Below are 57,671 nucleotides of genomic sequence, written 5' to 3' on the forward strand. Positions count from 1 at the left end.
TTACATGATGGTGTTCGTCGTCATGGCGGTTTTCATCATCAGCGTGAAGTGGAAACTGATCGAAAAAGACGCCGAAGAAATTTCCGTTTATTCCAGAGAATTCTGGCTATTTATTGGTGCCGTTATCCTGTGTCTGGCCGGTTTTCAGGTTCTGAATACAACCTCGTTTCCGGTTTATAACAAAATTGGCGAATCGTTTGGGTTTAGTCCCAACATCGCCATGCCCGCCGATCAGGTGGCCCATTACAACAAATTCCAGGTCTGGTTCTTTTCAGCGATTGTGCTGCTCACCGGAATTGGTCAATACATCTGGTGGAAGAAAATCGGCAAAGGCAATCTGAATTCCCTCATCACATCGGGCATCATCACCTTGCTCATCAGCGGTGGTTTGATTGCCTACGGTAACATTACCAAACCGGCTTTTATGGTGTTGCTCACCGCATCGGTTTTTGCCCTGGTGGCTAATGGAAGCATTTTATGGGGAATTATTCGCGGGAATTACCGGCTTTCGGGCGGAGCCGTCGCTCACATCGGCGTGGCGCTGATGCTGATCGGGATTCTGTTTTCGGCCGGTTACTCCAAGATCGTTTCCCTGAACAATACCGGTATGCTGATATCGAAGGGGGAAGATTTTACCAAAAACGACAATAAAGAGAATAAAGAAAACGTCATTTTGTGGCTGAATCAACCGCAGAAAATGAGCGGTTATCTGCTGACGTACCGCGGTCAGCGGATCGAGATTCGCGATGTACCCGACTATGTTCCCCGCGATTGGGTGGAGCAGATTGAAGGAGGCAGCCCCGAACTGAGCTTCCACGGAATTGCGCTGCGGGATATCGAACAGAACGGTAAACTATACCATAAAAAAGGCGATACGGTGGCGCTGCACCCCGAAAATACGTATTACGAGGTCGAATACCGGGAACCGGGCGGGAAGGTTTTCACCTTGTTTCCGCGTGGTCAGATTAACAATCAGATGGGCGCAGGCGGTTTTCTGCCCTCACCGGACATTCGCCGGATGCCGGGCAAAGATTTGTATACCTACGTTGCGACGGTTCCGGATCCTTCCAGCGAAGACACCTGGAGCCCCACTGAAACGTACCGGATTGCACCGAAAGATACTTTTTTTGTCAATGACTACGTAGCGGTTTTTGACAACGTTGTGCAAACCCGCGAGATTGAAGGAACGCCCCTCGGACCCAATGATGCCGCCGTGAAAGCCGTCATTCGGGTGCTCGATAAAGAGCGGGAATACACCCTCCAACCGGCTTTTATCATCAAAAACCGCATGGTGGGTCGGCAGGCCGAAACCAATGCCGAACTGGGCCTGCGGATTCAGTTGAACGAAATTGATCCCCGTACCGGTTTATTTACGTTCACGGCCAACACCACCCAGCGCGATTACATCGTGATGAAAGCGAAGGAAATGCCGCTGATCAACTTCCTCTGGATCGGAACCTTTGTCCTGGTCATCGGTTTCTCAATGGCTGCCATTCGCCGTTACAACGAGTTTACCAAAATGCGGGATAAGGAGAAGAAAAAACCGTCGTTAGTAGCCAGTTCCAGATAGTCCGTCTATGAGAATCCGCGAAACCGTCCTCATCTCACTGGCCGTCGGCTGCCTCCTTTTATGGATTCTGGAGTTCCGCCGAACCCGGACGTTTGGGGAACATTACTGGCTAATTATGCTGTGTCTGGCGTTTTTGCTGGCTTTTATGTATGTTCGTGGTATGCACCTGAACCGGCCAGCCCAAAAACCGTCGGTACCAGCGAAACAGTCCGGAAAAAAGAAAAGAAAATCCTAGACTATGATTACGGTAATTTGACTGTGATTAGGGTGATTTTAGTGGTGAGTAAGTTAAACTGAAACGGATTTCCTTTTCAGTTACCGCCATCACTAAATCACTGCAATCACTGTCAAATCACCGTAATTATAGTCCAGCAATTATGGGATCATACAGCATACTTATCGGAGCGTTCATCGCCCTGGTACTGGCCGGTTTTTTCTCGGCGGTCGAAATGGCGTACCAGTCGGTGAACCGGCTTTATTTTGAACTCCACAGCAAACAGGGGCCTTTGGGCGAAAAACTGGTTTCGGCTTTTCTGAAACAACCTATTTTGTTTGTGGGCACTACCCTCACCGGCAATACGCTTTTTCTGGTTCTATACGGCGTGTTGGGCGTAACGGTTCTCAACCCGTTTCTGGCAACCTACCTGCACGAATCGCTCGCCAATCCCATTGCGCTGATTCTGATCGAAACCCTGGTTCTGACGATCCTGTTTATGCCGGTGGCGGATTATCTGCCCAAAAGCCTGGCACTGATACATCCGGATGCCTTTATGGAAAGGCTGGCCATTCCGATTTGGGTCATCTACAAAGCCATTGCCCCCATCGTCCGGCTGATGGTCTGGCTGACAAAAGGCATTGTCAAGATCATTCCGGGAAGTAAGTATTCGGAAGTGCGACCGGTTTTTGGGTTGATCGATCTTAACCATTATCTCCAGCAATTCAATCAACAAAAACAACAGGATGATCCGGGTGAAGAAGAAATCGACATCGACACCGAAATCCTGAACAACGCCATCGATTTTCGCAACGTGGCCGTCCGGGACTGCATGATTCCGCGGACAGAAATCACGGCGGTCGATGTGGATGACAGCATTGAGGAACTAAAAAGCTGTTTCCAGGAAAGTGGCCACTCCAAAATTGTAGTTTATCGCGACAACATCGACAACGTGATCGGGTATTGCCACGCGCTGGCGCTGTTCCAAAAACCGCAAACGATCGAAAGCATTCTGACGCCCATTCGGGTGGTGCCCGATAGTATGCCCGCCCGTTTGCTGCTCGAAAAATTTCTGGCCGAACGCAAAAGCCTGGCGCTGGTCGTTGACGAATTTGGGGGCACTTCCGGACTGGTCAGCGTGGAAGACCTGGTCGAGCAGATTTTCGGGGAAATTCAGGACGAATACGACACCAATGAAGACTGGGATGAGCGCCAGCTGGACGAGGAAACCTGGCTTCTGAGCGCCCGGCACGAAATCGAAAACCTGAACGAAAAATACGGCTGGAATATCCCCGAAGGCGACTACGACACGCTGGGTGGTTTGATTTTATCGATCAACGGCGAAATTCCCAATGTGAACGACGTCATCGAAATGCCCCCGATTACCTTCACCATTCTGTCCATGAATGAAGCCCGGATTGATCTGGTTCGGGTTCACGTCCTAAAGGCAGAAGCATAAGTAGTGACAAGAGAGCAGAGACAAGAGAAGTGAGACCGAAAATCTCTCTATTCTCTTGTCTCTACTCTCATATCTTTACTCTCTTGTCTTTCCTTATGCTTCTATCCCTGCTCAAACCACTCCCGAAAAACCGCTGCTTTCTCCTTACTGATGGTCAATTCCGAATCGACCGGTTTTTTGAGCGTTACCACCAGTTTTCCGCTGTAATGCGATTGATATCCCGCAATGGCGTTCTGATTGACAAGGCACTGCCGATTGGCGCGGATAAAAACCGCCGGATCCGTTAACTCCTCCAGTTCGTCCAGGGAACCGTAATCGGTTACCAGTTTCTGTCCGTCCATGGTGTAGAGATAAATTAATTCATCGCGGCAAAAGTATGCCACATTGTTTTCATTAACCGGCACGATGTTTCGCAAATAATGGGCGGTAAAGCGGTGCTTGTATTTTTTGCTCGGAACCGACATGTCCGCCAGCAAATCACGAAGTTGATCGCGAAAATGCGTTGAATTTCCGCCCTGTTTCCATCGGTGGTATTTATCAAAGGCGGTTTTCAGTTCTTCCGGTTCAATCGGTTTCAGCAGGTAATCGATGCTGTTCAGTTTGAAAGCCCGAATGGCGTATTCGTCGTAAGCCGTTGTAAAGATGATTGGACACTGCGGATTGATCTCCCGGTAAATATCAAAACTAACGCCATCGGAAAGTTGAATGTCCGATAAAATCAAATCCGGATCGGGCAAATCGCTGGCGCGGTGGTGCTCAAACCAAGCGACCGCCGACCGAACACTTTCCAGTGGCCCTTCCAAATGTGCTTCGGGTTCCAGTTGCCGAACCAGTCGGGCTAACGTCTTGGCAACCAGCAATTCATCTTCGATCAGTAAAATCATCATCTTTTTTCGTGCACTAAAAACCGGTATTGTTAAACATTCGCTAAACAAATGAGTTAAAATAGACACAAATCAATACTCAACGAAATCATGACAAACGACGAAATTGTTGATTCGCTAAACGATCTGGTTAAGATCAACAACGACCGCATCAATGGCTTTGAAAAAGCCGCCGAAGACATTGAAGACCCTGAACTGGCTTCATTATTCAAAAACCTGACTTCCCAAAGTCGCAAGTTCCGAAGCGAACTGGCCGATAATATCGTTCGGATCGGAGGTCAGGTTCCCGGTATTGACGAAACAAGCACCGGCAGCAAAATTCACCGCGCCTGGATTGATATCAAAGCAGCTTTTACCGGAAAAGATCGCAACACGGTGCTGGAATCCTGCGTTTTCGGCGAAAATGCCGCTGTTGAGGAATACGAAGAGACGCTGGAAGATGAGCAAATTCCGTCTTACATCCGTCAGACCCTCAGCACCCAGCTGGATGAATTGCGTCATACCCGTGACCAAATTACCACCTTGAGAGACGTTACTGAGTAACATTTCTCAATGAACAATGAATAATGAACATGCCAGGATACGCTGTTCATTATTCATTGTTCATTATTCATTCATTTAGACTTTCTCCCCAATCCGGTTGAAATAGTATCCAGCGTTGCAGCCAACTCCTTCAGTTTTCCTCCCATTTCCTCATCCGCCTGATCGAGACTTTTGCGGGTTAATTTGGCCAGTGAGTGCAATGATTCGGCAATTAATAAGCTTTTCCCCGAAGCCAGAGCCGCTTTCAGTTGTTCCAATTCATCCGAAATATCGTCCAGAACCAGGTGACCCGATCCGAGTGCGCGGACCCATTGGTCAATAAAACTGCTGGCCATCGGCTGCAGATGTACCGGATCAGTGGTCAGCTCCCGAAGCGTAATATCCAGGAGGTGGTCGGCATTGTGTGCGTGCGTCATATCAAGTTAAGGATTAGTGATTGCCCACAATGTACGACGATTGACCATTCAATTGTTATTTTTCGTAGTTCATTTTTCCCTAAACCAAGGGGATGCGCACCCGAAACCGGTCGGTCTGCTCTTCTACCTTCACATCTTTTTCACTTAAAAAATGATACAACGCTTTCAGGTTGGTTAAACCCTGGCCATTGGACGTTTCAACACGCGGTTTTCGCTGCAGATTATTTTCGACGGTTACATACTGTTCATCGGCCATGATTTGAATCGTTAGTGGTTGCCCGGAATTAGCAATATTATGCTTGATGGCATTTTCGATCAGAATTTGCATGGTCACCGGAACAATGGCTTTATCTGAATACTCCGACGGTATTTTTATCTCAATATCGAGGGAACCATTAAACCGGGTTTTGAGCAGTGAAATGTAATTATTTATAAAATCTACTTCGGTTGATAAACTCACCAGATCTTTGTCTTTGTGCTGTATAACGTAGCGAAAAACTTTCGATAATTGTCGCAAAAACTGTGATGCCAAATCCGGATTTTCGTGAATTAAACCATCCAGAGAAGATAGGCTGTTAAATAGAAAATGGGGACTTAACTGGTTTTTTAAATTATCGAGTTGTACCTGAACCTTCTCCTTCTCCAGCTGTGTCGCCCGAACGGCATTTTCCTGCCATTGTTTCAAAAAATGACTCGCCATAAAGCCTAAACAAACTACAGTATTTGCCAGAAATATCGTAAAGCCAACAATAATAATGCTTAAGCGGTTGGTCTGGCTGATCTCCATATAACGGGCAGACAGAAAGAAGGTGGATACAATATAAGTAGCAATGACTGAGATTGTTTTAACAATACTCCAACCACCAACTACCTGAACGGCTACCCGTAGTTTTATATTTTTCTCAAACGGCAAACGCTGATTCAAATAATCATTGAACAGGTAATGAAAAACCCAGATGGCGTTTAATACAATAAAAGAAAGAAAAAACAAACTAAGCTGGACCGGCCAGGTAATATCCGGAACGACCCACTGACGGATTATTACCCCGCCAATAGCCGCCCATACCAGGATAATCTCAACGTATTTATTAAATTTAATTTTCATGGCTGGAAATAATCATACCGTCCGACATTTCAATCACGCGGTCGGAACCGGCGGCAAAATCCGGGTCGTGGGTGACAGCAATAATAGTCTGGTGATTTTCACGCGCAATTTCACGGAAAATATCAAACACAATTCCCGTGTTGGTGCGGTCCAGATTTCCCGTCGGCTCGTCCCCCATCACAATGGTCGGATCGTTGATCAAGGCGCGGGCGATCGCTACCCGCTGCTGTTGCCCGCCCGACAATTTACTCGAAAGCTTTTTAGCGTGGTCGGCCATTCCAATCATTTTAAGCTTCTCATATGCCCGGTGTTCTACCTCTTTTTCAGAATACTTTCCCAATTTTAAAGCTGGCAGCATGACATTTTGCAGCGTCGTAAATTCCGGTAATAAAAAGTGAAATTGAAACACAAATCCAAGGTGTTCGTTGCGAAATTTCGACAAATAATCCTGGCTTTTTCCCGTCAGTTTCTGGCCATTAATTTCGAGAGAGCCTTCGTAATCCGTATCCATTGTCGAAAGAAGGTATAGAAGAGTGGATTTCCCACAACCTGACTTCCCCACAATTGCCAGAAATTCTCCTTTGTTAACCTCAAACGAAACGTCTTTCAAAACCTGAAACCGATCGGGTTCTGAAAAGTATTTATTAAAATGCGATGCTTTTAAAACCTTTTCCATACTATGATTACGGTGATTTGGGTGATTAAAATGATTTCAATCGCGATTAAACAGATGAGAATGGTTTATTAATTGAGTGCCTTTTTGGTAGAAATCAATTTAAATCATATAAATCACCGTAATCATAGTCTTTAGCCACGCAATATCGAAACCGGATCCACTTTCGCTGCTTTCCTGGATGGGAAATAACCAGCAAGTACTGTTGTAATCAATCCGAATAAAATCCCCATTACGTAGTATTTGGAATCGAAAATAACCGGAAAGGTTTTAATGCTTAAAAAATCACCGGCATTGAACGGTGTGATTGACAATAAATAACTTAGTATAAATCCAATCAGTAACCCCATTAATCCGCCTAGCAAACCGATAAAAATAGCCTGGAACAGGAATATCATAACAATATCCTTTCCCTCAAAACCGGTCGCTTTCAGGATGGCAATGTCTTTAATTTTATTGATGACGTTCATATTCATGATGTTGTAAATCCCAAAACCGGCCACTACCAACAGCGTCATGGACACCACGAATGTCATGACATTCCGGATCTTTTCGCCTGCCAGAATGGCCGAATTGGCCGTTGCCCAGTCTTCCGTATAATACCCGTAAATGGCCCTCAGTTTTTTACCCAGCGGGATCGCCAGTAAGGGATCGAACATCTTGATGTGAATATCCGTCACGTAACTCGCATCCTTTTGCAAAATCTCCTGAACCGTCGACAAATTGGCGTAACTCTTCGTATTATCGACCGTGCCGATGCCGAAACTAAACGTGCCAACGACCCGCAAAATCATCGTTCCACCCGTTGGCGTTGTCACACTCACTTTATCGCCTGCCCGGACGTTTAGTTTGCGAGCCAGCACGCTACCCATGATTAAGCCATTCGGGTTACTTCGCAGTGCGTTCAGCGTGCCCGACTTCAGCCGTGATTTTAGATTATAAAGGCGGTTTTCCCGCTCAATATCCACGCCCGCAACCGTGCCGGAAATCTGAATGGGCCCGTTATTGTAGAATACCTGCGTGCTGAGCTGGGGTGAAACGCCCAAAACCCCCGGTTCTTTTTCAATGCGCCGGGCGATGAGCAACCCGTTTTTCAGCCGCGACAATTGCTCTTTCGGCTTCTGGTGGTAAATCACATTGAAGGCCGAATCGCCCGGGTTGAGTTGCTCGATGAGGGCGGGCCGCTGCGTATTCACTTCGTTATACATCCGCACGTGCGGGCTGGCATCCAGCGCTGAGTCCTCCAGAAACTGATTGACGCCCTGCATGAACGAAATCATGGTGATAAACATGGCAATCCCGAACGTTACGCCCAGCATGGCAACGAGCGTTTGCCGCTTTTTTGCCATCAGGTGCGTACGGGCAATCTGGGTGGTGATGCGGAGATTCATGATTTTAAGTTGGTTATTTCGCGGAGTTGAGCGAAGAAAAAAACGCTGCTTAACTCTATTCTTCTTCGCTTAACGCTGCGAAACTTTAGCACATCATTCCGGATTGACGACTATGGATTTTTCATTTAAACCGCCTTTTACCTGCACCAGATCGAAATTCTCGGCACCTTTCTCAATCCGGATTTTCCGGGCTTCGCCGTTCTCTTTTACCCAAACGCTGTCATTTCCAACCACATATGACTTTGGAATGGTCAGTACCCGGTTTTTCTGGCTGATCACAATGTTGGCTTCGACCGTCAGACCGTAATAGGCATCGGGAAGTTCGCCCACGAAATCGGCATCGACCCGAAACGACTGATCGACCCGGTTTAGCTTGGGATAAATTTTCCGGACTATCGCCTTGAAAACTTTGTCCGGATAGACATCGGCTTTTACAATAACGTCCTGCCCAACCCGAATTTTACCGAAATCGCTTTCGTCGACCGCCAGTTGGACAAAGACTTCACGCCCACTCCCAATCAATGCCAATTGATCGTTTCGGCGAACCACCTCGCCCGGTTCTTTCGAAATCTCATATACTTTACCGTCTACAAAACTCCGGATGCGGGTATTACCCTGATCCTGTCCACTCGCAATGTATTGACTTCTTGAGTTTTGCAGATCAACATACAACTGATTCCGGGTCCGTTGCAACGAACTTCGGCGGGCGGCAAAGTCGTTTCGGGAGGTTTGGTACGCCAGTTGTACGCGTTCAAGTTCGGCTTTGGAGGTTGCGTTTTGCTGGTACAGATCCCGGTAACGAACATAATTGACCGAGTCATTGGCCAGGCGCGTTTGGGCCGTTTGTAGCTGAGCTTCCAGTTCGGCCAAAACCGGCGAGTTGGTATTCAGATTGGCCTGCGATTGCCGGTAGATGTTAGCCGCAGCCTGTTCGCGCGCGCCCTGCGTAATACCCTCCAGCACAAACACCAGCTGATTTCGCTTGACCGAATCACCCTCACTCACCAGTTGCTGCTGCAAAATACCGTCTGCGTTGGCGAGCACCTTGTATTCGTTTCGTGGAAAAACACTGCCCGATGCATAGACCGCTTCGGTCAGGTCTTTGTAGGTTGGACTGGTTCCTTCTTCCGTTCGATTGCAGCCGTAAAAAACCGTAGTCAACAAAATTCCCTCCAGCACAAATACCGTTTTCATTTTCACTTTATGAATGCCAAGCCGTTCATATTGAGCGCTTAAGTAAGATTTAGTATCCATTTCTGATCTGCAAAATCGTCTGATTAATAAACACGTTTGATAGATTATTCAGGTAGCGGTTCTGGGCGTTCAGCGACTCGTTGAAGACATTCAGGTATTGATCGTACGCGAAAATTCCCGCCCGGTATTTGATCAGGGCAATCTGCGTATTCTGCTCGTTCAGCTCGTAATTCTGACGATTGAAAGTCAACGAGTTAACAGCCTGATGATAAGTATTCAGAATATCCTGATTATCCAGTTCGGCACGGGTTTGTTCATAGGCCAACTCGGCCTGGGCCTGTTCGATTCGAAGCCTGGCGCGGTTCAGATTGGCCGTTCGCAAACCGCCCGAATAAATGGGAATATTAAGCTGCAAACCGGCTACCCCAATCGGAAACCACTTCTGGCTTACGTCAAAAAAACTAAATTCTTTCCGTTGCGCCTGGACCGAATAGCGGGCATACACCGATAGCGTTGGCCAGCGCAGGCCGTTTTCCCGGTTCAGTTGCTGACGAAACAATTCCAGTTGCGACCTCCGGACGGTTACCTGCGGCCGTTCAACGGTTTGACTCAATCCCGAAAAACCGGTCGATTGGGCCGATCCCATCAGGTTTTGTTCCAGAACCAGTGAGTCACGAACCGTTAACCCGAGCAGCACTTTCAACTGGTTCAAATTCCGGACGTAGGTCAGTTCATTTTGCCGCAACACGTCTTCCGCCGTCAACCGGATGGATTGCAGGCGATTGAATTCCAGCGGTTCAATCTGGCCTTTCGCCAGTCGCTGGTGGGCAATGGTCGCAATGGTGTCGGCATTGGCAACATTCCGGCGGGCGATGTCGATGGCCGATCGGGTCAGCAAAGTAGCGTGGTAGATTCGGGCCACCTGCGTCGAAACCTCATCCTGCAGCACCAGATTCTGGTCGTCGATAATCCGTAAATTTTGAACGGTCAACCCGATATCCAGGCGGTTGGGACGACTCAGTAGTGGCATCGACACCTCCACACCCGCCGTTAAATTAAACGGAACCCCAAATTGCAGGCTCCGAAACTCCCCGGGTTGTCCACCCAGAAATTCGGCCGGAATCAACTGAGTCGGCAGGGCATAATTATAATCAAAATTAGAAAATGCCCGTGCTGTTGGCAACAGTGCGGCCCGGCTGGCAGCCCGCTGCTGATCCTGCGTCACCCGGTTCTGGCGGGCAATGGTTAGATCGGGGTTATGTTGCCGGGTTCTTTGAATGGCGTCCTGCACCGTCCGAACAACGGTTTGTGCCCGCACGTCGCGGCTGGCTACCAGCAATATGACAATGAGCAACTGTTTCATACAAAATTGAAATTCAGTCACAAAGCAAAATAAAGCGCTCTTATTGTCATTTTTTACCTCAGCGAAGCGGAAGAAATGCCCCCTAAACCGGCGGTTTTGCGAAGCGAATAAAAAGAAAAAAGACAACCCAAGCCGGGTTGCCTTTTCATACGAATTGTCACCTTGTACTGGATAAAATCAATAGGCATATTGAATAACTCCGGCTACCATTGAACAAAGAAGCGGATTGTTGACTTTCGTTTCTTCGGTTATCAGGCGCCCTTTTTTATCGTAGGTCTTTTCAATCAGCGCAATTTGTTCGGAACGGTTGGGCATATGCTCGCTGATCTGACGGCGGTTTCCGGCAAATGAGTGCGTGAATAACCGGATGATTTTGTCGGTGTCCGAATACCAGGTTTCGCGGATGAGCACATCGTTTTTGTATTCATACGCAACGCGATAGCTCGGTTGCTCCCGGGCATCGAACCATTTCTGGCCGATTTTTTTTCCATCCTTAAACTCGTATTGCACCAAACCGGTCAGTACCCGCTTTTCCGGATTGCGCTGATTAAAATAAATCCGTTCGGTTAACAAGCCACCTTCCGCGTACTCGAATTCAGACTCTTCGTAAGCCGTCCAGCCTTCACTGCCGTACTTCCCGTAGCGGATTTTCCCGACCAGGTTATCGTGTTTGTTGTAAATCTGCTCGACGTACGAAAGCACCTCCATTTGTCCACTCGCGACCCGCCCCAGGTAATCAATTCGGATCAGTTTTCCGTTTTTATTGTACGTGTATTGTTCAACGCTGTTGGGATTGTCGCAATTGGTGCCGGAGCACATCATTTTTTTAGTCGGAGTTGCATCGTCGTTATAGGTGTTGCCACCGGGTTCGATTCCAAATTCCGACGAGTCTTTGGACTGACAGGCCAGCCACAATGCCGCAGACAACAAAATAAGTAGTCGGTTTTTCATATAAAGTGGGTTTGGACGTATGTGTACAGAGACCCGGTTGCGGTCCAGAGCGTTGGAAGTCAGGTGTTTTTTTATCGAAATTATTTCCCGAAATGGAATTAACTGGTTTTGTTTAAACAAGTGTAGCGCAAATGGTTTAGCCAATTGAACCGGCAGTGTAGTTTCCGCCACACAAAACCGCAATTTTCGTTACCATTACAATTATGAACTCACCCCTGCAAACCCAAATCAGCGAGGTTTTACAAAAGCTGGAAGCTCTGCTGGATCGACTACCTGAAAAGGTCGCGAAAGAAGTCCGTCAGGAAATTCGGGAATTCCGACAGTTACTGGTCGAAACGCGCTCCCCCCGCTTTGCACTGGTGGGAAGGCGCGGCAGTGGGAAATCCTCGTTGATCAATGCCATTTTTGGTCGTAAGGTGGCCGAAGTGGGTCACGAAAAAGCCCAAACCGGCGCGGCTACCTGGTGGCCTTACGCGGGAGAATACGGCACGATCGAAATGCTGGATACGCGGGGTTTACAGGAAGGTTCGCGGCCCGACGAAGCCGATTCGGCCGCATCCCCCATTGAGTCGATCAATGCAGCCCTGAAAGCGAAAGCACCGGATATAATCCTGTTTCTGATCAAAGCGACCGAAGCCGATTCCGGAATCAATGCCGATTTGGAAGCCTTGAAAGAGATCAGTCAAACCGTCGAAAAGGTTCATAACTACCAACCACCTTTGCTGGTGGTGGCAACGCATTGCGACACACTCGAACCCAAGAATGTCCGATTGCACAAACCAGACGAGGAAGATCCGGATGATTTGAAGGAAAAACGGGATCGGGTAACGGCCATTGAAAATTTGCTCCGGGCAAAAATTGAATCCGATCCGTATCTGAAAGAACACCTGATTACGGTGATTGGCGTTTCATCGTACCAATCCTGGAAAAATGATACACTGCGCTCCGACGAACGCTGGCGGATCGATGAATTGCTGCATTATATTTTCAATGAATTGCCGAAAGAAGGCAAGCTGGCTTTTGCCCGATTGAGTCAGGCGCGAACGCTTCAGGAGTCGATTGCGAACCGGCTGACGCAGGTAGTTGCCGCTATCTGCGGAGGAATTGCCGCCGTACCGATTCCGATTGGCGACATCATTCCCATTACATCCCTGCAAATTACGCTGATCATCGCGATTGCCTACGTCGCTGGACGTCAGTTGAGTTCGCAATCGGCGAAAGAGTTTCTGACGGCCATCGGCGCAACGATCAGTGCGGGTTTGGTGTTGCGGGAAATCGCGCGGGCCTCAGTCAAAATTCTCTTCCCGGGCGTTGGAAGTGCGGTTTCAGCCGGCATTGCCACCACCGCAACGCTGGGCATCGGCAAAGCCGCCATCGCCCATTTTATCCAGAAAACCAGTCTTCAAAATGCCCGGCGGATTTTTGAAGGAGAACGAAAAACAATTAACAATGAAAAATGAACAATGTAAAAAAGATGGTTCAAGACAGCACCTTTACATTGTTCATTATTTCTATTTCTTATCAATGCCTTCCAGCACCCGACGAATCTGGTTTGCGCGGGCCATAAACTCGAATGAATCCGTGACGTTCTGCTCGTCGATTAGCTCTTTAAACTGCTGCAAAAAGACAATGTAATCGGCCAAGGCCTGCGACACATTCTGGCGGTTTTGGTCGAAAATCGGCGCCCACATTTGCGGTGAACTTTTCGCCAGGCGGACGGTCGAACTAAAACCGGTGCTTGCCATATCGAAAATCGCCTGTTCGTCTTTTTCTTTTTCCAACACCGTGAGACCCAAGGCAAACGCGCTGATGTGGCTCAGGTGCGAGACATAAGCCAGGTGCAGGTCGTGCTCTTGTGGGCTCATGTAAAAAAGTTTCATGCCAATGTCGCTGAACAAGGCTTCCACCAGTTTCAGGCTGTTGGGTTCGCTCTTCTCCCGATCGCAAATGATGAGGTTTTTTCCGGGCAACAATTCCCGAAAAGCAGCTCCCGGACCCGAATTTTCGGTCCCGGCCATGGGGTGAATGGCGACAAACTGCGCCCGTTTCGGGTGATCATCCGCCAATTGACAAATCAACTCTTTCGTTGATCCCAAATCCGTCACCGTCGCCCCTTCCGGTAATTGATCCAGTACCTGAGGCAATAATTCCAGAATTGTATTCACCGGCGTCGCCAGCACAACCAGGTCACTCACCGCCACGGCGGCATCCAACGACTGCATTTCATCCACGAGTCCTTTCGCCAGAGCCAGTTTCCCGTGAACCGGTGATGCATCGACCCCGACAAATTGCGCTTTCGGGTATTTTTCCCGAATCGCCAGGGCCAACGACCCGCCCAATAACCCAACTCCAACGATTGTGATGACCATATGTTTTCTCCCTGATCACCTCTGATGTTCCCTGATAAACCCTGTGTAACTGTTATTTCTAAGAGTTAATCAGGGACATCCGAGGTCATCAGAGTTTTATTTAATTCTATTTACCGCTTCCCAAATTCGCTCTTTCGGCATACATAACGATACCCGGATATACCGGTTTCCTTTCGGACCGAAGATAAACCCCGGCGCAATGAAAATGTGCTTGTTATATAGCAAATCGTCCACCAAACTTTCGGCCGATTCAACAGAATCCGGTAGTTTTGCCCACAAAAACATTCCTTCCTGATCGTCGGTATACGTACAATTCAGGGCGTCCAGAAATGCCGTAGCGGCTTCCAGCCGACCCGCATACACTGCGTTTCGTTCCTCGTGCCACGAATCCGGGTTACCAAGAGCTTCGGCAGCCGCATCCATTACGGGCTTGAACATCCCCGAATCAACATTGCTTTTGATCGACAAAACCGCATCGATGTACGGTTTCGACGACGCCATCCAGCCAACCCGCCAACCCGCCATGTTGTGCGACTTACTCATCGAGTTCATTTCGATCACCACCTCTTTTGCGCCGTCGATGGAAAGCAGACTAATTGGCGGTTTTTTATTCAGAACCAGGCTGTAGGGATTATCGTGGCAGAGCAACAGGCTGTAGTCGTACGCAAACCGGACGGCCTGCTCGAATAGCTTTTGCGTGGTTGGTGCGCCCGTTGGCATATGCGGATAATTCAGCCAGAGTATCTTTGCATTATCAGACACCAGCTCTTCCATCGCTTCCCAGTCGGGCTGCCAGCCTTTGTTTTCCAGCAAGGGGTAATTCCGCACCTGAGCGCCCACCATCCGGCTCACGGCTGTATAGGCCGGATACCCCAGTTCCGGTACCAGCACTTCATCGCCTTCGTTCAGAAACGTCAGCGAAATGTGCGTAATGCCTTCTTTTGAACCTAAAAGAGGTAATATTTCTGTCTCGGGATCAAGCGATACTCCGTACGTATGGGCGTAATAACCGGCAACAGCCGTCCGAAAACCGGGGGTACCTTTATAGGATTGATAACCGTGGGCATTCGGTTGATAGGCCGAATTGACCAGTGTTTGAAGCGTGTTGTCGGACGGCATCATATCGGGATTTCCGATGCCCATGTTAATCACATCATGCCCGGCAGCCAGCAGTTTACGAACTTCAGCCAGCTTGACCGAGAAGTAGTATTCCTGCGTTTGTCCGGCACGGTGGGCCAATGGAATGATCACTTGTACGGGGATTAAATGGTTTTAGAGCCGCAAAAGTACGAATTTGTCCGGAACTGTCTTGAACTGGGATTGCGCAGATTAAAGGATTAACTAGGAGGGCTCATTCAAATCCCCTTAATCCTTTAATCTGCGCAATCCCAGTTCAAGACAGTTTGGTTCAGACTACTCGCTCCGCAGGCTCTTCACCGGGTTCGTCAGGGCCGCCCGGATGCTCTGGAAACTGATGGTTAGCAGCGCAATGCCCACTGCCAGCAAACCGGCCAGGGCGAATATCCACCATTCAATGTCAACTTTATAGGCAAAACCGTTCAGCCATTCGCTCATGGCCCACCAGGCAACCGGAGCGGCCAGCAGCAGGGCGAGCAGAACCAGTTTCAGGAAGTCCTTCGACAAGAGCGCAACGATACTGGCGACCGAAGCGCCCAGCACTTTCCGGACGCTGATTTCTTTGGTGCGCTGCTCAGCCGTAAAGGTCGCCAGACCGAACAGTCCCATGCACGAAATCAGGATGGCGATGGCCGTCGCGGTGTTGACCAGCCGACTGGTTTTCTGCTCTTTTTCATACAAGGATGCAATTCGATCATCCAGAAATTCGTACGCAAACTTTTTATCGGGATGGACGGTTTTCCACTCCCGTTCGATGCTGGCCAGCACTTCTTTCAAATTGCCGACCTGCTGTCCTTTGACCGCCAGTTTGACCCCAATATTTCGGGCTTGCCGGGGCAGGTATCCAATGAATGCCGGATCAATCCTGGAATGGAACGATTGCTCGTGAAAATCGGCCACGAGGCCAACAATCGGGTACTTTTTGCCGTCAAATTCCAGTAGTTTGTTGACCGCATCCGCCGGTTTTTGAAAGCCCAAACGCCTGGCAAAGGACTCATTGATCACCAGTTCCCGGAGCGAATCAGTTTTAAGATAGTTTCGCCCCGCCAGCATCCGGAGGTTGTAGAGCGGAATAAAATTTTCATCGCCCACTTTCGCCGACACATCCAGTTCAATTTCTTTTTTGCCGTGGTACTTCATTTTAGTCATCATGTACGCCATGCCCATCGGCGGAAACCACTGCTTCGAAACGCGCTCGACACCCGCCAGATTTTTAAATTTTTCCATCAGTAAGTCCGTTTTACCGACCCGACCGGATTGAACTTCAATAATCGCATCCGTCGAGAAACCCAGATCCTTGTTGCGGATGTAACTAAGCTGCCGTTCCACGATCAGCGTACCGATGATGAAAATCAACGAAACCGTAAACTGAAAGACAATCAGGCTTTTACGCAGATATCCCCTGGAACCGCCTTTCAGCGCGCTCTGTCCCTTCAGCGTGAGTGCGGGCAAATACGACGACAGCACCAGCGAGGGATAAAAACCGGCCAGAAGGGCGGTCGTAATCGTTACGCCGGCCAGAAACAGCAGGGTTTGCAGACTGAACAGTTCAAACGTCAGCCCTTTCGGCGTCAGCGATTGAAAGGCGGAAAGAATCGGACTAACCAGCAGCATTGCCATGCCGACCGCCACCAGCGTCAGCAGGGTGGTTTCGCTTAAAAATTGCGTGATCAGACCTTTTCGGCTACTTCCCAGCACCTTCCGAACGCCCACTTCCTTCGACCGCTGCACCGATTGAGCCGTCGCCAGATTGATGAAATTGATAGCGGCAATCAACAGGATAAAAACCGCCACGCCCATCATGCCGTATAGGGTGGGCAAGTGAGCTTTTCGGGAATAATTATCGACATAGAGCGAATTGAAATGCAGATCGGAAAGAGGTTGCAGGCCCGGTACAAACTTGAATTCGTTTGGAAAATGGGCTTTGGAAAAGCGCTGAAAAGCGCCGTCGAACTGTTCCGGTTTGGCACCTTCCGGTAATTTGACGTAGGCCTGCGATGCCGACCAGATATCGTCCCACTGGTCCAGATCGATGCCCCGTTTCAACTGGCTGCTCCGAACGGTGGCCATTGAAATAAAATCCGTAAACGTAAAATCCGACGGTTTTTCCCAGTCCCGGACGATGCCCGACACCTTGACCTGAACCGAATCCATGTAAATCACCTGCCGACCCAGAATTTGTTCGAGCGGCAGATTACCAAAGTATTTGTGCGCCTTCCGTTCCGACAACACGACCTGAAACGGTTCGCTCAGGGCGGTTTTTGGATTTCCGGCCACCCATTGATACTTGAAAATTTCAAAATATTGCGGATCGGCAACAATGATTTCGGGATTGTCTTTCCGAAAATCCCGGTGCTCGAATTTTTTGGGCTTTTCGGTTCCTTCCGGGATCAGGACCTCCGATTCGATGTTGTGAAAAGCCGCCACGGTTCCCAGACCGGCCACTTCGTTCCGTATGGCGGCCGGCACAGCGTTCGGAACAAATCCGGCCGGACGCTCATCGGCCCGCGCGTTGAACTTCTCCGTACCAACCAATCGGTAAATCCGTTCCTGGTCGGGATGAAAGGTATCGTAACTCAATTCATAATGGGTGATCAGGTAAATAACCAGACAGGCGGTTACGCCCAGACTCAGGCCGAAAAGATTGATTAGCGAACTGACTTTGTTTTTGGTCAGATTCCGGAACGAGGTTTTGAGGTAATTGCGAAGCATAACGGGATTCAGAAATGAAGGTGATGCATACTCATTCGATAGACGTTTCAGCGCAAAAGGTCGCTTCAGGAAACCCACGACCTCCCGGACGTACTGCCGCCGGGCATACGGTTTTCCAAACAGTCGTTCGTTCCGTAAATACCGCTCGTACAAATCGCCCTGCACCTCCTCCAGTAAGTGGGGAGCGCAGAAGGCTTCCAGCAGTCGGTCGGCCCAGCGGGGCGGCTGTTTGTTTTGCATGAAGTTTGGTTTTGCGTTGGGCAGCGGGCTCGGAGCATAGGGTTTGGCTGCCTGAAACCAAATGCCCGCTGCCCAACGCTTTTTTATTGTTTTTGAAAATCTCCCGTACGCTTTGCAAACGTAGGCCGTTGAAATTACCGAAATCGAAACGCCACTGGAAGAAACCACTTACGGTCAAAATTGATACGGAAGGCGCGATAATCGATCCGGTAATCGGAATTGAACTCCAACTGAGTGATTTCTTCCGGTAATCATTCCGAACGCAAACTCTTCACCGGATTCACCACGGCGGCTTTGATACTCTGGAAGCTGACCGTCAGTAAGGCAATGGCCAGCGCAAGTAGTCCCGCCAGCGCAAACATCCACCATTCGATGCTGATCCGGTAGGCAAAGCCCTGCAGCCACTGATCCATCGCGTACCAGGCCACCGGAACGGCAATGACAATGGCAATCAGCACCAGTTTGACAAAGTCTTTGGCCAGCAGCTGAATGATTCCCGGCACGGTGGCACCCAATACTTTACGGACTCCGATTTCGCGGGTCCGCACCTGGGCCGTGTAAGCCACCAAACCGAACAGACCCAGGCAGGAAATGACAATGGCGATGGTTGCAAAAACCGTAAAGAGCGTGCCCGTGCGCTGCTCGGTTTTGTACAGATCATCGAAAGTCTGATCCAGAAAATCGTATTTGAATGGGTATTCGGCGTTGTATTGCTTCCACAACCGCCCGGCGGTGGCAATGACGTTGGGCGCATCCTGTCCCGTCGTTTTGATGAACATCCGCCCCGCCCGATTCGGATCGTAAAAGAAAATGGAAGGTTCGATTCTGGACTTCATGGAGGCAAAATGAAAATCCTTCACAACGCCAATGATGGTTCCCTCCCGGTCCCAGAGTTTAAACCGCTTGCCGACGGGATTCTTGATCCGGGCGGCCCGGACGGCGGTTTCGTTCAGGATGAAATGCACCGAATCTGAAACGGCGCCGGTGAAATTGGCGCCCTGATCGACCTTTATTTTAAAGAATGGAATGAAATCCTGGTTGACTGCAACCGGACGGATCATCATGGTTTCGCCGGGTTGTTTGCCGTCCCAGTTAGTTGCGCCGGTTTGCATACCAATCGAAACGATGTTGCTGTTGGCCCGGGTCACTCCGGCGACACCCGGCTGCTGCAGCAATTCCGATTTTACTGCGTCGAAGTGCGCGCCCATGTCCCGCATATAAAAGGACAGAACGTGGTCTTTATCGTACCCCAACTCTTTTGAATGAATGTAGTCGAGTTGATTGCCAATAATCAGCGTTCCCGAAATCAGGATCACCGTAAAGGTGAACTGCGTGACGACCAGTATTTTCCGGAAAACCGCATCCGTCAGTCGCGCCGAAACCTTGCCTTTCAGGGCCTTCAGCGGTTCAAACGACGAAAGCAGCAGCGCCGGGTAAATGCTCGACGCCAGCAAGGTTCCGGCGATGGTGGCCCCGACGACCGTCCAGATTTGCGAATCGGAAAAATCGATCACGAGCTGTTTCCCCGAAAGTTCGTTGTAAAACGGCATCAGCAGTGTCATCAACCCAATCGCGAGGAAGGCCGAAAGTGAAAACAGCAGGGCGGTTTCGACGATAAATTGCAGGAACAACTGCATTTTGGCCGCGCCCACAATTTTCCGCATGCTGACTTCCTTGGCCCGCAGCATCGAGCGCGCCGTGGAAAGATTCACGTAATTGATGCAGGCGATCACCAGAATGAGCAGGGCAATGATGACAAACATCCGCACGGTTTCGATGCCGCCTTCGGTGCCGTCGGCTTTGTAAAGGTGCATGTCCGGTAAAGCCTGCAACAGGTAGGTCAGGTCGGTATCGTCCGGTTTATTGCGGAGGTGAATGTTCCGTAGTTTATCCGCCAATGCGGTGGTGGAAACTCCGGGCTGAATCTGGAAAAATGTCACGTATGAAAACTCGTGGAAGTCGTTGTGGGGAGTCCGGCCATCTTTTCGATTTGCATAAATGACGTTGAACCAGTGCGAAATGGGCAGGAAAAAGTCGCCTTTCAAACTCGAATTCTTCGGAAAATCACGAATAACCCCGCTCACCGTAAAGCTGGTTTTGCCATCCGCCGTTATGACCTTGCCGATGGGTTCGGCGTCGCCGAAATAGCGTTTGGCGGTTTTTTCAGTCATAACCACTGAGTTGTTATCAGGAAACGGCTGGGCCGGATTACCTTTGATCAGGCCAAAATCAAAAAGCGTAAAAAACGTTGGATCCGTAAAAACTTCTTCTTCATCGGAAAAAGACTTGTCCTGGTATTTGTACAGCGTGTATAAACTGCCATCGGTGATCCGAACTGCCTCTTTTATTTCCGGTACCTCCTTCTTTCCCATTTCCGCAATGGGCGCAACCGTAGTTGTCCAGATCTGCTTACTGGTTCCCGTACCGACTTCATTTTCAAGGCGATAAATCTGATTGACTTTTTGGTGAAACCGGTCAAAACTCAGCTCGTCCTGTACCCACAGCAGAATCAACATGCCGACGGCCAGACCAGCCGTTAGCCCGGTCATATTGATCAGGGAATAAAACTGGTTTTTCAGCAGGTTTCGCCAGGCGGTTTTGAAATAATTACGTATCATAGCGGGTTGCAATAAATAGGTAGACTGATAATCAGACGTTTGCCTTTTCAGAGCAAACGGTTTTAGAAAGCTCAATACTTCCCGGGCATATTGGCGCCGGGCAAACGACGATCCCCAAAACCGCTCATTCCGCAAAAACCGCTCGTACAAATCACCCTGAATCTCCTCCAGCAAATGGGGAGCGCAGAAGATTTCCAATAATCGGGAGGCCCAGCGGGGCGGTTTGGTTTTCATAATGACCAATGAAATAGGTACAATGAACAATGAAAATTCATGGTACCGATAACCGATTCTTGCTTATTGTTTTTCATTGTTAATTATTCATTAATTTTTTCATTCGGAACGCAGCGACTTCACCGGATCGACCAAAGCTGCTTTGATGGATTGATAGCTTACCGTTAGGGCGGCAATGACGAACGTCACCAGAATCGCAGCCAGGAAAATCGCGGGTCCGATCTGGATGTGGTAGGCGTATTCGCGCAGCCAGAGATCCATTCCGTACCACGCCAGCGGAGCCGCCAGCACGAACGCGATGAGCATGAGCCAGATGAATTCGCGGGAAAACAACAAGACAATGCTGGCAACCGAAGCGCCCAGTACTTTCCGAACCCCCACTTCCTTGGTTCGCTGAACGGCCATCAACGAAACGAGTCCGAACAGCCCCAGCGCGCCGATGACGATCGCAATGCCGGAGAAAAGCCGGAACGCATTGTACATTTTTTCTTCCTGATTATACAGTTTCGCAATGTGCTCATCTACAAACTCATACCGAAAGATCGACTCCGGATTCAGCTCCGACCATTCTTGCTCAATCTTCGCCAGGGTTTCGCGCAGGTTCTGCGGTTTCAGTTTTACACTGGTTTGCCAGAACGCTTTTGAATTGTAAGTCAGGACGCAGGCCCGGATTTTCTTGTGTTTCGATTCGCTCTGAAAATCCCGTACCACGCCCTGAATAATGGCCTGAGCGCCTGCAACCCGCACCCGTTTGCCGACCGCATCGGCATCTTTCTGAATACCGAGCCGCCGAATCAGCGTCTGATTGACTACCACATTATTCGACGTGTCGCCTTCCGCTTTTTTCGTAATTGGTTCGCCCGCCAACATTTCCAGGTGGTACATCGGAATGTAATTTTCATCGACCAGTTTCAATTCGGTCACGTCGTCATCTGCCATTCCCAATTCCGGCGATGAAAAAGGCGTAAAATTGAAGTTGAAGGCCGGTCCGGCGGAAGCAAAACTGAATTGTTCAACGCCCGGATTGTCCCGTAATTTCTGCCGCATCACATCTGCCTTGTTTCCCGTCCAGAAGGACACGACGGCTTCTTTATCAAAACCCATGTCCTGGTTCACGAAATAATCCATCTGACTTGCCACCACCAGCGTTCCGATGATCATGACCTGCGTAATGGCAAATTGCAGAATGACCAGCCCCTTGCGCACCGTCATTCCCCCAACCGACGTATCCGTCGCGCGGGCTCTCAGGGCTTTAATCGGTTGAAAACCGGATTGGATAAACGCCGGATACAAACCCGCTAACAGGATCGTTATCAGTACGATACCGGAAATCATTGCGATCACCGCCGGTTCGGCGAGCTGGCTGGCGTCGAGCCGAATGTCCAGCAACGGTTTGGTGAAAGGCAGAAAAGCCAAGACCGCCAGCAGAGCCAGCAGCGTGGCCATACTCACCAGCAGCGTGGTTTCGCCCAGCACCTGCCCAATGAGTTGCCCTCGAAAAGCGCCCAATGCCTTCCGAATTCCAACCTCTTTTGACCGCCGAACGGCCTGCGCCGTCGCCAGATTCACGAAGTTGATGCAGGCTGTCAGAATGATGACAATGGCGACGCCCGCCAAACCGTAAATGGTTTCTTTGGAGCGCGGCATCGTTATCTGCGTCAGGTAGCGTTTGTCGAAGTGAATTTCCCGCAGGGGTTGCAGCAGCAAGGCGGCACCTTTGGCGATTTCTTTACCCCAGTTTTTCCGGATAAAGGCCGGAATTCGGGCTTCCACGCGTTTGGGATGCAGTTTTTCCGGCAGAACCACATAAAGGTAGCCTCCCTGAATCGACCAGAAATCCGTCAAATTCATGTCTTTGCGAACCGTTTCCCACGACACCAGAAAATTGAAATTCAAATGGGTGTTGGACGGTAAATCACGGATCACACCGCTTACCCGCAGCTCCTTCTCATTATCCAGTCGGATGGTTTTTCCCATGGCATCGGCATCACCAAAGTATTTGTGGGCCATGGTTTCCGTTAAAACAATGGTGTTGGGTTCCTGCAATGCGGTTTTCGGATTGCCCGCCAGCCACTCAAAATCAAATACCTGCGGAAATTGGCCGTCCGCGAAGGCGTAGCTTTCTTCCAGAAATTTTTCATTACCCACCTGAACTTGCCCTTCCCGCTGGTAAAAAAACTGCGACACCTGCTCGGCTTCCGGAAAATCGGTGCGGAAAGCGGGGGCTACGGCAAACGAAACACTCGGGTTGTAATCCAGACCGTGCACGGTTACCCGATACGTCCGGTTGGCTTTGCGGTTGAAGGAATCGTATCCCAATTCATTCCGAACCACCAGAAAAATCAAGATACAGGCCGCCAGACCCAAGGCCAGCCCCATGACGTTGATAAAGGCGTAGCTTTTTTGCTGAAGAATCGTTCGGTAGGCAATCGTGAAATAGTTGCGTAACATATCGGTAACTTGCGGTTTTGGGGAATAATCCGGTTTTCGTTTCAAAAATTGGGGTTGCAGGAACTGCAGCACTTCCCAGCCATACCGCAATCGAGCCTCCCGCTCTCCAAACAGCCTGGTCCTGCGCAAAAACCGCTCGTGCAAATCGCCCTGAATCTCTTCCAGCAAGTGGGGAGCGCAGAAGATTTCCAGCAATCGGGTAGCCCAGCGGGGCGGCTCGTTTTTCATAATGGAAGATGAAATTTGACCATTGACCATCGACGATAGACAATGGTTAATGGTCGATGGTCATCAGTCAATGGTCAATACTCACAAACTCACCGCTGGTAGTCCCTGTGGGGAAATGGAACCCCAGAGTTGCTCGCGAACGGCCCGAATATCGTGTAAGGTCCGGCTGCCCAGCATCGTTACGGAAAAGAGCCGTTTACGTCGGCCACCGCGTTCGGCCGTGGCCTCTCCCAGGTGCGACTTCAACATGCCTTTTTCTTCCAGCCGATGCAGAGCTGCATGTACGGCGCTGATGCTAACCGCCCGGCCCGTCTGCCGGTCCAGTTCGTCCGTGATCGCTACGCCGTACGCGCCTTCCGCCAAAACCGCTACAGTAAGCAACACCACTTCTTCAAACTCGCCTAAATAGGATCGTCTCATGGAAAAGAGATATAATTAACTTCTGTAGAACAAATCTGCGGCCAGAAAAAAAAATGGCCTCTGCGAGCCATTTCAACGGTTTTTCAAAAAGAAGCTGTCCGAATTCGTACAGTTTATTTGTCCGAACCCGAACAGCCGCGATCTGGTTCAGGGTTTATTTGATGGATTTGAGGGTGTATTCGTGATACGGTTTATTGATCGTCACAAGGTAGTTGAGCGTTTCATCCGGGCTTTTCAGTTTCAACCGGTATTTGCCACTGTTCAGGTGCCGAATATCAAAATAGCGATTATAACCGGCCAGGTAGCTCGATTCATTGTAATAGACAACGTTTGATTCTTCATCCGTAAGTTCAATCTGCACTTTTTTCGCCTTCGGATTGGCAAAGTTAACGCGAAGTTTAGCCGTATTTGTGACCCATGGATTGGCTATAAATAGCCGGTTTTCGACCGGGACAAATTCTTCAGACGGTTTTTCATCGGGCACATACCGGTTCGATGAATGGGCACTACTATATTGAAAGTCGTTGGAAGCCAGTAAATCATACGATTTTACCTGCGACGCCAGTAATTCGCTGTTGACCATCCGGTTTAGCATTTCGTCGAACAGCCGCATGTTGCGTTTGGTCAATTTGACGTATTTCCCCTGAATCGTTTCCTGATAAATCGGTTCGTTGCGGGCGTTGAAAAACCGGATGACTGTGCTGCGGGTCGCATAATCGGTTTGAATTTTCCAGTATCCTTTTTCTCCGTCAGTTCCGGAATGAAAATCCGGTTGAGCAGAGGCAATTAAACCGGTGAAAAGAAGGAACGTTGCCAGCAAAATGCGGACGGTGAGAGCGGTTTTGAGATGTACGGTTTTCATGGGATATTACGTGTTGTTTACAGGTTGTTAAATTGGTCATTATTAATTCAAATTTTGTAGGACAAACCCGTTGCCAGAAATAAAAAATAGCGTTTCGACTTCATTAAAGTACTTTTCAATAAAACCGTCTGTCCGAAACCGTACAAAATCTGTCCGGTTTTGTGGCTTTCCGGTTCTGCTTCACAAAGCAGCACATTTGTTTTCAAACAGTTAAATCAAGTTGACGAACAGGCAGAAAAATGTGACGAGAAGGCCAAAGCAGGTTACCAGCTGGGTCAGGGAATGGCAACCAATTTATACGAATTCGGGTTCGACTGAATGGTCAGCCGGTAGTTATAGATCTTTCGGGCCCCTGCTACCTCAACCCGAAATTTTCCTTCCGCCAGTTGAGTCAGGTTTAGCGTTCGGGTGTAATACATCATAGCGGCTTTTTCCTTGAAAACATGACGCCCCTGATCATCCACCACCGTCACCAGCAAGGGCTCCTGAAAAAGATTCACCACCTGAATTTTCAATCTGCCGTTATTATTGATCGCAATGTCGGAACGTAATGGATTGGCTTCCAGCGGTTCATTGAGCGACGCCAGCACGTAGGAAGTCGAAACCGGTTTCGACACCGGCGTTGAAACCGTGTAATACGGAACGCCGGTAGTCGTTGCCATTAACTCGTGGCTTTTGACCTCCGGCAACAGCAACTGGTTGTTCAGCAACCGTTGCAGCATCGAATCGAACAACCGGATGTTGCGGTCGGTCAATTTTACGTACCGGCCCGACAAAGTTTCCTGGTAAATCGGTTCGTTCTGGTTGTTAAAAAACCGGATTTTGGTCTGCTGGCTAGAAAAATCGGTCTGAATTTTCCAGTAGGCTTTGGAAGAATCCGTTCTGGCGTAATAATCCGATTGGGCTGTGGCCGCAAAACCGGCGAGAATGAAACAAATCATCAGCAGATGTTGGTAGCCGCAAACTGTTTTTTTGAGCAGGGTTTTCATGAATAGGGTGCTGTTGTTTACAGGAAATAGGGAAGTTATTATTAATTCAATGTTTGCAGAACAAATGTATTGCCAAATCAGAAAAAAGCGTTTATTTCTCTAAAAACGGGGTATTTTTGTTTAGGTTGGGGGTAAAATCGTCCATTATTGGACACCGAATGTCCCGGAATGGACAGTGGATCGGGATCGTGTTGATGAATTTAACCGAAAGATGACGTAGAAAATAGAAACGTTGCATCTCCCCTTCCCGATTTTTGTTAACAAATTGTTTCCTGTAAACCGTCGAAAAGAATTTAAACCAAAAACCGGCTCACACCCTATATTGCACAAAGACCGGTTTTGGTATCGTTGACCGGTTTTTACATGTTGTCCACATTCGGTCAGGCAAACCGTCCATTTGCGGACAAAACCCGCAATTAAATTCAAACTAAGCCCCTTATTATCAAGATTTTATATTTTGGTACGGCTTTTGGCAATGGCTTGATTACATCTAAACCCGGTTTCGCACCCCTAACGGTTCTCATCTCATGTTACAGAATTACATCAAAATAACGCTCCGCACGTTCTGGAAAAACAAACTGTTCAGCGGACTTAATATTGTCGGCCTGGGAATTGGCATGGCCGCCGTCTGGCTGATGGCGCTGTACGTTTTCGATGAGCTCAGTTTCGACCGTTTTCACGCCAAAGCCGACCGGATTGTCCGCGTCGTTCAGTACATCCAGTGGTCGGGAGGCAATATCAAGCTGGCCCCAACCTCCGCGCCCTTTGCTCCGGCTCTTAAAAACGATTACCCGGAGGTCGAAAAAACTGTACGGTTCAACCCGGAAGGGGGCGGCCAAATAACGTACAATGACAAGAAAATCGATGTCAATGATATCTTTTTCACTGACCCTTCGGTCTTTGAGGTGTTTACCTATCCATTTCTGTACGGTGACCCGGCTTCGGCGCTGACCAAACCGCAAAGCATCGTTCTGACGAAAAGTGTGGCACAAAATCTCTTCGGCGATCCCCAAAAAGCCATTGGAAAAGTCGTTCTGTTTAGCAATAACTTCCCGAATACCGTAACGGGCGTCATGGAGGACGTGCCGACGAACTCCCATTTGCATTTCCACGCCTTGCGGTCGTTTCCCACCAATTACACCAGCGGTTGGCAGAATTCGGAACTGTTTACGTACCTGCTCCTGAACGAAGGCAGCGATTCCAAAACCCTGGAAGCCAAAATGCCCGGTTTCTTTCAGAAATACCTCAAAAAAGAGCTGGGCGATGTCGACTACCGGATCGAACTTCAGCCGCTAACCTCTATCCACCTTAATTCCCATCTTGACTACGAGATCGGTGCCAATGGCAGTGCCCGTACGGTTTCCATTTTTTCGGTGGTGGCTGCTCTGATTCTGGTGATTGCCTGCATCAATTACGTTAATCTTTATACGGCCCGTTCGCTGAAACGGACTCGCGAAGTCGGCGTTCGGAAAGCGATTGGCTCGTTCCGGCAGCAACTGGTTGGTCAGTTTCTGGGCGAATCGATGATCATGACGTTCGTAGCCGGTTTGGTCAGCACCGGCCTTATCAGTATTGCGCTCCCTTATTTTAATCAACTGGCCGACAAGCAATTATCCATCGACAGCTTGCCAAATACCTTTCTGATCATTTCCGGCCTTTCGTTGGCAGTGGGCGCCCTGAGCGGTTTGTATCCGGCCCTATTGCTATCGGGCTACCGGCCGGTGGCAGCCCTGCGCGGACAGTCGGGCGACCAGTCGGGTAGTTTGTTTTTCAAAAAGTCGCTGGTGGTTTTTCAGTTTGTGGCCACCATTGCCCTGATTGCCTGTTCCGGGATTGTCTATCGCCAGCTGAATTACGTGATGCACAAAGACCTCGGTTTTAACAAAGAACAGGTGCTTACGTTTCACATCAGCAGTCAGGAAACCCGCCTGCGCGTTGAAGCGTTGAAGGAAGCCCTGACGCGTAACCAACTGATTGAGAGTGCGTCAGCCGCTAGCAATCCCATTGGCAATAACAATATTGGTGGCAACGGCATGTTCTTCGAGCAAAACGGAGCGATTTCGGCCAACACGCAGGCGGTTCAGAAATTTACGGTCGATCCGGATTTTCTGAAAACGATGGAAATCAAGCTGGTCAGCGGCCGAAACTTCTCCGAGTCCTTCAAAAGCGATTTAACGGATGCGGTTTTGGTCAACGAAACGCTGGTAAAACAACTCGGCTGGACGAATCCGATTGGAAAACGGGTAAAATATTACACTGATAATCAAAAGAATACCGCCGAAGCCCGCGTGGTGGGCGTGGTGAAAGACTTCCATACGTATTCACTCCAACATAAAATTGAGCCGCTGGTGCTGCAATTGCCCGCTCCGGCCGATAAAGACAATCTATACGTCCGGATTCAGCCCGCCAAGGTGACCGAAGCACTCGCCTACATCCGGTCGACATACCGAACCTTCGATCCGGCCAACACCCTGGATTTTCACTTCCTCGACGAAAACTTTTCGAAGCAGTACAAAGCTGAACAGAAACAGGGTGAAATTCTGCTGACCTTTACGATTCTGGCGGTCATTATTGCCTGCCTGGGTCTGTTCGGACTGACGGCTTTTGCTGCCGAGCAACGGACCAAGGAAATTGGCGTTCGGAAAGTGCTCGGCGCATCGGTTGCCAACATTGTACTGCTGCTGTCCAAAGATTTCCTGAAACTGGTGATGATCGCGATCATCATTGCTTCTCCCCTGGCGTGGTACGCCATGAATCAGTGGCTCCAGAGTTTCGAATACAAGCAGCCTCCGGCCTGGTGGGTGTTTGCTCTGGCGGGTTTCCTGTCGCTGGTCGTGGCGCTCCTGACCGTGTGTTTCCAAAGTATCAAAGCCGCCCTGACTGATCCGGTGAAATCGTTGCGAAGTGAATAGGTTATCGTTGGGAATTGGAGTTTGCAGCGAAAAACAGAAAAACCGGTCAAATGGCCGGTTTTTCTGTTTTTCGTTTATGTTTGCAGCATGAAAATTCTTTCTCTGACCGACCTGAACGAAGAACAATATTTGTCCATCCAAGCCCTCGAAATTCGCTGTAAAGCTGACGATGCCTTGCTGGGACACATTCACTGGGACAAATCCATGAATTATTTTCAGTCGATGTGTCACTGGTTTTTGCTCTACGATAATGGCGTTTTAATCAGCGTCTTGTCAGCCTTTGCTCCTACGACCAATCAAATTGAATTCAACGGCTATACGCTCCCCAAAGCCCGGCGCAAGGGGTGTTATTCCACGCTGCTGGAAGTTGCCGCCGAAGAAGCCCGAAAATACGGATATGAACATGCGCTGTTGATTTCGGAACAATCCTCCGAATCGGGGCAGGCATTTGTCAAACAACGGGGCGCCCAGCTCACCAATACAGAATATCAGTTGATCTGGCAGGCGGTATTACCCCTGCCAACACCGCCTGGCGCTCAACCTGTTCAGCTTGTCAAAGCCGAATCAATCGATCTGGAACCGTTGACGACATTAAGCCAGACCATTTTTGGCGGTACACTCGACGAAGCCCGGAAGTTGCTGGAAACAACCATCCAGTCCCCCCACCTCACGCAATATGTGGCAACACTGGCGGGAAAAACCGTTGGCATGGTGGCCACTAACTTTGTCCAAAACGACGCCTGGATCATCGGTTTGGGCGTTTGTCAGGAGCATCAGGGCCAGGGAATTGGTCAAACGATCTTGCACCGGATTCTGGCGATTCTTCAGGACTCAGAAGCGGATAAAATTCTAATCGAGGTGGATTCGAGCAACGAAGCGGCTTTGCATCTCTACCAAAAAACCGGTTTCGAAATTCAAATGGGACAGGATTACTTCCGGCTGGCGTTGTAATTAATGAGTCATTTCGCGGAGTTTAGCAGAGTTCAAAGAGTTTAGCGGAGAAAAATAACCTCTATTAAACTCTTTGAACTCTGCTAAACAACTCTTTTCTCTCTAAGCACTCATTTATAGACATTTGTCCAGTATTCTCCCCGCTGGCGCCCCGACTTTTGTATCGTTCAATCAAACAAAAGTCGACATGAAAAAAGGTATCCTCTTCTCCCTGCTATTCTCAGCCACCAGCGCTTTCGCCCAACGTTCATTTTCCAAAAACGAATTGAGCATCAACGGCTTTCGGAATCCGTCGATCGGTCTGGAGTTCCGGCATCGGCAGGTTTCCATTCACACAGGCTACTACATGACGGCGGTTTCCCAAAACAGCGAAGGCAATCCCGAAAACACGTCGTTTATCCGTTCCGGGATCAGTTTCTGGTTTCTGCCCGTCGGTCGAAAAGCGAATCCGTCGTCGTTTTACTCTTCTCTCTCCTACGTCCGCGGTCTCAACCGTACTTATAAAGACCAAAACGGCCTGATGGTCGACGCCGGTTTTCGCTGGATGGTCTGGAAAGGGCTGAATGTCCGAATCGGCGCAGCGATGCTGGCAGCACCCAACCATACGCTCAAACTCAATCCCGTCGGCGGAATCAGCTATTCATTTTTCTTCAACTAAGCATTTTTAAACCGCATTTCAGCCATGAAAACGCACGCTGTTTCTCCCTTAAACACCATTGGCAACCTCCTGATTGCCGGTTCCATTGCAGTTCTGATTCCCTACACGATCCTGACGATTATTTTCGATTATCCGAACATTCTACGCCAGGAACCGGGCGTAATTCTGACCCGGTTTTACGAAGGAGGCCCACAGCTCATTGCCGTCTGGTGGACTTTTGCCATTACCGGTTTACTACTGCTCATTGCCTACCTCAAGCTGGGTCAGTACTTTGAAAATCAGCACACTTCCGTCCGTTGGGCCACCACGATTGGCATCATTTCGGGCATCGCCCAGATCATTGGTTTACTGCGCTGGACGTTCGTCGTACCGGTTTTAGCCGACCGCTATGTTCACTCCGCCGATCCGGCCGTTCGGGAATCGATTGGGGTTATCTTTCAGGCTGTCCACCAGTTTGGCGGGGTATTGCTCGGCGAACACATCGGGCAGTTGTTCACCGTGATCTGGACGGTTGTGATGGCGCGGGTATTCGATCAACTGCGGGTATTTCCGCGCTGGGTGGCGGTTTTTGGTTATGTCGCTTCGGGAATTTACCTGCTGGCGCAAACCGAGCTGTTTGCCACGGTCATTCCCACCTTCCCGGTTTTTGATTTGGCGGGATTCATTGGGAGTACGTTGTGGCTGGTTTGGCTGGTTTTAATCGGGGTGAAATTCAGAAGGTTGAAAGTTATTTCGCAGAGTTTAGCGGAGAATAAAGAGAGTTACACAGCGTTTTTCTCCGCTAAACTCTAATAAACTCCGCTCAACTTCGCAAAATAACTCCTTTAAACTCAACTATTCGCATCCTTCCCTTCTTCCAGTTTTTTAATCATCCCCGCTACACTGTTCTTGTTCAGCTCGTTAGGTGCCTGTGGAAGCGCGGCTTTCAGATACGGCAAGGCTTTTTTGAAATCACCCAGGGCGGACAGGCCACGGCCCATGCCGACGTTGGTCGTAAACACATTGGGATTCTTGTCGTAGTTGACTTTAAAAACCTCGTACGCATCTTTCGCCCGTTTTTGCTGCAGTAAGGTGCGGGCGTATTGGTGCAACTCGTTCATGTTCCCCATCGGAACGGCTTCTTTCATGACCACATCAGCGTCGGCCTGCTTATGTAAGGCCACCAACACCATCGCTTTCGTGCTGAGCGTCTGGAAGTTTTTCTGACCGATGAACGGCAAACTGACGGCCTGATCGGCCCAGACCAGCGCCTGATCCAGATCGGTTTTGTTCTGCACGCAATAGGTGGCCGCCTGAACGAACGATTGCCAGGTAAAGCCCTGCGAATTACGCAGTTCTTTTTTGAACGAAGCAATCTGGTTTTTCACCACATCGGCTTCGACCCTGAAAGGAATCATTCGTTTTTCCCACTCCAACGCCACGGTGGCCGCGTTATCGGTCTGGTCGATGAACTCGTATTTGAGCCACTCCACACTTTTGTCGAGGGACTGATTTTTGACGGTAACCCGCAACGCGTCCTCCGAGGGTTCGTAAAAGAAACTGCCCCAGGAGGTGGCATTTTTCGAGAAAATAACCGTCGTCTCGGCTTCACCCAGCAGCATGTGCAAACCGTAGGTTCCGGCGGGCAGACTTTTTCCTTCCACTTTGACTTCGTCTGAAAAGGAAATGGTGGTGTTTTCATTGGCTCCGGCCCGCCAGGGAGCGGCTTTGCTGCTGCCAAAACCCGGATCGACCAGCCCGTAATGCGCCACCGAAGTGCCCCAGATTTTTCCCTCGCGGCCTTTGACGCCGGGGCGGTTGTAACGGATGGTAATACTAGTCAGGCCGATTTGCTCGGAAACGGATGCCGCCTTGTTGCCACCGCCGGGTATGGCCGTAAGCTGTTGGGCTGAAACGGCGACCGGATAAATTGCAATCAGTAAAAAGAGAAAGATAAACCGTGCTTTCATGAATATGTCGATAAAGTGAATACCGCATAAAATAAAAGCATGAAAACCGCCCGCATCTCCCGCAATCTGGGGGATTTAGCAGCTGAAAACGAATTGGTTAGCGAAATAAAGAACGGTCTGACGTGTTGATTTAGAACCGCATCACATAATACTGGCAGGTAAAGGTTTGCCCAAACTCATGGATGGTTTTCTGGTAGGTTGGCTGAAACCCGTTTCGTTCATAAAACCGCATCAGTGGCGGCCGGGTCGCGTCGGTTTCCAGCTGAATTTCGTGGATATTTCGTTGCCGACACACGCCCTGGCAGAATTCAAGGATCGACTGGAACAGGTTCTGGCCCGCAAACGCCCTCCGAATGGCTAATTTATGGATGAAACCGGCCGAATTGTCGGGAACGTCGGCGTAGTAAAGCGGATCTTTCCACTGCAGCGTGAAGGCAGCCGCTGGTTCCTCCTCTCCGTGATTATCTACTGCATACATCACGTAACAGTTTCCAGCCGTGTAGTCGTCAAATAGATTTTCGGCTGTTAATGTGTCAATCTCCCACATCATTCGGCCACCATCGACGAGCCATTGCCCTACTTCCCGGACAATACTTAAAAACGTGTCAGGCTGATCATTGCGAAATATAAAGGTCATTTTTCGTATTTTTTATTCCAAAACCTGTCGTTCCACCAGCCGCTCCGCCATCGGCAGCAGCGTTTCTTCCAGCGGCAAACGGCGTTTCGATTCCACCATAAACGTGGCCGGATTGGGCAAATAGGGCCGACGCCGGATCAGGTCCAGTTTCAGGGTCTCGTAGGTCAGCCCGATTCCTTTCCGAACGGAGTCGATATACCGCGTCCGAATGGGTTGAGAACCGGTCTGACTGGTGTTGGTAAACGTAAAACCGGGAATTGTCAGACCCGTCCAGCTCAGGTTGAAATAATAGATATGCGTCTGGGAATGAGCGGTCCAGTGCAGAAAAATATAGCCTTCATCCCGGCGCAGGGGCAGCATTCCGATGGGCGTCAGGGTTAAATGGGCTGCCAGTTCGTCGGCCATTTGCTGCCCTTTCGTCAGGGCCTGTCCGAATCGGGGAAGCGCAAAATCAATGATTGAGTCAATTTCTGACAGATATTCATCGTCTTCCTGCCGGGGTTGGTACCGTACCGTAAGACTTTCGGGGTCAATTCCGGTGGCATCCTTGGGGAATGAAGCAGAAAGCGTACCTTTGCGGTTCCGAAAACGGAGACCGGTCTCGTAATGATCCCGCAATTCCGTCAGGTCCGGGTATAACTTTTTGTCAGAGAAGTGTTGCTGAACGTTTTGCAGATAGGCCAGAACGACAAACTTTTTGTACTCTAAATCAATCAACCCTTGCGTCAACCAGTCTTTCTGAAGTTTTTTCATAATTAACACGAATGAAGAACAGACCGTCTTGTTGCTAAGTAAGTTAATGAAAAATCTCAATCTGCCAAATAGTGTTTGGCGTTTTTTTTCTCCGGCAAAAAAGGATTTTCCCTAACCCATTGATTACCAAACTGACATTATAAATCGGAAATTTTGTCAGTATTACCCAAAAAAAGTGGTCTGGCACAATAAGTGACCAAAATCGACCGTCAAGTTTGGCAATTGTTGCCGGGCTATTTATCAAGCATCAAACACAATTTAACTTCTAAAACACAAGCCCATTATGGAAGCAGTAACGGAAAGTAAAGTAAACGTAAGACCGTTGGCTGACCGGGTGCTGGTTGAAGCAGCACCTGCTGAAGAAAAAACCGCATTTGGTATCATTATCCCCGACACGGCGAAAGAAAAACCACAACGTGGAACGATCGTAGCTGTTGGCACGGGCAAAAAAGATGAGCCCCTGACCGTTCAGGTTGGCGATACCGTTTTGTACGGTAAATATGCCGGTACCGAAATCACCGTGGAAGGTAAGGAGTATCTTATCATGCGGGAGTCGGATATTTTTGCCATTATCTAAGGTTCTTTTCCAGTCAAAAACCGGTTAATCCGGCTTTTATTCATCTGGAAACCCGTTTGCATTACTCGTTAAAACCATTAATTCCTTTTCACTCATGTCTAAGAAAATATTTTTTGATATCGACGCCCGCGACCGGATCAAGAAGGGTGTGGATACCCTCGCCGACGCTGTTAAAGTAACACTGGGTCCTAAGGGCCGGAACGTTATTCTGGATAAAAAATTCGGCTCACCGGCCATCACCAAAGATGGTGTAACCGTTGCCAAAGAAATTGAGCTGAAAGACGCCATCGAAAACATGGGCGCTCAGCTGGTGAAAGAAGTGGCTTCCAAAACCGCTGATTCAGCCGGTGACGGAACGACGACGGCAACCGTTCTGGCCCAGGCGATCTACTCGATCGGGGTGAAAAACGTAGCCGCTGGTGCCAACCCGATGGACCTGAAACGCGGTATCGACAAAGCGGTTATCGCCGTGGTCGACAACCTGCGTTCACAGTCCCGCGCCATCGAAACGTCGAAAGAAATTGCGCAGGTAGCCACGATCTCGGCCAACAGCGACGAGGAAATCGGCAGCATGATTGCTGACGCGATGGAAAAAGTGGGTAAAGAAGGCGTCATCACCGTTGAAGAAGCGCGGGGTACGGAAACGGAAGTAAAAACCGTGGAAGGGATGCAGTTCGACCGCGGTTACCTGTCGGCTTACTTCGTGACCAACACCGACAAAATGGAAGTGGAACTGGATCGTCCGTTCATTCTGATCTCGGAGAAAAAAGTTTCTTCGATGAAAGAATTGCTGCCGGTTCTGGAGCAGGTTGCACAAACCGGCCGTCCGTTGCTGATTATCGCGGAAGATGTGGATGGTGAGGCTCTGGCGACGCTGGTAGTGAACAAAATCCGGGGCGCCCTCAAAGTGGCAGCCGTGAAAGCGCCGGGCTTTGGCGACCGTCGGAAAGCCATGCTGGAAGACATCGCGATTCTGACCGGTGGTCAGGTAATTGCCGAAGAGCGTGGTTTCAAACTGGAAAACACGACCATCGACTTCCTGGGAACGGCCGAAAAAATCATCATCGACAAAGATAACACAACTGTTATCAATGGTTCCGGTGAGAAAGAAAACATCACGGGTCGGGTAAATCAGATCAAATCACAGATCGAAAACACGACGTCGGACTACGACAAAGAAAAACTGCAGGAGCGTCTGGCGAAACTGTCAGGTGGTGTTGCCATCCTCTACATCGGTGCGGCTACCGAAGTAGAAATGAAAGAAAAGAAAGACCGCGTGGATGATGCCCTGCACGCAACCCGTGCGGCTGTAGAAGAAGGTATCGTTGCCGGTGGTGGTGTGGCCTTCATCCGGGCGATCAGAGCGCTGGATGCGGTTCAGACCCGGAACGAAGACGAAAAAACCGGTGTAAACATCATCCGGGTTGCCCTGGAGTCACCGCTGCGGACGATCGTTGCCAATGCCGGTGGTGAAAGCTCAGTAGTTGTTAACGCGGTGAAAGCTGGCGAAGCTGACTACGGTTACAACGCCCGCGAAGATCGCTACGAAAACCTGATCGAAGAAGGTATCATCGACCCGACGAAAGTATCTCGTCTGGCGCTGGAAAATGCTGCTTCGATTGCCGGTCTGTTGCTGACGACCGAATGTGTCGTTGCCGACGAACCCGAAGAAGCACCGGCAGGTGGTGGCGGACACGGCCACCCCGGCGGAATGGGCGGAATGATGTAATTCATCCGTTCTCTTTATAGAACGAAAGCCCCCGGCCGTGTGTCGGGGGCTTTTTTTGTGAAATATTACATGAAAAAGGGAAACTTCAGGCCATCTTTTACATTTAATATTCACCATTTCACATTCATCATTCAGAAAAAACCGCTTGCTCGATGTGAATTATTTTCCACAATTCGAGACAATAAGTGTGTCAAAATTGGGTACAACTTTACCTGGATGAAAGCAAAAAACGCCTTTTTTGGATCAAAAAGGCCTTTTTGATGAATTGGCACGCATTTTTCATTATCCCAGTCGTAGTAACCATTATTCAAACCAAAACAAGGGAACGTCATGGGAAATTTGCTTTATGTCATCGCAGTGGTTTTAATCATCATTTGGCTCGTTGGATTATTGGGCTTTGGTAGTTTTGGGATGGGCAACATCATCCACGTTTTGCTGGTGATCGCCGTCATTGCCATCATTTTGCGTTTGATCCGTGGAGACCGGGTTGTGTAGCTAGCTAGCATGAATCAACTTGAATATAAGTAGTGAAAAAGCCTCCGGACTATTCGGGGGCTTTTTAATTTTTGGATCAATTTTTACCCACGGTTAAACCTTCGGCAAGGAGTTCGGTCCAAAACCCAGAAACAAATAACCAGATACGAACATGAAAAAGATAATGATTGTGGTGGCGGCAGTAGCCCTGACGATTGGCGGCTGTACGTCGCAGCGACCAACGACCAGAAATGATCGATACGACCGGCGCGATAATCAGTACGGTCGGTATGATAACCCGAACGTCCGGGAAATTCCGCTGGAAAATAAACTGGACCGCTGGCAGAACGAATTGAGGCTGACGAACCGTCAGAAACGCGAAATCAGGAATATTCAGGAACGGTATGAACGGCGGGGCCTCACCCGCGACGAGCGCAACGACCGGCGCGATTACCGCGAGTTACAACAGCAAAAACGGCAGGATCTGATGTCTGTGCTGACCCGCAGCCAACGCGAAAGGCTCTTTCAACTGGAACAGCAAAACCGCCGTAGCTAACCCCCCAAAAGGACGCCTGACCCGCGTCCTTTTTCTTTTTTCAGGAAATGAATACCTTGCCCGCTGAATCCTTTCCTGAACCGCTTCCATGAAAGAATACCGCGTTGTCCTGCTGCTGCTTGCTGGACACTTTTGCCTGACTGCCATGGGTCAACCAAAACCACCCCAACGAAAAACGACGGTTTCCATCGTTGGCGACCGGTTTTACATCAACGGCAAACCGACGTTCAAAGGCCGGGTCTGGCACGATCACAACATTGAAGGGTTGTTGCCCAACGCCCGGATGGTGCAGGGAATCTTCGACGACCGTAATCCGGAAACCCGCGCGAAATGGGCGTATCCCGATACCCACGTGTGGGACGCCAACCGCAATACCGACGAGTTTGTGGCAGCTATGCCGGTTTGGAAAGCGCACGGTTTACTGGCGTTTACACTCAATTTACAGGGTGGCAGTCCTGAGGGGTATTCAAAGGACCAGCCGTGGATCAATTCGATGTTCAATACCGATGGATCCTGGGATCCTTTTTATTACAACCGGCTGAAAAAGATTCTGGACAAAGCCGACGACTTGGGCATGGTCGTGATTGTTGGCCTGTTTTATTTCGGTCAGGATCAGTATTTGAAAGATGAAGCCGCCGTGGTTCGGGCGGTTGACAATACCGTGCAATTGCTGGCCGAAGGCGGGTATCGGAATGTGCTCATCGAGGTCAACAACGAGTGTGACATTCGCTACGATCACGACATTTTGAAACCGGAACGCGTGTCCGAGCTTATCCAGCGAGTGAAAGCAAAGAAGGTAAATGGGTACCGGTTTTTGGTCAGCACAAGTTATAGTGGCGGAAAAATCCCGAAAGAGAATGTAGTTCGCGAAGCCGATTTCCTGATTTTACACGGCAACGGGGTCAAAGAACCGGCCAAAATTGCCGAGATGGTGCAGCAAACCCGTGCCGTTGCCGGATACCGTCCAATGCCGATCGTTTTTAACGAAGATGATCATTTTGATTTCGACAAACCGACCAACAACTTTCAGGCCGCTACCAGCGCTTATGCATCCTGGGGGCTTTTCGATTACCGCCTGAAAGACGAAGGCTTCAACGACGGATACCAATCGCCACCGGTGAACTGGCAACCCAGTTCACCGCGCAAGAAAGCTTTTTTTGATTATCTGAAAGAAATCACGGGAGGTTTGCCCTGAAAACCGCCCGTTAATTTTATTCGTATTGCATTGCTATTGATTTTACATTACCCGATCCCTTGTTTCCCGAAACGCTCAGGCCAACCCGGGGAGCGCGGTCCCAGCGGGGAAGATACGAGCCATTGACCGGCGATTGGGTGAACATTTCTGGCTTCCCTCCTGGCGTTGACCAGGAAAAATCATAAAACTGACCAAACCGGCTTTTGAGTCGCAGATTGACCGCAGTCGTTGTTTCAGGCAAGGGCTTTGTCTGTAGCACAGCCCGAACGCCATCTTTCACCTGCCAAAGTTCCAGTGTTCCTTTCCGAACGCCGAACCCTAATGCGTTGGCGGCATCGCCGTATAAGGTTATACTTTGGAGCAAATCCTCTTGCGGTTCGACGATGGTTGAGAAGGTGAAATTGCCTTTTTTAATGACGAGTCCCAGAAAGGTGCCGGTCGAATTGGCCTCGGTATTCGTCAGTTTTAACGAACCATTTCCGACCGTAAACACCGGTTTTGGCAAATTCACATCCCAGACCAGGGCATCTTCGCTCACCGGTTTTGCAAAATCAAGGGCGACATCCGGGTCTTTTTTCTGGCTAATTTTAGAAGGAGATTCAGCTTGTGCAGGAACGGCGTTTCCGTAACGGAAAAACGGCCATTGTGTTTTTTCATCCCAAACCAGTTCACTCAGAACGCCCTGCCGACCGGCAAACGTAAAATCGGTTCCGTTATAAGCGTGGTGCAGATAGAAATAACGATTGTCCGGAGTGGTAACGACGGTTCCGTGTCCGGGGCATTTCCAGGTTTCGTCGCTGACTAAAACCGGATTGTTCGCAAACCGCTCCCACGGCCCCTGAAGTTTTTGCGCCCGCGCCAGACCAACCTGGTAATTACAGCGTTCTCCGCAGCAGGCGTTTCCGGAATACAACATGTAAAAATACGTCCCGCGTTTAAAAATGGCCTGCCCTTCAGCCCCTCCGGCTTCCCAATTGGTACGATCGGCGGTCAGCATCGTGAATTCTTTGCCAATCACTTTCAAGCCATCCTGTGACAATTCAGCGCCCAGCAGTTCGATCGATTTCCCTTTGTCTAACCCATAGGCTTTCCAGGTAATGTACAATTTCCCCTGATCTTCGATCACGAAGGCGTCGATGGCTTCGGAAGTCCATTCGATAATGACGCCGTGATCGGTAAATCCTTTGGTCAGGTCGCGGGTGGTGGCGACGCCGATGAACGAGCGTTTATCCGATTTCCGGCGGGCGGTGTAATAGACGTAAAATGTGCCGTTCCGGTGAAACAACTCCGGTGCCCAGTAACTACCCATCGTCCAGGCCGGTAATTGGGCAAAAACCGGTCCGACGTACGCCCAGTTGACCAGATCGCGTGAGGAATAAATGGGGTAAGCCGGGCCCCATTCGGACGACGTTCCGGCAGCATAATACGTATCGCCCACGCGGATGACCGACGGATCGGCAAAATCGCCCGCAATGACCGGATTTCGATAGGTTGGCGATGGGGCAACCTGCTGGGCCATGCAGGGATGGATAAAAAGGGCAAAAAATAAACCGATCCAAACAAACTTCATCTGTTCCTGTTGGTTGATAGTAGTAAACAAAAGTAAGAAGTAGTACGACTGGATAAAGAAAAAAACCGGTTTTACCTCGTGTTTTCTCCCGTTGAATGAGTATGCCCGACCATACTCCCGCTTCTTTAGGCAATTTTCCATCCGATTCCTGAGATAGATGGGACCTTTTTTTCTATTCGTGATGATCTCCCTGCTGGTTTCCAATCCCGACGATGATGCCAAAAAAAATCGCCGGATGAAAAACCGTGTGGAAGTTCGGGAATACCGCAATGTGATTGAGGAAGTGACCTACCACGACCGGTGGAAAAAAGTAGCCACTGTCCGCATGTACGACAAAGCCCACCAACGGCTTTCGGAAGAACACTACAATGATTTTCAGTTAGGAATCCGGCACGGACAAACCCGCTGCTGGTACCCCAACGGGCAGCTTCACTGGACGTGTGATTTCAAACAGAACGAGATCAATGGTCCTTTCTTTTCGTATTACGAAGACGGCGCGCTGAAACGCAGGGAACTCTATCGCCGGGGCACAGTCCGAAAAGGCGAATGTTTCTCGCCCGACGGAACCTTGGTTTCGTGCCAGCCACTGTCGCAGAAAGCGGAATTCGAGGGTGGTCCGAAGAAATTTATTGCGTTTTTAAAGACCCGGCTGGAACACTTGCAGCCCGAAAATCCAGCATTGTTTTTCACCCTGCGGGCCACTTTATCGCCGGATGGGATCTTGTTCGGTCTTCAGACATTGCCTTACATGGAGCAACGGCCCGAACCCGAACGGCGGTTTGCGAAGCAGGTTGTAGAAAATCTGCGCGATATGCCCCGCTGGAAACCGGTTGTATTCGATGATCAGACGGTGCAAAGCGATCTGGTGATCAACATCTTCTTCAGCAACGGCAAGGTGTATTCCGGCAGCTACGGACTCAATTTCTAGTCCGGAATCCGGTTATTTTCAATCCGTTCCTTCCAACAAAACTTCAACCGGAATTTTCGAGTATACGACGAACCATTTGCCGTTATTGGTAGAAGAGCGCTTTTTTAAATACTCTTTTGCCCTGGTAATCAATATACTGAAAGCTAAAACCGTATGTCGACTTCTTCCTTCTTGAAAACGTTACTGGTTTTTATTTTCGCGAAAAATCTGGCAGCCCAAACCGTTACGCTGCCGACGATTCCGATCGGGACGGATGCGTATTTGCAGTGGGACCGGATTTTTTACCAGCGAATTGGCATGCGGGCCTACATGCGCAGTACCTACGACCGCGAAGGAAATAACCGGGCCGCCGACGCCAGCCACTTTTTGTATCAGGAAGCGGACGATTTCAATGTTTCGCTCGATGTCAAAAATCCCGGCGTCCTGTATTTTGTTCGCACGAATCATTTTCACGGCAGCCCGTGGCATTACGAGGTCGATGGCAGCGACTTTCTGGTTCGGGAAACCGCCACCGCCGATCCGATCGACGCTAAAAAAAAATACACAAAAACCGAGTTTCTGCCCCAAAACCTGTTTCCGTATCCGCTAACCTGGACCTGGGCCACCACCAAAGGTGCCGACCTGATGTGGGTGCCTATTCCGTTCGCGCAATCCCTGCGGCTGGCCTACTCCCGGACCTTGTACGGTACCGGTTATTACATTTACCACAGCTTCGGCAAAGGCATTCAGCACCTTTCCCGCCCCCTGTCAGCCTGGTCGCAAACCGCTCCTGATCCGAAGGTGTTGAAACTGATCAACGCGTCTGGCAGTGATCTGGCTCCGAAAGGCGACTCGGTGAAAATCCTGAAAAAGACGGTTTCACTGAAACCCAATCAGACCGTGGAACTGGCCGCCTTTTCGGGTTCGGCACAAACGATTCGGGCGCTGGAATTTAAAATACCGCTGGCGCAGGCGCTGGATTTTGGCAAGTGCCGGTTGCGAATCACGTGGGACCGGCGATGGGCGCCGTCGGTGGATGTGCCGCTGGATCTGTTTTACGGTGCCGGTCATCTGCACAATCCGCAGAAAAAGGAGTACCTCGTCAAAGGCTTTCCGCTCTCCATTCGGTATGATGCGCAGTCGGTTTACCTCGCCTGCTATTGGCCCATGCCGTTTTTCAAACACGCCCGGCTGGAATTGCAGGAACGGCAGGGGAAATCAGTTGCCCCTATTCAGTATACGATCAAAACCGTTCCGTTCCGGGGAGATTCGCGGCTGGCAGCGTATTTTCATGCCACCTATTCGGACATTCCGGCACCGGTTTTGGGACAGGACATGACCTTTCTGGACACCGATCAGGCAGAAGGCGGTGGGCCGTGGAGCGGCAACTTCGTGGGAATGAGCTGGGTATTTTCCAGACAGGGACGGTTGAACACGCTGGAGGGCGATCCCCGGTTTTTCTTCGATGACAGCAAAACACCCCAGGCCTGGGGAACCGGCTCGGAGGAATGGGGCGGTGGTGGCGATTACTGGGGTGGTGAAAACATGACGATTCCGTTTGCCGGGCACCCGGTTGGCACCACGGAGAAAACCGCTAAAAGTTCACTTGATCTGATCAATTCCGCCTACCGGTTTCTGATTGCCGATTATTTTCCCTTCGGAAAACGGGCGGTGATTCGACTGGAACACGGCGCGCAAAATTCGGAAGACGAGCATTATTCGGGGGTGACATATTGGTATGGCGCTCCAGTGGCTACCCTGAAACTGACCGACGAATTCAACGTTTGCAATGCTGCCGACCAAGTGGCGCATCAGTACCATTCGCCGACCGCCGAAGCTCCCTATCCACTCGTCTCACGCTACGAATTGGGGCCAGACACCGACATCCGCTCCCATTTTATTCCCAAAACCCGCAGCTATAACACGTCGCGCCTATATTTCCCGGCGGAGAGCGATTCGGTCCGGATCATGAAAGGCAGCAGCCGGTTTGTCGTCGATCTGGATTCGCTGAATCTGGGCGTTTTGCTTCGCCGGAAATTTGATTATTTATACCCCAATCAACAGGCGCGGGTCTGGATCCGGGATGGCCGGCGAAACACCGACTGGCAGGAAGCAGGCACCTGGTACACGGCGGGCAGCAACACCTGCTACTTTTCCTACCCGCCCGGAGGCCCCTTTTCCAAAGGCGAGCTGGCACAATCAACTCCCGTAGTCATTACCAGTAACCGGCGCTGGCGGGAAGAAGAATTCCTGATCGACCGGCAGTTGACCAGCGGTATTTCAAAACTCGAAATCCGGCTCGAATGGATTCCCGACGCCAAACCGCTCTTTGCCGGAAAAGCGTTTCCTGCCTCCTCGGCCTGGAGCGAAGCGCGGTATTGGGTGTATTGTTACCAGTTACCCTGACGGTATACTAGTCCCCTAAAACCGGCAGCGTCATTTGAATCTCGGTATACTCCCCTTCCTTCGAGTGGATCTCGATTTTTCCGCGGTGAAGCTGGACGATATCTTTGGTCATAAACAGACCAAGACCGGTGCCTTTAGAGGTGGGTTTGGTGGTAAAAAACGGGTTGAAAAGGTTGTTGATTTCCCGTTGCGGAATCCCCTTGCCGTTGTCGCGGATTTGCAGAATAACCTGATCATCCAGCAAACTGGTCACAATCCGGAGTTCGGGCGTGAAGTCTTTAGCCAGTTTACTTTTTTCGAATAACGTATAGTACGAGTTACTGACAATATTCTGAACGGCCTGACCGAATTCGTTGGGAAGCAGGCTGGTGCGAATGGCCTTTTTTTCCAGATTCAGTGCCAGATGGATGGCAAAGTTCGGGTAATCGGTTTTCAGTGTATTCAACACCACCCGCACTTTGCTCTCAACAAACTGATTGAGATCGGTTTCCTGAAAATCCCGCGATTTTTCCCGTAGCAACACTTGCATGTCCTGCAAAATCCGGGTTGTACTGCCGCTATGTTCCTGAATTTTAGCCAGATTCATTTTCAGCACGCCGAGATCATCCAGAACGTCGTCCAGCGAATCCGGTTCTTTTTTCAATCCATCGATCACTTCTTCAATGATTTCCTCCGACAACTGCGAAAAGTTGCTGACGTAGTTGAGCGGGTTCAGAATCCGGTCGACAATCCCTTTGGTCAATTGGCCAACCGACGCCAGCCGTTCCTGCCGGATCAATTCGTGCTGCGTATTCCGAAGGTCATGGAGGGTATTTTCGAGGTTTTCCAGCAGCCGGGTTTTAATGAAAGCGGCAATCAGGTGTTCGCGCAGGTTCCCAATCATGCTGATGTCCCGCTGGTCAAAAGCGCCGGATCGGACGGTATTTTCCAGCGTAATGAACCCTTCAATGTGCCCTTTGTTTTCAATCACGATCGTAATCAGCGACTTGGGCGTATCCAGATCGTCGATGGGGCTGTTCAGTGGCTCGTAATAGACGTCGTTTTTCAGGTAAATATCCTCAAAAATTTCGACGGTCTGCGCCAGATAGCGGTTTTCGGCCTGTTCGCGCGTGAGCTGAACCGTCTCGACATGAGCCAGTTCCTGATTGCTCCGCAGGGCTTTGAACTGGTAGGAATTCGTCGGTTTATCATACACCAGAAAGCTCGCGGCATTCATATTCCGGATCACCGAAAACTTGGTCAGAATGGTCTGGAAGAGATTCGAGAAATCAATTTCGGCGTTGATCGATTGTACGATCAGGTCAATTTTTTCGAGCTGATCATTCTTGATCGCCAACTCATCGGATTGTTTTTCCAGTTCCGATTTCTGGCTAACCACTTCTTCGGTTCGCTCCTGAATCAGGTTTTCCAATGATTGTTTTTCCCGCAAAATCCGGTTCAGGCGCCAGCGTACCACCAGATAAATCAACAAACCGAAGCCCAGCAAAAACAGCGCAATTACCCACCAGCGGCCATACCAGGTTGGCGGAACAGTAAACGAATAGGTAGCTTCCCGGCTGGGTGTTTCGTAGATGTTGCGTGCCCGCACCCGAAACAGATAGTCGCCGGGTGGCAGGTTCGTGTATTCCTTTTTGCTCTCCGTTGTCCAGTCCGACCAGTTCTTATCGTAATTTTCGAGCATGTACTGGAAAGCGATTCCTTTCGCAATCGGAAAACTGGCGGCCGAATATTCGAAGCTGATATCACTAAAGCGGTTTTGTTCCTGAGCCGTCTGCACTTTCCGAATCAACGCCTGATACGGCAAATCGTAGGTCCGGGCAACTCCGGCATTATACCGAATCACGCCATCGCGTCCGCCGAACCAGACCAGCCCTTGCTGGTCTAAATAAATCAGGTTGATGGGTGAGGTGGAAATCGGCAAAAATGGCGTTGTAAACTCCTTAAAACCAGTTCCCTGTTTTTCATAAAGCGTAATGCGTCTCTTATCGCCTTCCACCGTCCAGATATTTCCGTTCCGATCTTCGACCAGGTTGTTTTTCCAGTAAGCCGTACCCGGTTTTGTCAAACCAAATGGACTATACGGAGCAAACCGGTTTTGGGCGGCATCGAACTTGAAAATGCCTTTTTCATTGAAAACCAGAACGCCCTGCGACGTAACAGCTACGCGGTTATAGAACAACGTTGGCAGTCCCTGTCCGGTCGAAAACGCCTGAATTTGGTTCGTTGTGGGCGCCAGCTTATACAAACCGGCGGTCAGCGTTTCCAGCCATACCGCTCCGGTCGGGTCTTCATGAATGCCCACAATCCGCTCCGTCAAACCGGAAAGGGGCCGGTAATTGGCGGTTTTTCCGCGCGAAACCGTCAGGATACCAGCGCCATTTTCGGTCCCAACGTACAAGCGCAATGGATCTTTCTGCGATGCAGCCAGGCTGAGTGTGTAAGCCTGCGTGAGTGCCTGCAAACGTCCATCGGTTAATTGATGTACGCCTTTGCTGGTTGCGACAAAAAGTGAACCTGCGGCTTCGGCCAGTGAAAAGCAACTGGCGTTCAGCCCCAAAACCGGTCGGATGACGGAGTCGATGAGTTGAAAAAGTCCGTTGACCGTCGCAATGTAAACCGTATTTCCAACGCGCCGAATGTCCATGATCTCGCCCGTCAGCCGCGACGAGGTTCCGAACAAGGTCAGTTGCGAAGGTACCTCGATCTGGGCCAGACCATTGTTGAGCGCCAGCCACAAACTCCCTTCCCGATCGGTGAACATCTCATTGGTGAGTTGATCGGTCAGGCCGTCGATTCCCCGAATCGTTTGTTTTAACTGGCCGTTGGGGCTGATAGTCAGAATTCCACCGTGTAAGGTTGCAATGGCAATGGAACGGTCATTCAACATCGCTCCACTCGTGGCCTGATTGGTCGACAGGTAGGAATTGACCGGACTATTGAAAACGTCAATCATTTGATTGGAAAGCTGAAAAAGGCCCTGGCTGCTGGTAACAAGCAGTGACCGTTCATTGTCCAACGGCAACATTTTGAGTATATCAAACAACACGGGCACACTGGCCCGCTGCTTGACCGGAATCATCGAACCCTTCCGAAACTGACTCAAACCGCTCTGTTTTCGAAACAAATAGATCGTCTGATTAGTCTGAAATGCCGACTGAATTTCGTGGGTCGTCGACCATTCGTTTAATGCTTTCCCGTTCCAGCGAAAAATGAAATGACGGCCCACAAAATAGATTCCGTCATTGATCTCCAGCACGGCCAGAATTTCATTAAACCGGTTTTTGACCTTCTGACTCAGGCTGACAAAATTGAGTGTTCCGGTGCTGTCCGGTTTTAGAAAACCGAATTCGCCGTTTGCCCCGACGTAAATGGTTCCGTTTTTGGCCCGGAGCAGCGACGATACTTTGGTGATGTTGGTGGTTGGAATGGTCCGCCAGTTCAGGCCGTCGTATTCGAGCACACCGGCAAAATTACCGACGTAGATCACTCCCCGCCGATCCTGCGTCAGCGCAAAATTCTGGCCGTGGGCGTTGTACTGACTGGGCTGGTAAATCCGGGTGGGTGGCTCGCCCTCGTCTGCCCCATCCTGCTGACCGAATGCAGAAACAGCCATCGCAAGAAGGAACAGAAAACTCCAGCAAAAGGATAACGCAAGCCGATTCATGATCTTTACTTTGTGGATTATCTGTCAATGTGTCGCCTTTATAACCGCAATCAATTAAAATCCCGATACATCCTCATTTATACTTCTTCGTCCAAAATCAATTCTTCCTGTTTAAACAGGAGTAATTCTGCTTCCGATTGTAAATCGTTTACGCGGCTGGCGACCCGAAACCGGTCCGACTCAGGTTGCAACGCCAGGATACGGTACAATTCCGAAAACCGGGTCGGGTTCAGCGTTTTAAGCACATAAAAGGCGGTTTCGGCAATCATCTCATCCGGCGAGGTAACGTTAGCCACCAGAATGATCGTTGGATCGCTCTGGTGCCAGTCGAGGAGTTCCCGAATCGCTACGGCCTTCAACCGGTGCGTTAGCTTGTTAAAGTCCTTGTTGATGATGTCGTGCAGCCGCTCCTCAATCGACAGATGCTGCTGCGGATGACTAACCGAGCTTTTTCGCAGCCGCTCGACAAAACTGATATCGGAAAAAAGAGGCAGGATACTCCCTTTTACTTCCTCCGGCAAAGCGGTACTCAGCAGTTCGATCAGGTAACTCTTGATTTCGTCGTTTTCCTTCGTAATAAGCTGGCTGATCAGATCGAAGCGGTTATCTCCGTAAAGCGTGGCCAGCAGGTTGAATACTTTGGGAACGATGGTATTTTTTTCCTGCCTCAGGGCATTGATCATCGGGGCATTTCTCGGAAAGCTGTCCAGATCGAGCCGGGCTGCCGTTAGCCACACCAGCAACCCAACCTGTTCGTCGAGCTGAAGCAGAATGTGGGGTCGTTCCAGAACCGTAGCCCGGTGATTCAGGTGGTTTAATCCCTCAAAAACTTTGTCGCGCACGATCTGAACGGGGTGGTTGATGCGCGCTCGTAAAAAACGCAACGCGGCATCTCCGCCCATTTCGTTGATCATTCCGACAATATGAACCTGCTGTTCGCCGGTTAAACTGGCGTGGCTGAAAAACCGGGTCAGCGCCGGAATAACCGCTTCGCCAACCGTCAGTAACGCAGCTGTTGCCGTTTGCCGGTAAGCATTGTCGAGCAGATGTTCGAACAAACGGGGCCACAATTCGGGTTTTCGCAAGGCACCCGACGCCAGTAAAGCCGCCTTCCGAACCGTCGGATTTTCGTCATACAGCAACGTCATCAAATGCGTATAGGCATAATACCGGCCCGAATAGCCCAGTTCAGTGGCTGCCAGCGCCCGGTCGTCCGGGTTTTCGGACTCGGCCAGCCGCAACATGGCCGAGAATGCCTGCGACGAACTCAGCGATCGTTCGGCTCTGGGGCGGATGGTGGTATGGTCGATTACTTTTTTATACGCCAGCGTGGCCGAGCGAATCACGGCAGCGTTGAGCGTGGCGCGGTATTCGGGCTGAATCCGGAATGAAATCACCGTCCAGAAAATGAGCACCGCCAGAAACAGATAGCTCAGATGAACGAGGGTAATGAAACTAAAACTGGTCAGAATCAGCAGGATAATTCCCGGCAAAATGCTTCCAATCGCTTTGGGACCACCTTCAATCCGGCTTTGCATCAGCGTTCGTTCGGCGGCCGGAATCGGTTGGAAAAGGACCTGAAAAGCCGGTTCACTGATCGACCGTCGAACCGAACTCAGAAAAAACCGGCTCAGCGCAATCAAAGCGAAAAAGAAGGATGTGGTTCCGTACACCGTTCCGTAGACGGCCCCCAGACTGTAGCTAACCAGTAAAGCGACCGGTAGCATCACGATGCCCGCCCGGATGGAGTAGGCACTCAGCAGCCGGTTATACAAAAACGACTTGACAAACAGCTCAATCACGGCACAAATTCCAAAAAATATGCCCAGAAACCCCGCCAGCAATTCCTTGTTGGGAAAGACTTCTTTTGATTGGATCGTGAACATAAACTCGACGTAAATCAGCCCGAAAACCGTCAGCAGTGCCAAAATGGACAGGTGAAATTCGTACGACTTACTCACCATCGCACCGGTTTCCACCACCGGTTTTCCTTCGGTTTTAACGGGCGGTTCGGTGGTAAGCTGAGGCTGAAACCGTTTGTAAATATACGTCATCAGTAGGGCACAGAGCACCAGCAGAACCAGCGCCATGTCGAGCAACCCGTCGGTTGAAACAAAATTCAGCAGCAATGGAACCGAGAGATAACTCACCATGGAAGCAATGACATCGCCGGTACTGATGAAACTGATCAGGCGTTTCGTTTGGCCAAAATTGAAAACCCGTCCGGCCGTAGCCCAGAACGTAATGCCGTGGATGAATACAAAGACGCGGTTCCAGAGGTACAGTACAAAATAGATCCACTTGTTGTGCAGCGTAGAAGAAGCAACCAGCAGGCCGGCAACCGATAGCAGCATAAACACCAGCAAATAGCCATTTACGCGAAGAAATGAAGCTTTTTTGCGGAGATGCTGGACGACCAGCCCCAGCACGTACACCAGTGATCCACTCGAAATAAAGGCAATCGGTAATTGGGTTCGCTCGAAATTGATCAGAAATAAGGACGTCGTACTGGCAAAAAACAACGCAACCGCTCCTCCCATCAGCAGGGAGTAAACAACGAACAGCAACACGGTTTTGCCTTCGCCCGACTGGAGATTGAGAAATCTATAGATTGAGTCCCGTCGGAACATCGGCCAGTTGTTTTTTTAGATCGTACTGCATAAAATACAGCGGCCAGTCGGGGCGTTCGGGAGCATTATGCAGCTCACAGGCCGTCGAAAAGCCCAGCTTCGTTAGCGCCCTGATCCGGAAATTCAGTTGGGTCGAAGCCACAATCACGTCCACGCTTTTCTTTTCAGCCATGCGGATGCGCGCCCGGTCGAGTTGTTCAGCAAACCCGTTTCCGCGAAACTGCGGGTCGATCACCATCCGGCTAAACGAAGCAATCTTCTGATTCTCAAACCGAAACCGTTCCTCTTTGGGTAGGAGCCACGAATAAGGGGCCGTAGCGATGGTTTCGTGAATGTTCATACGGGCTGCCGCCACGATAACGTTGTTCCGTGTAATGATCCAGTGAAATGCCGTCTGATCGAGTGGTTCGATCCACGCCCGGCGGGAGAAGAAAATCGGATCGGCCCCCGGCTCGTTGATCCAGGCGCGAACCCGCAGCACCCCGATCTCATCCATTCGATTTGGATAAAGTACTTTTTCCAGCCGGTATGTTTCACTTATTATTGATTCCATGATACAGGAGTCGATTCTTTGGGTTTTAAGGTGTAAAAAACCGCCAGGGAAAACGTCCGGCGATCCATCAGGAAACGGGAAGCATAGGTCAAATTATCAGCCTCCCGGATTCCCGGAACAAAATATTCTTTATCGAGCAGGTTGTTGACCGACAGCTGCACCGACAATCCGTTCAGCAGATTGTGGTACGTCAGGTTCGATTTCAGGATCAGAAAAGGATCAAAACGCTGTGCAGGGTTGTTACTTCCGGCGGTTCCGGCCCCGGTTTTCCGGGCGCTGACGTAATTGCCCGCCAGGTAAAAATTGAGCCGGGGTGTAATCTGGTAATCGGCTCCGGCATTGGTCATAAAATCGGCAATGTCGCTGATGCGGAGTTTGGCATCCTCGTCAAACGGATTGGTATACGTAAAGTTCCACCAGACATTCAGGCGGGTGGAGCGGTAATTCCCTTCGCCCTGCAAGCCCCAGATCCGCCGTTTGCCGATGCCCTGAAACTGCTGGGTACTGGTTCCGTTTTCAAGCGTCACCTGGGCCGTACCGACGGCGTTGCTGTAGTGGGCGTAATAGCCCACGACGTTGAACGACACCTGCTTCGTGGCTTGCAGGTACGCGCTCATTTCCATGTTTTTCACCCGTTCGGGCAGCAAATTCGGATTGGGAAGTCGGCGCGTGGTGGTGGTGCCGTATTTCTGCAAAAACGACGCATCTTTAAATGCCTCGGCATAGATTGCCTTGAAAATCGTTTTGCCCCGGTTAAAAATGGCCGCCAGCCGGGGGTTTGCTACCGTGCCATAGCCCCCGTTGCTCCGAATCCGGTTGTTATCGACCCGCAAACCAGCCACCAGTTTCAAATCCTTGAGCGGTCGGTAGTTTACCTGTGAATAAACCCCAATGTCATTGGCCTTGAAGTTGTTTCCACCGGCCAGCCCCGTTGCCGTCGCCACCGCTCCGGTTTCGTCGGCAAAATCCTGCAATGACGTAATGTAATTGCCCTGAATCAAACCACTCCGAAGTTCAATCCCCCCGCTGACGTCCAGGTTATACAACGGGCTCCAGAACAGCCGAAGTTCGTTCCGAAACTGGGTCGACACCCGGTATTGATACGTAGCGGTTGCCTTCGGAATCGAGTCTTTTTCCAGTTCCAGAAAACCGAGTTTGCCGTTGTAATAGCCGTTGTACGTCACCAGACTCGTACTGCCGTTGATTTCGTGAAACAGGTACGAGGAAATGTTCAGAATCTGAAATTTATCCGTGAATGCTTTGCTGTAGGTAATGGAAAAAGCCCGGTCCTGCGTCACCCAGCGGGGGTTTTTCTCCGTCGAAATCGCCGAGCGATTGGAATACCAGGGCGTCGCGCCATCGTCGGTTTTCCAGTTCAGAAATGAGATCGTCAGGTCCTTGAACTCCAGCTTTCCCCGAATATACCAGTCGCGTTTGGTATTGCTGAAGTGAACCGGACTTCCGTTGAAGGTATTCCCGAAAAGCCGGTTGTCCAAACCAGCCGCACGCTGGGCGCCTTCCGGTGTCAGCCGCAGGGCCGTTGCCTTGCCATCCGGAGCATAATCGACCTTGTACGATTTGCTGTTCGGATAGAGCTTCGTCAGGTTCGTCCGCTGAAGGTAGGTCTGCGCCCGGTAATTCCCGTTGGCATCCGTTCCGACCTGGTCGAACTGGCCGGTGTAATCGGCCGCCGTTCGGGCATCGTAATTCCATTCTGGATACTTCGAGAGATCATATTCATTGGCATGAAACAGACGACCGGTAATCGACAGGGCCACATCGGCGTTTTTTGCGGTCAGCACCCCGTCCAGGTAATTCCGGTTCAGCGTTCCCGTCCGGGCGTGTCCGTTAAAGGCAACCTGTTTGGCGGGTCCCGGCAGGTTCCGGAAGCTTTTGGTAATGATATTGATAACCCCCATGAAGGCATTGGCACCGTACAAGGTCGATGCCGGACCGTAAATGACCTCGACCCGCTCAATGTCGGACAGCGGATACTGCGGAGCAATCAAAACCGTATTGGAAACCAGGTCGTTTTCTTCTACCCCATCGATCAGAATCAGCGTTCGGTCGTTGGAGGTTGACCGGTAACCGCGCTGGTAGAAATTGGAATAGCCAACCCCATTGCCGCGAATCACGTCAAAACCGGGAATATCGTGCAACACTTCTTCCAATGTTTTGTAGCCCCGTTGCGCAAAATCCTTGCTGTTCAAAACCGCTACGGTCGCCGGAACGTACAACAGATTTTCCGCTTTTTTGGAAACGGAGGTTACCTGTAAAATCTGCTCTTTCGATTCCCGCACCTGCTGAAAAAGGGTTTTGTAGCGGGGAGAAGCCGAAAAATCAGGTTCAAATTTCGGATTCAACGTCAGAAGCTGGCTGATCGACCGGGCACTTTGGGGAATGGAATCAATGGCCAGGTAGGTCATCGAAAGGATTTTATACGCCTGCACCCGGGCAAACTCGCTAAACCCCTTGTCGATGCAGGGAGACAGCAGCGCAAATACATCGTCGAAGTTACCGGTTGCATACCGTTTTTCAGCTTCCGGAATAACGGCCGCTTCGTCGCAGTTTCCCTGCGCCATCGTCGGCTGTTGAATCAACCCCAGCAGTAAAAAACCCATTACCAGACCAATAAGGTAAATTTTATTCATACAATTCAGTCAGGCTTTGCTTTTTCATACGGAATATCTTTTCCGATGTACTTATTCCATTCGTCGGTGGTAAGGTTACGCTTGACCTTCCGCGACAGCTCGGCGTGCAGCTCAGCCGGATCAATGTTTCGAATGCGAACCGTGCGGTCAGCTCCGCAGGCAATCAGGCGTTTCCCGTCGTTGGTAAACCGAATAGCCATGACCCAGGAATCAAAATCGTTGATCACGATGGGTTGTTGCTGCTTGAGCAGGTTGTTGTAATCCCAGATGTGAATGGTCCAGTCGGCGCTGCTGCTGGCCACGAGTTTGCCATTGGGCGAAAAAACGATGTCGCTTACGGTGGACGTATGCCGTCCCGACAATTGGCTGCCCACGGTTTCAGGTTCGTTACGGGTTAATTTCCAGGCATACAGCAAACCGGTCGATGTACCGGTGATGAGCTGCGTTCCGTCCGGACTGACGGCCAGAGCGGTTACCCGGTTTCCGAATTGCCGACGCGAAATCACTTCCGGTTTTTTAGTCAGATCGGTCAGGTCGAAGCTCAGGATCTGGCCATTGTTTGAGCCACACAGCAGGCGTTTCCCATCGTGCGTGGTTTGGGCGCAATAGATCGAAAACCGGGAATGAACATTTTCCAGTGAATCGAGTCGGTTGGCCACCGGTTTCCAGCTGCGGATCTGACCATCCGCACTGACCGACAGCAGTTTAGTATTATTTTCGACCGGCAACAACGCCAGAATCGGAACCGAATGGCCTTTAATCGAGGTGGGTACGGCTTCCGGTTTTTGGGTGTTCCAGCCATGCAACCAGCCATTCTCGCCCCCACCGAACAGCACTTTTCCGTCACTGTTGAAGGCAACCGTCCGAACTCCGTTGGCATTTCGGCGGGGCGTTTTCAGGGATTGTGGTGCTTCGTTGAGGTTGTTGGCAGTCCATAACCGAATTGTCCCGTCATCACTTCCCGTGGCCAGCAACTGGCCACCCGCCCCGGGCTGCACTGCCACCGTCCGCACCACATCGGAATGACGGCGTAAAACCGTGTTGGCATCTGCCGCTTTGGATAAGGCATTGAAAATATCCGGGTTATCGCTCAACCCGCCATTTTTCAGGTTCAGGTTGTAGGCTTCGAGCGCCAGCAGCGCCTGTAAATCGTCCTGCGTATTGTCGTTGAGCTGATACGACTGCACCGCCAGTGTCCGGGCAATGGCTTTGCCGCGCTGCTGTTCGGCAAATTGCTGGGCGGCCTGCGCCACCGAACGCTGGGATTCCGCTTCTTTCTGAGCGCCTTCCGCCCGACCTTTCTGCTGTTCAGCATCTTTCCGGGCTACATCGGCCTGCTGCCGTTGCCGTTGGGCGTCATTGCGGGCTTCTTCGGCCCGCTGAGTTTGCGCAACGGCCAGTTCGCGGGCGGTTTCGGCCTCCTGCCGTTTGAGTTCGATCGTTTGCTGACCCCGAACGGCAATCACGCGCTGTTCTTCCGTCAATCGCTTTTGCTGTTCGGCAATAATGCCCTGCTGCTCGGCAATTTTCTTCTGGGTAATGGCTTCCCGCGTCTGGCTTTCGGCGCGGTTTCGTTCAAAAAGAGCGATTTTTTTCTCGGCAATGGCGGCTTCTTCACTTTGCAGGGCTTCCGTGCGCAACACCGCCGACACGATCAGGAAGAAAAGCGAAATCAGCGAACCTACGCCCAGAAATGCGGCAAAAAACCGGGCTCGCCGGAGTTCTTTTTTCTGCTTTTCTTCCTTGTTGCGAACTTCAAACTCGTACTGATTTCGGCTGTATTCCAGAAAGTTAACCGATCGCTCGAGGTAAGGATCGTAGCGGTTTGCCCAGGCCAGCGTCGGGCGGTTTTCGGCCAGCCACTTCAACCCAATCTGCAATTCGGGGTTCACCCACAAACCGGCTTTCCCTTCGTGGTACAACGTCGCCGAGTTACTGACCTGCTTGTAGAATTTGGCGGAATCGGTTTCGTCCTTAACCCAGGTCTGCAGCCGTTCCCATAACGTCATCAACCGCTCGTGGCTAATGTCGATAATTAGCTGAGGGTCAGCATGAACGGTTATTGATGGGGTTAAAAACGCGACGTCCCGCTCCCGAAACCGGTTTAATACATCGATCAGCAGGTATTCATTTACGCCGGAAATTTCACTGATCGTGGCTATAGGGATCGGTCGGATGAGGCTCGTATTTCCCGCACCCAGCACAATTAACGCCTTGAATAACTTTTCAGTTGCCACCTGACTTTTTTCGTCCGGCAGGTTTCCGTACACCTCTTCCGCATGAACGGTTATGGCCCGGCTCATGGTACCAATAGCCTCGTAATCAGCCAGATCGATGGGGCTGTCGATTTTCCGGTTCAACTGCCAGTAGTTCCACATCCGCATGAGCGCATGCTGCAAAATGGGCAACTGATCGGCTTTGTTCCCGATGTCGTCGAGCAGTTGAGTCGTTAGTTCTTCGGAAATGCTGGCGCCCATGACCTGAACCGGCGTGACAATGGCCCGCTGAATTTCTTCGCGATTCATTTTTGGCAACAGGTAATACCCGTGATTGATGGCTTCCGTCAGCCCTTCATAATCCGTGCAGTCATCCAGGTAATCCGAGCGCATCGTCAGCACGACGAATACCGACTGATCCGGTTTTCGACTCAATTCCAGAATCAGGTTGATGAAGATGGCCACTTCCTCGTATCCGTCATCGGTGGATTGGTAACGAAATACATCTTCGAACTGATCGATGACGATCAGGAAGTTGGCATTATCACACCAGTTTAGAATCAGCGTGGGCTCCGTCCGGAGTAATTTCTCAATTTCATCGGCAGAAAACCGGTCGGCAAAGGAGCGGTTTTGTCGACCAAATGTCTGGTGAAGAGCCTGGGCAAAATTCCGGATTGGGGTAGCTTCGGGGCTGAAAGAAACGACCTGCCAGGCACTGAACGGGGCGGATGGCAGGCTGTGGGTCAGCAACTGGGGAACCAGACCGGCTTTGACCAATGAGGATTTTCCGCTACCGGATGATCCGACAATTGCCAAAAAATGCGCATACGCAAGCCGTTCCTTCAGGTCATGAATCTGATTTTCACGCCCAAAGAACAAGGAAGAGTCCTCCGGTTCGAAATTCCGTAAGCCCGGAAACGGATTTGCAAAAGCAGTTTTGGTATACGTTTCAGTCATTCCCAGTCACACACGGACCTCCGACAGCCCGATCATAATTACGATTCGGAATTCTTATCCCACTTCCGGTCGGTTTTATGGCCTTTATTCCCGAACACAAATCCGATTGGAATTTACCTGGTACAATACTAGTGCAGCCCGGTTCAATTGACTGTCACTATTATTCCAAAAACGATAACGTTTGTTCCAAATGGAAAACTAGAAATTCAGGAAAGCAATCTGACAGCCCGAACAAGACACTTTAACCTATTTTATATTCAAAAAATACAATTCTTTTTTTTCAACTTCGAAAAACGGATGGCTAAAACTGTTTTAAAAATACCTTGTTAATTCAGTTTTAACTCCTTTATATTTTTTGAAATTTATTCTTTCTGGTAGAATGATCGGTTTGTTAATAAAATGCTACCAATTCACCAAAAAATAGCCTTACTGGCCCAACCTCAAATTACTACAAAAATTACCATCAAATTTACGTCCAGAAGGCATTTGTTACTAGAAAATTGTTTGTTTTTACTTATCTAATTGATTATTCGGAGAAAAATTGCAAAATCATAAGTAAAAACCGCTACTCACTCAACGGGATACTGGGTTTAATAAAACCACCACAAGGCGGTAATTTACTGATTCATGGGACGTTAATCGCTCAACCCTGAATCCATTTGGATGGGACATGGCCAAAAAAAAACGGCTCACGGCTGACAATGCCCCAAACCGTTTTACCGGTCAGACACGCTCAGCGTGAGCCCACTTTGCTCAACAAACCTGAAAATTACAATTCCCGAATTCGGATTCGACGGTACCAAACCCGGTCGCCGTGATCCTGCAACGCAAGGTGGCCCCGGGGAAATTTTCCCAGGCTCGTCCAGTTTTTGAACTTGCTGTCGCTGATTCGGCGGTCCCATTCCGGTCCGTCCAGCGCGTATTCGACAATCTTTCGGTTGTTCAGGTAATGTTCGGCTTTCCGCTGTTTCACCACAATCCGGGCTTTGTTCCATTGACCCGCCGGACGACAGGCCAGTGAATCCGAAGGGGCATACAGGTCAAACAGCGAACCCGCCCTGCGGTCAGCACCCTGTTTGGCGTTCGGATGTCGTTCGTTATCCAGCACCTGCATTTCCAGCCCGGTGACATCGGCGGTTTTAAACTCCGGCGCTTCGTGGACGTGGTAAATAATGCCGCTGTTGCCGCCTTCCGAAATCTTCCATTCCAGTTCCAGCTCAAAATCTTCGTATTCTTTATCGGTCAGCAGGTCACCCGCGCCTTTTTCGGTCAGGACAATGCAATGGTCTTCCACCTTCCATTTCGGCGATGCTTCCGATTTGAGGTAACTGTGCCAGCCCGCCAGTGATTTTCCGTCAAACAGCGTGATCCACTTTGATCTTCCCAAATTCGCCGGTTTGCCGGAGCAACTGATCAATTGGATCAAAACAAGGACAAGTCCAGCGTGAAATATTGATTTACAAGCCATTGATCGATCGTATTTTAAAGATTGGAACGCGACCCGGCCGCGTTCCCATTCAAATTAAGGATTAACCCGGGTGATGACCAAATTTGGAGCGTTTCCTTTGACGACATCTTCCTCCCGAAACCGGGTGTACAGAATATCTTTGGCTCCACTCCGGTCGCGGTCGAAGGTCACGTGAATGGTCCCATCGCGGGTTTGGTCCATATCCGGATACGAAACCTTCTCGCGGCTGTCGAGC

Annotated in this window: 43 protein-coding genes (2 of these 43 only partly in view); 16 read left to right on the forward strand and 27 right to left on the reverse strand. The window is 50.1% G+C overall.

Going from position 1 to position 57,671, the window contains the following annotated elements; genetic code table 11:
• The 3 genes from ccsA to EHT25_RS07130 form a co-directional block, all read left to right on the forward strand.
• On the forward strand, positions 1-1,570 hold the 3' portion of the coding sequence (ccsA, locus tag EHT25_RS07120; protein ID WP_124872709.1) for a cytochrome c biogenesis protein CcsA. 1,073 nt of this gene lie to the left of the window's left edge; the window shows 1,570 of its 2,643 coding nt (coding positions 1,074-2,643); its start codon lies beyond the left edge, outside the window; the stop codon is at positions 1,568-1,570.
• 7 nt (positions 1,571-1,577) lie between these two features.
• Positions 1,578-1,805 carry a hypothetical protein gene (locus tag EHT25_RS07125; RefSeq protein WP_124872711.1) on the forward strand — a complete coding sequence of 76 codons (228 nt, stop codon included), beginning with the start codon at positions 1,578-1,580 and terminating at the stop codon, positions 1,803-1,805.
• A 142-nt stretch (positions 1,806-1,947) separates the two neighbouring features.
• A complete protein-coding gene (locus EHT25_RS07130; RefSeq protein ID WP_124872713.1) occupies positions 1,948-3,243 on the forward strand; it encodes a hemolysin family protein in 1,296 nt (431 codons plus the stop codon).
• Positions 3,244-3,344: 101 nt separating this feature from the next.
• Here EHT25_RS07130 and EHT25_RS07135 read toward each other — a convergent pair whose 3' ends face one another.
• Positions 3,345-4,130 carry a LytR/AlgR family response regulator transcription factor gene (locus EHT25_RS07135; protein ID WP_124872715.1) on the reverse strand — a complete coding sequence of 262 codons (786 nt, stop codon included), beginning with the start codon at positions 4,128-4,130 and terminating at the stop codon, positions 3,345-3,347.
• Positions 4,131-4,217: 87 nt separating this feature from the next.
• Between EHT25_RS07135 and EHT25_RS07140 the strand changes: the two genes are divergently transcribed.
• A complete protein-coding gene (locus EHT25_RS07140) occupies positions 4,218-4,670 on the forward strand; it encodes a ferritin-like domain-containing protein (protein ID WP_310588737.1) in 453 nt (150 codons plus the stop codon).
• Positions 4,671-4,741: 71 nt separating this feature from the next.
• Here the strand turns inward: EHT25_RS07140 and EHT25_RS07145 are convergent, their stop codons facing one another.
• The 7 genes from EHT25_RS07145 to EHT25_RS07175 all read right to left on the reverse strand — a co-directional run bounded on the left by EHT25_RS07145 (position 4,742) and on the right by EHT25_RS07175 (position 11,763).
• Positions 4,742-5,086: a hypothetical protein gene (locus EHT25_RS07145; protein WP_124872719.1), complete on the reverse strand. Its 345-nt coding sequence runs from the start codon at positions 5,084-5,086 to the stop codon at positions 4,742-4,744.
• Positions 5,087-5,165: 79 nt separating this feature from the next.
• Positions 5,166-6,191, reverse strand: coding sequence for a sensor histidine kinase (locus EHT25_RS07150; protein WP_124872721.1), 1,026 nt, complete (start codon positions 6,189-6,191; stop codon positions 5,166-5,168).
• Complete coding sequence (locus EHT25_RS07155) at positions 6,181-6,867, reverse strand: ABC transporter ATP-binding protein (protein ID WP_124872723.1); 687 nt, start codon at positions 6,865-6,867, stop codon at positions 6,181-6,183. The genes EHT25_RS07150 and EHT25_RS07155 overlap by 11 nt, the downstream gene beginning before the upstream one ends.
• A 131-nt stretch (positions 6,868-6,998) precedes the next feature.
• Entirely contained in the window at positions 6,999-8,255 is a 1,257-nt protein-coding gene (locus EHT25_RS07160) for an ABC transporter permease (protein ID WP_124872725.1), read from the reverse strand.
• Positions 8,256-8,348: 93 nt separating this feature from the next.
• Positions 8,349-9,449, reverse strand: coding sequence for an efflux RND transporter periplasmic adaptor subunit (locus EHT25_RS07165; protein ID WP_124872727.1), 1,101 nt, complete (start codon positions 9,447-9,449; stop codon positions 8,349-8,351).
• A gap of 49 nt (positions 9,450-9,498) precedes the next feature.
• A complete protein-coding gene (locus tag EHT25_RS07170; protein ID WP_124872729.1) occupies positions 9,499-10,812 on the reverse strand; it encodes a TolC family protein in 1,314 nt (437 codons plus the stop codon).
• Positions 10,813-10,989: 177 nt separating this feature from the next.
• A complete protein-coding gene (locus EHT25_RS07175) occupies positions 10,990-11,763 on the reverse strand; it encodes a hypothetical protein (protein WP_124872731.1) in 774 nt (257 codons plus the stop codon).
• A 203-nt stretch (positions 11,764-11,966) separates the two neighbouring features.
• On the opposite strand from EHT25_RS07175, the gene EHT25_RS07180 reads away from it, so the two are divergent.
• The gene (locus tag EHT25_RS07180) at positions 11,967-13,223 is read left to right on the forward strand and encodes a GTPase family protein (RefSeq protein ID WP_124872733.1); all 1,257 of its coding nucleotides are present in this window, start codon (positions 11,967-11,969) and stop codon (positions 13,221-13,223) included.
• A 51-nt stretch (positions 13,224-13,274) separates the two neighbouring features.
• Here EHT25_RS07180 and EHT25_RS07185 read toward each other — a convergent pair whose 3' ends face one another.
• From EHT25_RS07185 to EHT25_RS07220, 8 genes are all read right to left on the reverse strand, one after another.
• Positions 13,275-14,132 carry a prephenate dehydrogenase gene (locus EHT25_RS07185; RefSeq protein WP_124872735.1) on the reverse strand — a complete coding sequence of 286 codons (858 nt, stop codon included), beginning with the start codon at positions 14,130-14,132 and terminating at the stop codon, positions 13,275-13,277.
• 96 nt (positions 14,133-14,228) lie between these two features.
• A complete protein-coding gene (locus EHT25_RS07190; RefSeq protein WP_124872737.1) occupies positions 14,229-15,383 on the reverse strand; it encodes a pyridoxal phosphate-dependent aminotransferase in 1,155 nt (384 codons plus the stop codon).
• A 162-nt stretch (positions 15,384-15,545) separates the two neighbouring features.
• The gene (locus tag EHT25_RS07195) at positions 15,546-18,221 is read right to left on the reverse strand and encodes an ABC transporter permease (protein WP_221622246.1); all 2,676 of its coding nucleotides are present in this window, start codon (positions 18,219-18,221) and stop codon (positions 15,546-15,548) included.
• A gap of 251 nt (positions 18,222-18,472) precedes the next feature.
• Complete coding sequence (locus tag EHT25_RS07200) at positions 18,473-21,073, reverse strand: ABC transporter permease (protein WP_221622247.1); 2,601 nt, start codon at positions 21,071-21,073, stop codon at positions 18,473-18,475.
• A 99-nt stretch (positions 21,074-21,172) separates the two neighbouring features.
• Positions 21,173-23,752, reverse strand: coding sequence for an ABC transporter permease (locus EHT25_RS07205; RefSeq protein ID WP_221622248.1), 2,580 nt, complete (start codon positions 23,750-23,752; stop codon positions 21,173-21,175).
• 81 nt (positions 23,753-23,833) lie between these two features.
• A complete protein-coding gene (locus EHT25_RS07210) occupies positions 23,834-24,172 on the reverse strand; it encodes a PadR family transcriptional regulator (protein WP_124872739.1) in 339 nt (112 codons plus the stop codon).
• Positions 24,173-24,326: 154 nt separating this feature from the next.
• Positions 24,327-25,034: a DUF3244 domain-containing protein gene (locus EHT25_RS07215; protein WP_124872741.1), complete on the reverse strand. Its 708-nt coding sequence runs from the start codon at positions 25,032-25,034 to the stop codon at positions 24,327-24,329.
• A 275-nt stretch (positions 25,035-25,309) separates the two neighbouring features.
• Positions 25,310-26,023, reverse strand: coding sequence for a hypothetical protein (locus EHT25_RS07220; protein WP_124872743.1), 714 nt, complete (start codon positions 26,021-26,023; stop codon positions 25,310-25,312).
• Positions 26,024-26,550: 527 nt separating this feature from the next.
• Here EHT25_RS07220 and EHT25_RS07225 point away from each other — a divergent pair.
• The 4 genes from EHT25_RS07225 (at position 26,551) to EHT25_RS07240 (ending at position 31,336) form a co-directional block, all read left to right on the forward strand.
• Positions 26,551-28,935 carry an ABC transporter permease gene (locus EHT25_RS07225; protein ID WP_124872745.1) on the forward strand — a complete coding sequence of 795 codons (2,385 nt, stop codon included), beginning with the start codon at positions 26,551-26,553 and terminating at the stop codon, positions 28,933-28,935.
• A gap of 87 nt (positions 28,936-29,022) precedes the next feature.
• Positions 29,023-29,886 (forward strand): GNAT family N-acetyltransferase, encoded by an 864-nt coding sequence (locus EHT25_RS07230; protein WP_124872747.1) that lies wholly within the window; start codon positions 29,023-29,025, stop codon positions 29,884-29,886.
• A 187-nt stretch (positions 29,887-30,073) separates the two neighbouring features.
• Positions 30,074-30,544, forward strand: coding sequence for a hypothetical protein (locus EHT25_RS07235; protein ID WP_124872749.1), 471 nt, complete (start codon positions 30,074-30,076; stop codon positions 30,542-30,544).
• A 24-nt stretch (positions 30,545-30,568) separates the two neighbouring features.
• Positions 30,569-31,336: a DUF4386 domain-containing protein gene (locus EHT25_RS07240; RefSeq protein WP_124872751.1), complete on the forward strand. Its 768-nt coding sequence runs from the start codon at positions 30,569-30,571 to the stop codon at positions 31,334-31,336.
• Positions 31,337-31,374: 38 nt separating this feature from the next.
• Here EHT25_RS07240 and EHT25_RS07245 read toward each other — a convergent pair whose 3' ends face one another.
• The 3 genes from EHT25_RS07245 to EHT25_RS07255 form a co-directional block, all read right to left on the reverse strand.
• Positions 31,375-32,493: a DUF2911 domain-containing protein gene (locus EHT25_RS07245; protein ID WP_124872753.1), complete on the reverse strand. Its 1,119-nt coding sequence runs from the start codon at positions 32,491-32,493 to the stop codon at positions 31,375-31,377.
• 130 nt (positions 32,494-32,623) lie between these two features.
• The gene (locus tag EHT25_RS07250) at positions 32,624-33,130 is read right to left on the reverse strand and encodes a GNAT family N-acetyltransferase (RefSeq protein ID WP_124872755.1); all 507 of its coding nucleotides are present in this window, start codon (positions 33,128-33,130) and stop codon (positions 32,624-32,626) included.
• A 12-nt stretch (positions 33,131-33,142) separates the two neighbouring features.
• Complete coding sequence (locus EHT25_RS07255; protein ID WP_124872757.1) at positions 33,143-33,883, reverse strand: hypothetical protein; 741 nt, start codon at positions 33,881-33,883, stop codon at positions 33,143-33,145.
• A 283-nt stretch (positions 33,884-34,166) separates the two neighbouring features.
• Between EHT25_RS07255 and EHT25_RS07260 the strand changes: the two genes are divergently transcribed.
• The 5 genes from EHT25_RS07260 to EHT25_RS07280 all read left to right on the forward strand — a co-directional run bounded on the left by EHT25_RS07260 (position 34,167) and on the right by EHT25_RS07280 (position 38,414).
• Complete coding sequence (locus EHT25_RS07260; protein ID WP_124872759.1) at positions 34,167-34,460, forward strand: co-chaperone GroES; 294 nt, start codon at positions 34,167-34,169, stop codon at positions 34,458-34,460.
• Between the two features lie 94 nt (positions 34,461-34,554).
• Positions 34,555-36,189, forward strand: coding sequence for a chaperonin GroEL (groL, locus tag EHT25_RS07265; RefSeq protein WP_124872761.1), 1,635 nt, complete (start codon positions 34,555-34,557; stop codon positions 36,187-36,189).
• Between the two features lie 330 nt (positions 36,190-36,519).
• The gene (locus EHT25_RS07270) at positions 36,520-36,684 is read left to right on the forward strand and encodes a lmo0937 family membrane protein (RefSeq protein WP_124872763.1); all 165 of its coding nucleotides are present in this window, start codon (positions 36,520-36,522) and stop codon (positions 36,682-36,684) included.
• Between the two features lie 151 nt (positions 36,685-36,835).
• Entirely contained in the window at positions 36,836-37,219 is a 384-nt protein-coding gene (locus EHT25_RS07275; RefSeq protein ID WP_124872765.1) for an OmpH/Skp family outer membrane protein, read from the forward strand.
• Between the two features lie 88 nt (positions 37,220-37,307).
• Positions 37,308-38,414 (forward strand): hypothetical protein, encoded by a 1,107-nt coding sequence (locus tag EHT25_RS07280; protein WP_221622249.1) that lies wholly within the window; start codon positions 37,308-37,310, stop codon positions 38,412-38,414.
• Between the two features lie 16 nt (positions 38,415-38,430).
• Here the strand turns inward: EHT25_RS07280 and EHT25_RS07285 are convergent, their stop codons facing one another.
• The gene (locus EHT25_RS07285; RefSeq protein WP_124872767.1) at positions 38,431-39,984 is read right to left on the reverse strand and encodes a glycoside hydrolase family 43 protein; all 1,554 of its coding nucleotides are present in this window, start codon (positions 39,982-39,984) and stop codon (positions 38,431-38,433) included.
• A 157-nt stretch (positions 39,985-40,141) separates the two neighbouring features.
• Here EHT25_RS07285 and EHT25_RS07290 point away from each other — a divergent pair, with 157 nt between their 5' ends.
• Both EHT25_RS07290 and EHT25_RS07295 read left to right on the forward strand, forming a co-directional pair.
• On the forward strand, positions 40,142-40,912 hold the full coding sequence (locus tag EHT25_RS07290; protein WP_124872769.1) for a toxin-antitoxin system YwqK family antitoxin: 771 nt from the start codon (positions 40,142-40,144) through the stop codon (positions 40,910-40,912).
• A 153-nt stretch (positions 40,913-41,065) separates the two neighbouring features.
• Positions 41,066-43,297: a DUF2961 domain-containing protein gene (locus EHT25_RS07295; RefSeq protein ID WP_124872771.1), complete on the forward strand. Its 2,232-nt coding sequence runs from the start codon at positions 41,066-41,068 to the stop codon at positions 43,295-43,297.
• A 7-nt stretch (positions 43,298-43,304) separates the two neighbouring features.
• Here EHT25_RS07295 and EHT25_RS07300 read toward each other — a convergent pair whose 3' ends face one another.
• The 7 genes from EHT25_RS07300 to EHT25_RS07330 form a co-directional block, all read right to left on the reverse strand.
• Positions 43,305-46,910, reverse strand: coding sequence for a sensor histidine kinase (locus tag EHT25_RS07300; RefSeq protein WP_221622250.1), 3,606 nt, complete (start codon positions 46,908-46,910; stop codon positions 43,305-43,307).
• A gap of 128 nt (positions 46,911-47,038) precedes the next feature.
• Positions 47,039-49,591 carry a HEAT repeat domain-containing protein gene (locus EHT25_RS07305; RefSeq protein WP_124872775.1) on the reverse strand — a complete coding sequence of 851 codons (2,553 nt, stop codon included), beginning with the start codon at positions 49,589-49,591 and terminating at the stop codon, positions 47,039-47,041.
• Positions 49,566-50,144, reverse strand: a complete 579-nt coding sequence (locus EHT25_RS07310; protein WP_124872777.1) for a GNAT family N-acetyltransferase — start codon at positions 50,142-50,144, stop codon at positions 49,566-49,568. Before EHT25_RS07310 ends, EHT25_RS07305 begins: the two co-directional genes overlap by 26 nt.
• Complete coding sequence (locus EHT25_RS07315; protein ID WP_124872779.1) at positions 50,132-52,795, reverse strand: TonB-dependent receptor plug domain-containing protein; 2,664 nt, start codon at positions 52,793-52,795, stop codon at positions 50,132-50,134. The genes EHT25_RS07310 and EHT25_RS07315 overlap by 13 nt, the downstream gene beginning before the upstream one ends.
• Before the next feature lie 5 nt (positions 52,796-52,800).
• Positions 52,801-55,968, reverse strand: coding sequence for a WD40 repeat domain-containing protein (locus EHT25_RS07320; protein WP_124872781.1), 3,168 nt, complete (start codon positions 55,966-55,968; stop codon positions 52,801-52,803).
• A 769-nt stretch (positions 55,969-56,737) separates the two neighbouring features.
• A complete protein-coding gene (locus EHT25_RS07325) occupies positions 56,738-57,355 on the reverse strand; it encodes a 3-keto-disaccharide hydrolase (RefSeq protein WP_229311454.1) in 618 nt (205 codons plus the stop codon).
• A 135-nt stretch (positions 57,356-57,490) separates the two neighbouring features.
• On the reverse strand, positions 57,491-57,671 hold the 3' portion of the coding sequence (locus EHT25_RS07330; protein WP_124872785.1) for a sialidase family protein. It continues 1,016 nt past the right edge of the window; only the last 181 of its 1,197 coding nucleotides appear in the window; its start codon lies beyond the right edge, outside the window; its stop codon occupies positions 57,491-57,493.

It is taken from the genome of Larkinella rosea, from assembly GCF_003858635.1.
Classification (GTDB): domain Bacteria; phylum Bacteroidota; class Bacteroidia; order Cytophagales; family Spirosomataceae; genus Larkinella; species Larkinella rosea.

Bases quoted from the DNA above. Each gene is read 5' to 3' on its own strand.
- EHT25_RS07270 (WP_124872763.1), top strand. From the start codon at position 36,520: ATGGGAAATTTGCTTTATGTCATCGCAGTGGTTTTAATCATCATTTGG.
- EHT25_RS07215 (WP_124872741.1), bottom strand. From the start codon at position 25,034: ATGAAAACCGTACATCTCAAAACCGCTCTCACCGTCCGCATTTTGCTG.
- EHT25_RS07285 (WP_124872767.1), bottom strand. From the start codon at position 39,984: ATGAAGTTTGTTTGGATCGGTTTATTTTTTGCCCTTTTTATCCATCCC.
- EHT25_RS07235 (WP_124872749.1), top strand. From the start codon at position 30,074: ATGAAAAAAGGTATCCTCTTCTCCCTGCTATTCTCAGCCACCAGCGCT.
- EHT25_RS07205 (WP_221622248.1), bottom strand. From the start codon at position 23,752: ATGAAAAACGAGCCGCCCCGCTGGGCTACCCGATTGCTGGAAATCTTC.
- EHT25_RS07170 (WP_124872729.1), bottom strand. From the start codon at position 10,812: ATGAAACAGTTGCTCATTGTCATATTGCTGGTAGCCAGCCGCGACGTG.
- EHT25_RS07130 (WP_124872713.1), top strand. From the start codon at position 1,948: ATGGGATCATACAGCATACTTATCGGAGCGTTCATCGCCCTGGTACTG.
- EHT25_RS07145 (WP_124872719.1), bottom strand. From the start codon at position 5,086: ATGACGCACGCACACAATGCCGACCACCTCCTGGATATTACGCTTCGG.
- EHT25_RS07250 (WP_124872755.1), bottom strand. From the start codon at position 33,130: ATGACCTTTATATTTCGCAATGATCAGCCTGACACGTTTTTAAGTATT.
- EHT25_RS07275 (WP_124872765.1), top strand. From the start codon at position 36,836: ATGAAAAAGATAATGATTGTGGTGGCGGCAGTAGCCCTGACGATTGGC.
- EHT25_RS07135 (WP_124872715.1), bottom strand. From the start codon at position 4,130: ATGATGATTTTACTGATCGAAGATGAATTGCTGGTTGCCAAGACGTTA.
- EHT25_RS07245 (WP_124872753.1), bottom strand. From the start codon at position 32,493: ATGAAAGCACGGTTTATCTTTCTCTTTTTACTGATTGCAATTTATCCG.
- EHT25_RS07225 (WP_124872745.1), top strand. From the start codon at position 26,551: ATGTTACAGAATTACATCAAAATAACGCTCCGCACGTTCTGGAAAAAC.
- EHT25_RS07280 (WP_221622249.1), top strand. From the start codon at position 37,308: ATGAAAGAATACCGCGTTGTCCTGCTGCTGCTTGCTGGACACTTTTGC.
- EHT25_RS07185 (WP_124872735.1), bottom strand. From the start codon at position 14,132: ATGGTCATCACAATCGTTGGAGTTGGGTTATTGGGCGGGTCGTTGGCC.
- EHT25_RS07230 (WP_124872747.1), top strand. From the start codon at position 29,023: ATGAAAATTCTTTCTCTGACCGACCTGAACGAAGAACAATATTTGTCC.
- EHT25_RS07260 (WP_124872759.1), top strand. From the start codon at position 34,167: ATGGAAGCAGTAACGGAAAGTAAAGTAAACGTAAGACCGTTGGCTGAC.
- EHT25_RS07295 (WP_124872771.1), top strand. From the start codon at position 41,066: ATGTCGACTTCTTCCTTCTTGAAAACGTTACTGGTTTTTATTTTCGCG.
- EHT25_RS07310 (WP_124872777.1), bottom strand. From the start codon at position 50,144: ATGGAATCAATAATAAGTGAAACATACCGGCTGGAAAAAGTACTTTAT.
- EHT25_RS07320 (WP_124872781.1), bottom strand. From the start codon at position 55,968: ATGACTGAAACGTATACCAAAACTGCTTTTGCAAATCCGTTTCCGGGC.
- EHT25_RS07240 (WP_124872751.1), top strand. From the start codon at position 30,569: ATGAAAACGCACGCTGTTTCTCCCTTAAACACCATTGGCAACCTCCTG.
- EHT25_RS07140 (WP_310588737.1), top strand. From the start codon at position 4,218: ATGACAAACGACGAAATTGTTGATTCGCTAAACGATCTGGTTAAGATC.
- EHT25_RS07200 (WP_221622247.1), bottom strand. From the start codon at position 21,073: ATGAAAACCAAACCGCCCCGCTGGGCCTCCCGATTATTGGAAATCTTC.
- EHT25_RS07210 (WP_124872739.1), bottom strand. From the start codon at position 24,172: ATGAGACGATCCTATTTAGGCGAGTTTGAAGAAGTGGTGTTGCTTACT.
- EHT25_RS07125 (WP_124872711.1), top strand. From the start codon at position 1,578: ATGAGAATCCGCGAAACCGTCCTCATCTCACTGGCCGTCGGCTGCCTC.
- EHT25_RS07305 (WP_124872775.1), bottom strand. From the start codon at position 49,591: ATGTTCCGACGGGACTCAATCTATAGATTTCTCAATCTCCAGTCGGGC.
- EHT25_RS07220 (WP_124872743.1), bottom strand. From the start codon at position 26,023: ATGAAAACCCTGCTCAAAAAAACAGTTTGCGGCTACCAACATCTGCTG.
- EHT25_RS07175 (WP_124872731.1), bottom strand. From the start codon at position 11,763: ATGAAAAACCGACTACTTATTTTGTTGTCTGCGGCATTGTGGCTGGCC.
- EHT25_RS07150 (WP_124872721.1), bottom strand. From the start codon at position 6,191: ATGAAAATTAAATTTAATAAATACGTTGAGATTATCCTGGTATGGGCG.
- EHT25_RS07315 (WP_124872779.1), bottom strand. From the start codon at position 52,795: ATGAATAAAATTTACCTTATTGGTCTGGTAATGGGTTTTTTACTGCTG.
- groL (WP_124872761.1), top strand. From the start codon at position 34,555: ATGTCTAAGAAAATATTTTTTGATATCGACGCCCGCGACCGGATCAAG.
- EHT25_RS07255 (WP_124872757.1), bottom strand. From the start codon at position 33,883: ATGAAAAAACTTCAGAAAGACTGGTTGACGCAAGGGTTGATTGATTTA.
- EHT25_RS07155 (WP_124872723.1), bottom strand. From the start codon at position 6,867: ATGGAAAAGGTTTTAAAAGCATCGCATTTTAATAAATACTTTTCAGAA.
- EHT25_RS07290 (WP_124872769.1), top strand. From the start codon at position 40,142: ATGGGACCTTTTTTTCTATTCGTGATGATCTCCCTGCTGGTTTCCAAT.
- EHT25_RS07180 (WP_124872733.1), top strand. From the start codon at position 11,967: ATGAACTCACCCCTGCAAACCCAAATCAGCGAGGTTTTACAAAAGCTG.
- EHT25_RS07195 (WP_221622246.1), bottom strand. From the start codon at position 18,221: ATGCAAAACAAACAGCCGCCCCGCTGGGCCGACCGACTGCTGGAAGCC.
- EHT25_RS07165 (WP_124872727.1), bottom strand. From the start codon at position 9,449: ATGAAAACGGTATTTGTGCTGGAGGGAATTTTGTTGACTACGGTTTTT.
- EHT25_RS07160 (WP_124872725.1), bottom strand. From the start codon at position 8,255: ATGAATCTCCGCATCACCACCCAGATTGCCCGTACGCACCTGATGGCA.
- EHT25_RS07300 (WP_221622250.1), bottom strand. From the start codon at position 46,910: ATGGCTGTTTCTGCATTCGGTCAGCAGGATGGGGCAGACGAGGGCGAG.